This is a genomic window from Streptomyces sp. NPDC047971, assembly GCF_040653355.1.
Lineage (GTDB): Bacteria > Actinomycetota > Actinomycetes > Streptomycetales > Streptomycetaceae > Streptomyces.
The window spans coordinates 162,934-220,604 of the sequence record NZ_JBEZNW010000008.1 but is presented as its reverse complement, the minus strand read 5'-3'; the positions used below and the strand labels follow the sequence as shown (position 1 = coordinate 220,604).

The following is a 57,671-nucleotide window of genomic DNA, read 5'->3' as shown; positions in this document are numbered from 1 at the left end:
GCGCCTCGGCGAGCTGGAGCGTGGGCATCCGGAACAGCCAGTCGGAATGGACCAGTTCGAAGAGCGTCTCCGGACCCGCCGCCGGGTGGGCGTCGCGATACCGGCGCGCCCCGTCCGGCTCCGGCGCCAGGAAGCGGAGCGCGGACTCGGCCTGATCCTCGCTCACCTCGCCGAGCAGGCCGGTGATCGCGGTGAACAGGCGGTGTTCGTCGCGGGTGTGGCCGACGAGGAGGTCGACGTCGCGGCAGGCGCCGGCGGACAGGGCCTGCCACGGTGTGGCGGGCAGGATGTCGCCGTCGACGACCGGCGAGAAGGGGATCGCCCGGTGCGCGGGCCGCCCCCAGCGCCCAGCCCGCCGCTCCATCCCGGCGCCGACCGCGTCGGCCGCTGCGGACAACTCGTGCGGAGGGACGCCCGACAACTCGGCCACCGTGGGCCCGAGCCCCAGCTCGGCGGCGCAGGCCGCGCCGATGTCCGCGGCGAGGTCCGGCGAGAAGAACGTGCCCTGCACGCTCTGCGCGATGGCCCGGCGGAAGAGCCCGGCAGCCCGGTCCATGGCCAGCAGGGCGGCGATCGATCCTCCGCCCGCCGACTGGCCGAAGAGGGTGACGCGCCCCGGGTCGCCGCCGAAAGCCTCGATGTTGTCGCGCACCCATGCCAGCGCGGCGACCTGGTCGAGCAGTCCTCGGTTGGGCGGTGCCCCCTCGATCTGCCCGAAGCCCTCCATGCCGACGCGGTAGTTGAACGTCACCACGACGACGTCGCCGTCCCGGGCGAGCCGGGCCCCGTCGTACTCGGGGAGCCCCGACGTGCCGAACACGTAGGCGCCGCCCTGGATCCAGACCATCACCGGCAGCCCCGTACCGGGGATCTCTCCGGGCGACCAGACGTTGACCGTCAGCCACTCGTCGCCCGGTGTCTCGCGCGACAGCGCGTCCATGCCGAAGTGCCCGGCCTGCGGAGGCGGCGGGCCGAACGAGACGGCGTCCCGCACCCCACTCCAGCCCCGTACCGGCTGTGGCGCGGCGAAGCGGAGCGCGCCGACCGGGGGCTCGGCGAACGGGATGCCCCGAAAGACCGACACCCCCGCCTCGCGGCTGCCACGCACCACCCCGGCCACCGTACGGACCTCGGGCCGGGCCTCCGACGACTCGGACGTGGCAGCGGACATCTCGACTCTCCCGGACGGGGAAGGGGCTCGCGACGAGCCCGGACCCTTCGCATGATCCGCCGGGCCCGGATGTCACGCCAGTCGATTTCGGGCGCGACGGGCCACCGGGCCTGAGCGATCCCGCGAGGGCGTGGCGGGCCCGGTCCGCCCCGGCCCCGCCGCTGGTGCCACCTCGGGACTCCCGCGGCGACGGGCGACACCCCGACGCGTTTCCCCGGGGCGCGGGCGGGTTGCCGTAGCTTCGAACCGCGGCCCGGTCGGCGGCCGAATTGCGCGAGGAGCTCCACCGTGAACCAGTCGTCCCCTCCAAGCCGACGGAACCGGTGGCTCTCCGAACGCCGCCGATCGGCGATGAGCGCGCTCGTCGCGGCGGGAACGGCGGCGCTCGTCCTCGGTGTCGACGGCGGTCGGTCGCGGGCCTCGGGCGCGGACGTGTGCGTGCTGGTGCTGCTCGCCTACCTCTTTCCGTATCTCATGCTCACCGCCGTGGCCTTCTCGACCGCCTCCCCGGAGCGGGTGCGCGACTGGGCCCGCCGCTCGACGCGAGGCACGGTCCTCCAGCGGTACGTCTACGGGACGGCGCCCGGACCGGGCGTCTCCGTCTTCATCGCGGCCGCCGCGCTCGTGGTGGCGGTGGTGTGGCGCCCCGGCCACATCAGCTCCGCGTTCGAACCCGCCGCCCGCGCGGCGGTGGCGCTCACCCTGGTCGCCGTCGCGTGGATCTGCGTGGCCGTGTCCTTCGCGGTCGCCTTCCAGGCCGACAACCTGGTGGAGGACGAGACCGCGCTGGACTTCCCCGGGGAGGGCCGTCCGCTCTGGATCGACTACGTCTATTTCGCGTTGTCGGTCATGACGACCTTCGGCACGACGGACGTCGACGTGACCTCCCGGGAGATGCGGCGGACCGTGACGGCCAACTCGGCCATCGCGTTCGTCTTCAACACCGTCACGGTGGCCAGTCTCGTCTCCGCGCTGGACAGCATCTGACGACCCGACCGACCCGACCGACCCGACCGACCCGACCGACCCGACCGCCCCGACCGCCTCGACCGCCTCGACCGCCCCGGCCGCGCCCCGGGCCCCGGGCCCCGTGCCGGGGCCTCGTCAGGAGACGGGCCAGGGCACGTCGGTGGTCACCGCCGCGCTGTAGTCCACCCCCGGCACGGAGAATCCGTACAGGCGCCGGACTTCGGCCTGGAACCAGTCGAGATCCGCGAGACCGGCGATGGTGTCCGTCGTGGCGGCCGCCCAGCGTTCGGCGACGGCCGCCTGGACCTCGTCGGTGAGTTCCCAGGTGTCCAGGCGCACCCGGCCCTCGTCGTCGAGGGCGAGGGGGGCGGTGCCCGTGAGCTGGTCCCACAGGGCGGCGAGCTGACGTACCGGCGGGACCAGGTCCTCGCCCAGGACGCCGCGCAGCAGGCCGGTGTACAGGGCGATGCCGGGGATGGCGGTGGAGGACTGGGTGACGGCGGCGCCGTTGACGGAGGTGACCGCCCGTCCGCCCACCGTCTTGTCGAGGCGCTCGTTCAGACCGCGGGCGGTCGCCTCCAGATGGGCCTTGGCCGCGCCGATGGTGCCCTGCCGGTAGATCGCCGCCGTCAGCGGCGATCCGATGTACGACAGCGCGGCGGTGGTGAAGCCCTCACCGAGCAGGCCCCGTCCGTCCAGGCGGTCGATCCAGCGTTCCCAGTCCGCACCGCCCATCACGGCCACGGTCTGCTCGACGTCGTCGCCCTCGGCCGGCCCGGTCTCGACCTCGCGCACCTCCGGAACGCCCTCGCCGTCGAAGACGAGCGTCTTGGTGCGGTTCGCCCGGCCGATCGGCTTGAGGACCGAGGCGTACGTGGCGCCGGTCTCCGGGTCGGTGCGCCGGGGCGCGGCCACCGAGTAGATCAGGTGGTCCAGCTTGCCGAAGCGCCGTTCGACGAGATCGGCGACCTCGTCCTTCATCCCGTCGGAGAACGCGTCGCCGTTGAGGAAGACCAGATCCCTTCCGGCGCCACGGGCGAGGTCGGCGGTCGCGGCGGTGCGGTACCAGCCGGCCGTGGCGGTACGCCGCTCGGTGGCGGCCTTCTCGAAGGACACCATGACGCCGCGGATACCGGCGCGCTTGAGCCCGGCGACCGTGGCCGCCAGACCGTATCCGGAGGAGGAGCCGATGATCAGCGCCACCGGCCCCGCACCCTCCGGCCCGTCGGCGGTGTCGGGGCACGCCCGCCACATGTCGGTCACCAGCCGTTCACAGCCCGCCGGGTGGGAGTCGAGGAAGAGGAAACCCCGGTTGCGGGGGGTGAGAACGCGCTCGCTCACGATGGCAGTCCTTGGGTCGACCGGGCTGAGGGGCGCGACAGCGGGTCGAGCCGCCACGTCCCGCAAGTCTGTGCCGGGACGGACATCCGGCACCTGCCCCACCGGGGACAAGGATCGGAAGCCGATCTTGGAGTGTTCCCCCACAACCGACAGCGCGAGGAACTGCGCGGCGCCCTCGCCGAGGCGCGCGTCACCCCGTTCCGGCGAGTTCCTGCTCGGTCCAGATCGTCTTGCCCCGGGGGCCGTAGCGGCTGCCCCAGCGACTGGTGAGCTGGGCGACCAGGAACAGACCGCGGCCGCCCTCGTCGGTGCTGACCGCACGGCGCAGCCGGGGCTGGGAGTTACTCGGGTCGGACACCTCGCAGACGAGGACCCGGTCGAGGATGAGCCGCAGGTCGATCGGTCCGCCGGCGTACCGGATGGCGTTCGTGACGAGCTCGCTGACGATGAGTTCGGTGGTGAAGAGCTGCTCCTGCAGGCCCCATGCCTCCAGTTGGGCCGTCGCGTCGGCGCGGGCGTCGTGGACCGCCGCGGGGTCGGCGGGATACTCCCAGACCACCGTGTTCTCGACCGCGACCGCCCGGGTACGGGCCAGCAGCAGGGTGATGTCGTCCGCCGGCTGCTCGGCGGAGGGATGGCGGCCGACGACCTGCGCCGCGATCTCGTCCAACGGGCGTCCGGGCGCGCACGCCTCGGCCAGGTCGGCGTGGAGCTTCGACGTACCGGCCTCGAGATCGTGGCCCAGCAGGCCGTCGCTGTAGAGCGCGATCACGGTGCCGGGCGGCACGGTCACGCTGCACACCTCGAAGGGGTTGTCGCCGACGCCCAGTGTCGGCCCCGTCACCAGGTCGGGGACCTCGACCGCCCCGTCCGGCAGGACGAACGCCGGCGGGGGATGCCCGGCACCGGCCATCTGGCACACCCGGGTGACCGGATCGTAGACGGCGAACAGGCAGGACGCGCCCACGGTGTCGGGGACGTCCGCCTCCGCCTCCATGCGCTGGACCAGGTCGTCGAGCCGGGACAGCAGCTCGTCCGGGGGAAGGTCGAGGTCGGCCAGTGTCTGCACCGCCGTGCGCAGCCGCGCCATGGTCGCGGTGGCCTGGAGCCCGTGTCCGATGACATCGCCGACCACGAGCGCCACGCGCAGCGACGACAGCGGGAACGCGTCGAACCAGTCCCCGCCCACGCTCACGCTGCCGCCCGTCGGCAGATACGTCCCGGTGGTCTCCGCGGCCGTGCTCACCGTCGCGGCCGCGGGCAGGAGACTGTGCTGGAGGACGACGGCCGTCTGGTGCTCGCGGGTGTAGCGCAGGGCGTTGTCGAGGGCGAGGGCGCTGCGTGCGCACAGGTCCTTGAGCACCTGGCCGTCACCGTCGTCGAAGGCCACCGCCGACGGGCCGGTGCGCCACACCAGGACGTACCCCAGGATGCGCCCCCGGTGGTAGATCGGGCAGCCGAGGGAACTGCGCATCCCCTCCGGCATCATCTTCGCGAGGAGCACCGGGTCGTGCGCCAGGAAGGTGCGGGCCATGTCGGGTGTGGAGGCGATCGATTCCTGCCCCACGGCGGTGCGTTGGAACTCCGGGCGGTCGGGGATGCGCGGCAGTTGCTCGCCGACCTGGACGAGTGGCGCGGGCCAGGTCCCGTCGGCCGACTTGACCGCGACCCGCCTGAGTTGTTCCTGCGTCGGCCCCACGTAGCTCATCGGGGGATCGCGCCCTTCGAGCACGTCCTCCCGCAGATCCACGCTCGCCAGGTCGCCGAGGGCGGGCACCAGCACCTCCGTGAGGTCCTGGGCGCTGTTCACCACATCCAGGGAGCCGCCGATTCCGACGGCGCCGCGGTACGCGGCGGCGAGACGGTGCTGCGCGCGCAGCCGCTCGGTGATCTCCACGACCGCCACCGCCACGCCGACCGGTTCGCCCAGCGGATCTCCGAGCCGGAGACACGTGAGGGACAGCAGCCGGTCGTCGTCCTCCCTGCCGGTGTGACACTCGACCGCCACCACGGGGGTTCCCGACCGGGCGACCTCGGCCAGCACGCCGTCCGCGGTCAGTTCGTCGTCGCAGACGAGGGCATGCAGCCACTTCTCGCCCTCGCGCCGGCTCAGCCGCTGGAAGGCGGGGTTGGTGCGGACGAGCCGCAGATCGAGGTTGAGCAGCGCCACTCCCAGGCGGTCCTGCTTCACCAGGGCGGAGGCGAGTGCCGAGTCGTCTCCCCACCCCCGGGCCGGTCCCGGCGGCGCCGCCAGGATCAGCGCGCCGCTGGACCCCTGGGGGTGCAGCACCCGCAACTCCACATCCACGTACCGGCCCGAGCGGTGCCGGAGCCGGCCCAGGTGAGGTCGGTCGGGCGCATCGGTACGGGCCGGTGACGGAGCGTGCGGGCCGAGCAGATCGCGGGCGGCCCGGCCGACGACCTCGTCCGCCGACCAGCCGAGGAGTTCGTTCGCCGCCCGTGACCACCAGGTGACCCTGTCCCGCTCGTCGACCAACGCGGCCGCCACGCCGTCCAGGGCGGCCAGGGAGTCTCTGGGGCTGTCAGCGGTAGGTGTCACCGATGCTCCCTCGCGCCGGTCCGAGCTCGATCCGGTCCCGCATCCGATTCTCTCCCGGCCGCGCCGCTCGCGCCTGGCGGCAGAACCTCGGCCGGTCCCGCCGCTCGGCGACGTACGGGCCCGTGCGGGGGCGGCCGTGCGGCGGCCGACCCCGCCCAGGGCGACCCCACCATGACCCTTGTTGCACATATATTGCAAGTGCATCTCGGTGGCAAAAGGAGTGGACGCAGTGGCTGGACCAGTAGTGCTGGGCATCGAGTCGTCGTGCGACGAGACCGGGGCCGGCATCGTGCGGGACGGGAAGCTCCTGGCTCACGTCGTGGCGTCGAGCATGGACGAGCACGCGCTCTTCGGCGGGGTCGTGCCCGAGATCGCGGCCCGGGCGCACCTCCAGGCCTTCAACCCCGTCGTCGGGGAGGCGCTCGATCGGGCGGGGCTGCGGCTGGGGCAGATCGACGCGGTCGCCGTCACCACCGGCCCCGGCCTCTCGGGCGCGCTCCAGGTCGGCCTGTCCGGGGCGAAGTCCCTCGCGTACGCGGCGGGGGTGCCGCTGTACGGTGTGCACCACCTGGCCGGGCACGTCGCCGCCGACACCCTGGAGCACGGGCCGCTGCCCACCCCGTGCGTCGTCCTGATCGTCTCCGGCGGCCACACCTCGCTCCTACTGGTCCGGGACTTGGTGCGCGAGCCGATCCTGCACCTGGGCGACACCCTCGACGACGCGGCGGGGGAGTGCTTCGACAAGGTCGCCCGCATCATGGGCCTGTCCTACCCCGGCGGGCCGGCCGTCGACCGGGCGGCCCGCGACGGCGACCCGCGCGCCGTGCACTTCCCCCGGCCCCTCACGCGGCCCGGCGACGACCCGTACGCCTTCTCCTTCTCCGGCCTCAAGACGGCCGCCGCCCGCTGGGTCGAGAAGCACCGGGCCGAAGGCGTCGAGCTGCCTGTCGCCGACGGGGCCGCCGCCCTCCAGGAGGCCGTCGCCGACGTGTTGACCCGCAAGGCGCTCGCGGCCTGCGAGGCGTACGACGTGAGGACGCTGATCGTGGTCGGCGGTGTCGCGGCGAACTCCCGGGTCCGCGCTCTGGCCGAGCAGCGGTGCGCCGCCACCGGTGTCGAGCTACGGGTGCCGCCGATGACCTTGTGCACCGACAACGGCGCCATGATCGCCGCCGTCGGCGACCTCCTCGTACGGGCCGGAGCCGAACCCGCCCCGCTCGACGTGTCGATCGACCCGTCGGCTCCGCTGGAGTACGCCTCCCTGACCCCGCTGCCCGCCCCTTCGGCGAGCGCCGTCTGATGACCGCCCTCGTCCGGCAGGTCCACGGGAACGGTCTGCTCGCGTACGCGGACGGTGTCCGTGCCGTGTACGCGGACGCGTTCGGCTCCCCGCCCTGGGGCGAGGGGCCGGAGCGGGCCGCCGCCTATCGGCGACGGCTCGACGGCGACGTGGACCGGCCCGGATTCACCGCCGCCCTCGCGCTCGACGGGGACACGGTCGTCGGCTGGGCGACCGCCTGGACCACCCCGTCGCCGTTCCCCACCGGCCGTTGCCACCCGCCGATCTCGGCCGCGCTCGGCAGGCGCCGCGCGACCGACTGGCTCTGCGGTGCGCGCGAGGTCGACGAACTCGCCGTCGCCACCCACGCCAGAGGCGCCGGGCTCGGTGCCCGGCTCCTGGACGCGGTCACCGCCGACCGGGCCGACGGGCGCTGCTGGCTGTTGACCTCGGTCGCGGCCCGTGCCGCCGTCGCCTTCTACGAGCGGGAGGGCTGGACCCAGGCCACCCACCCCGCACCCGGGGGAGCCGGCCTCGCGGCCTTCCTCGGCCCGCGGCATCCGGCCCGAGCAGCCGCCCCTCGCCCACTCTGACCACTTCGCCGGGGCAGTGAGACCTGGCGTACCGCCGACCGTTCGCACCGAACCGCCCCGATCGACGGCCGCCGATCGGGGCGTGGGGAGGACACGGCCGAAGCCGCGTCCTCCCCACGATCGGTCGGCTGCCCGCATCCCGCCGTGATCCGCCGGCGGCTCCGGTCAGCTCATCGCGCCGACAGGCGCGGCGTGCGCGGCGGCGGCGTGCGCCGGCTGCCCGTCTTCTCGAAGGCCGCCGCGAGGGCCAGCAGGGCGTTGTCGTCGTAGGCGCGGCCCGCGAAGGTCAGCCCGACGGGCATGGCGGTGTCCGTCATGGTGCCCATGGGCACCGTCACGGTCGGGATGCCGAGGTGGCGGGGGACCAGGTTGCCGTTGGCGACCCAGACGCCGTTGCGCCAGCCGAGGTCGGCGGAGGCCGCGTCGACGTCCATGTCCGCGGGGCCCACGTCGGCCACCGCCGGGAAGACCACCGCGTCCAGGCCCAGCCCGTCCATCCACAGCTCCAGGTCGACGCGGCGCGTCTCCTCCAGCCCTCGCAGCCCCTCCTCCAGGAGCGGCATGTCGGCGAGGGACGCGTACGGGCGCTCGCGCACGAAGCGGGGGTAGTCGCCGATCGTGTCGTCGAAGCCGTCGTACCGGTCGGGCAGTTCGCCCTCCTGCTTGGGCCAGATGCGGTCGCCGTCGACATCGGCCAGGGTGGAGAGCTCCGGGTCGCCGTTGGCGCGCAGGAAGTCGTCCCAGGCCCAGGCGGACAGGTCCTCGATCTCGAAGGTGAGGTACGCGCGGCCGACCAGGCCGCGGGTGAACAGCGAGGGCGCTCCGGGGCGGTCGGACTCGTAGTTCGACACGACGGGGAAGTCGACCTCGACGACCTCGGCGCCGGCGGCCTCCAGGTCGCGGCGGGCGGCCTCCCACAGGGTGATCACCGAGGGGCGCGTGTCGACGCGCTGCCCGGTCTGGCCGCCGATGCCTCCCTCGGGGTTCGTTCCGGCGGCGGGGTCGGCGTTGATGTACATCCGGGGCACGCCGACGCGCTTGCCGGCGAGCGTGGCGGACGCGGCCTCGGTGTCGGAGGGCGCGAGGGCCGGGTAGGAGGCGGGGCGTACCTGCGAGGGCGACGGCAGCGACACCCACGGCTGCGCGCGCCACAGGTCCCCGCGCGTGTGCGGGTCGTCGGCGACGATCACGTCGAGCAGTTCGAGCAGGTCGGCCATGGTGCGGGTGTGCGGGACGACGACGTCCATGGTCGGTACGAGCGGCCAGTTGCCGCGGACCGAGATCACGCCGCGGCTGGGGGTGTAGGCGCACAGCGCGTTGTTGGAGGCGGGGGCGCGGCCCGAGGACCAGGTCTCCTCGCCGAGTCCGAACGCGCCGAAGGACGCGGCCGTCGCCGTGCCGGAGCCGTTGGAGGAGCCGGAGCCGTAGGCGCTGGTGAGCCAGTCGGCGCTGTACGGGCTCTCCGCGCGGCCGTACACGCCGCGCTGCATGCCGCCGTTCGCCATGGGCGGCATGTTGGTCAGGCCGATGAGGACCGCGCCGCCCGCACGCAGCCGCTCGATGGCGAAGGCGTCGCGCTGGGCGACGAGGTGCTCGAACGCCGGGGAGCCGGACGCCGCCGTGAGCCCCTCGGCCAGGTAGCTGTCCTTGGCGGTGTAGGGGATCCCGTCCAGCGGGCCCAGCGTCTCGCCGCGGCTGCGACGGGCATCGGATGCCTCCGCTTCCGCCCGGGCACGCGGGTTCATGACCACCATCGCGTTCAGAGCGGTGGCCGTGCCGGGCCGGTCGTAGGCGTCGATCCGCGCGAGATAGGCGTCGAGCAGGTCGACCGCGGTCGCCTCGCCCTTCTCCAGCGCCGCGCGCAGGTCGGCGATACAGGTCTCCACGACATCGAATCCGCGCGTCATGCGGGTGCCTCCTGGTGGTGAGTAGGGCAGGCGCGCTGGCCTCGGGGCGGCCGCCCGCGGGCGGCCGTCACACTCCCCATCGCTCTGACTAGATTTTCAGTCTAGACTAGGAATCTAGATGATCGGAACCTAGAATCGGGTCCTGGATTTCCGGAACCGAGAGTGAGCCCATGCCGACGTCAGAGACCGGGCCCGCGCGGCCCGACCGCCGTCCCCCGCCGAACGGGGCGGCGGGCGCCGGGACGGGCGCGAGCTCGCGGCCCGCGGCCCGGGTCCCCATCGACAGGAAGCGCCAGCCCAGCGGGGACGAGGCGCGGGAGCGAGCCATGCGGGCCGCCATCAGCGTCATCGCCGACAAGGGCACAGCGGCCCTGCGGATGTCGGACATCGCCGAGCGGGCCGGCATGAGCACCGGCCACATCCTCTACCACTTCGGCAAGAAGGACCGGCTCCTGCTCGAGGTCCTCGCATGGAGCCAGGCGGACCTCTGGGCCCGGTTCCAGCAGGCCGCCGACCAGGCCGCGTCACCCGCCGAGAAGCTGGACCTGTTCGTCCGCTTCTACCTGCCCCGCCACCAGGGCGACGAGCGCTACGCGCTGTGGACGCAGGTACTGGCCCAGCGCCACGACGAAGCGGGCCGGCACATCCTCACCGAACTGCTGGACGGCTGGGACGAGCGCCTGGAAACCATCGTTCGAGAGGGCCGGGGCCTGGGTCACTTCGCCGACGTGGACCTGCCCGAGTTCACCATCCGGGCCGTGGCCATGCTGAGCGGACTCTCCGAGGACGTGATGTTCGGCCGGTCCCGGTGGCAGCACGCCTCCGCGCACGCGTTCGCGCTGTCCGCCCTTCGACGCGAACTCGATCCGGTCGTTCCGGACTGACAGGGGCGGCGCCGCCGATCCCGGCGACTACCGCCTCGCACCCGCGTGAGCGGGGCGGAACACCTTTCGCCCCGGCCTCTCGGGGTGTCTCGCCGGCGCGGTGCCGGGGCGGTCGGTCGATCCTCATGCCACGGATCCGCCGCCACGGCCCGCTGCCCCGGGTCACGGGTGTTCGGCGCCCCGCGCTCCACGCGGGTCGTCGGCAGGCGGGTTCCCCGCCCGCAGGTGCCGCCGCAGTGCGCGCAGCGCGGTCCGTTCCTCCGCGCGACGCCGCAGCCAGGCGCGCCGTCGCTCGCGCGTGACCACGAGGAGAAGGCCCAGGGCGAGGAGGCCGCCGACGGCGAGGGCGGCGATGAGCCAGGGGAAGGAGGACAGCCGGACCGTGTTGCTGTCCACGGTCTTCGTCGCGCCGCCGGGCACCGTGGCGGTCACCGAGGCGGTGACCGCGCGGCGGCCGAGGACGGGGAGGTCGGTGAGGCGGCCGGTGACGATGGCGCTGCCGCCGGGGATCACGTAGATCCCCGCCGGGCTGAGCGGGACGGTACGGGTGGAACCGCCGCCGGTGACCTTCAGCTGTCCGGTGAAGGTGTAGAGGACGTTCCCCGTGTTGCGGACGGTCACGGTGAACTCCTCGCCGCCGCCCGCGGGCCGGTGTTCCAGCTCCGTGAGGGAGACCTGGAGGTCGGCGGTGCCGGGGACGGTGAGTTCGACGAGCCGGGCGATACGGGTCTCGGTGTTCACCCCGCCGCTGACCGCGGGGGTGCGCAGCGCGGTGACCAGGCTGCCGAGGTAGCTGCCGGGCGGCGTGCCGTCGGGGACCGCGAGGGAGAAGCGGACCGTGGCGCTGCTCTTCGGCCGCACGGTGACGGTGGCCTCGGAGCCCAGCTTCAGCCAGGCCCCGACCGCGCGCATCCTCTGCCCTTCCTGCGCGGGGGCCAGACCGCCGCCGGCCGCGTGGGTGACGTCGGCGCCGTAGACGTGGAAGGTCCGGGCCTCGTTGCTCTGGTTGTAGATGACCGCGGAGTCCTCGATCCGGGCGCCGGCCCTCAGCGCGTAACCGAAGTGCCCGCCGGTCAGCGTCGTCAGTCCGTAGAGCCCGGCCCGTACGCCGAACGGCGCGCCCGCGGCGGATTCCGGTGGCGTGGGCGAGGGTGCGGGGGCGGGTGCTGCCTGCGCGCCCGGCGCCAGAGCGAGCACGAGGGCCGTGAGGAGGAGGCTCCACCGGGCACGGATCCGTGCCCGGTGGGTGGCGGAGGCGCCGCCCCGGGCGCGCAGACAGCTGTTCATGGGATCAGCCGGTGATCGTGTACTGGAGGGTGCCGCTGTAGGAGCCGGGGAGCGTCTCCGCGGGGATGTTCCACTGCGCCGTCGACCCGTCGTGGGTGAAGACACCGCGGGTGGAGCCGTCGCCGGTCGCCATCGTCAGGGCCGGGGAGAGGCTGGTGCCCGGCTGCGCGTCGGCGCCCTCCGGGAACCGGCCGCCCGGGCCCGGCTCGGCGATGCCCGTCCACCGGCCGCCGGTCCCGTCGAGGTGCCCGCCGGCCGTGACCGTCAGGTTCTTCCACCCGATGGTGTCCGTGCCGCTGACCAGGTCGGTGGTGGCGACGGTCACCGACCAGGGGGCGGTGGTGGAGAGGGTGTCGGTGTACGTGAACCTGCCGAGTCCGGCCGGTGCGCTGACGGTGCCGGGTTCCAGGGTGCCGAAGTCGACGGCCGGCAGGTTCACCTCCATCGACAGGACACCGGGCGCCTTGGCGACCTGTACCGACATCGACTGGGCCGTGCCCTTCGACTTCGAGGTGTTCAGCAGCACCTGCGCCGCGACGCCCGCGGCGGTGGAGGAGGCCGCCAGGTCGGGCCGGCCGTCGGCGTTCAGGTCGCCGACGGCGTACGAGCCGTTCGCGCCGGCCTGCGTGTCGTACGGCCGGCCGGCGTTGCGGAAGGCGCCCGTGCCGTCGCCGAGGAGGACGGTGGGCTGGTTGTCGGGGCCGTTGTCGGTGACCAGGTCCGGCTTGCCGTCCGTGTCGACGTCGGCGATGGCCACGCCCTCGAGAGCGCTGCCGCCGACGGGGTGGGTGACCGGGGCACCGAAGGCTCCGGCACCGTCGCCGAGGAAGACGGTGATCGTCCGGTCGGTGTGCGCGACGACCACGTCCGGCTTGCCGTCGCCGCTCACGTCGCCGAGCGCGATGGCCCGGCCGAGGAGGGCGGCGTCGGCGAAGCGGGTGGCCGGGCCGAGACCGCCCTTGCCGTCACCGAGGAGGACGGAGATGTCGGAGGTGCCCGCGTTCACGGTGACCACGTCGAGCCTGCCGTCGCCGTTCACATCCCCGGCCTTCAGGCCGGAGGGGCGCAGCTGCCGGGCGGAGTGGCTGCTCGGCCGGCCGCCGCCGACGTAGTGGTTGCTCGCGGTGCCCAGCGCGCCCGTGCCGTCGTTGGTCCACACCGAGACGTTGTCGCCGTTGGTGTTGGACGTCAGCACATCGGGCTTGGCGTCGCCGTTCATGTCGGCGACCGTGATGTCCGCGGGGAACAGGGCGTCCGTCGACGGGTTGACCAGCGTCGGCGCGAAGGAGGAGGTCGCCGGGGCGAAACCGCCCTTGCCGTCACCGAGCAGTTCGACGACGCTTCCCATGCTTTCCGTGCCGTGCTGCGTGGGCCGCTTGGTCAGGGCCGCGGCGACGACCGCGTCCAGCCGGCCGTCACCGTTGAGGTCCGCGAGGGCGACCGCCGTCGGGAAGACGCCGCTGTCGAGCCCGAAGGAGACGCCGGGGCCGAAGCCGCCCTTGCCGTCGCCGAGGGCGGCCACCAGGGTGTTCGATCCCTTGACCGCGGTGACGAGGTCGGCCTTGCCGTCGCCGTTCAGGTCGCCCAGCGCCGGGGCGGTGCCCCTCCCGGAACCCGCGGGCAGCGGGACGGCGGTCGCCCCGCCGAAGGAGACGCGGGGATCCGGCGCCGCCTGGGCGGCCGGCGCCAGACACAGCCCGGCGACGAGCGCGGCTGCCGAGCCGAGCACGAGCCCGGCTCCGCGTGGTGTGGAAGTCTTCAACGTACCCGCCCCTTGAGGATGTCGCGGCACGCCGACAGGAGGCGTCGACCTGCGGCGGTGTGATGGAGAGTCAGATCCAGTCAATACCGCCGCGGCGGGGAAGTTCAGTGGATGCCCCACCAGTTACGGGGCCGCTCCACGGGCGGTGACCTGGTGATTCCTCCGATCGGTCGGGCCGACCGCGGACGGGGGCACCCGGGCCCACGCGGTCGCGCTCACCGCACAGGACGAGGCCGAGGGCGCGCGACATCACGCGAGGTCGAGCAGCCGTTCGTAGAAGCCGCCGAAGCCCCTCTCGCGGTCCACGAGGTGTAGTTCGGTCGGGGCGGCGACCAGCACTGAGGTCCGGGTGGCCGCTCTCAGCCGCCCGGGAGCAGGAGTGGCGCTGGGGCGCCCTCGGCCCAGCCCGGGCCGATCGCAGCCTGTGCGTCAGGCCGAGACAGGCGTACGGGACAGGGCGGTGCGCAGCGCGAAGACACCGAGCAAGCCGCCTGCCGCGAACCGCTGAGCGGTCATCACGCGGGGCCGGGCGGCGAGAAACCCCGACACCCGAGCTGCGCCCAGCATGATCACAGCGTTCACGGAGATCCCCACGATGATCTGCACACCACCGAGCTGGAGCAGTTGCGCCCAGGCCGGGCCCGCCTGGGGGTCCATGAACTGAGGCAGGAGAGCGGCGTACATGAGAGCGATCTTGGGGTTGAGCAGGTTGGTCAGGAGCCCCATCGAGAACAGGCGGACGTCGGAGACAGGCGGCAGGTCCTGAGCCGGAGCGAAGGGCGAGCGGCCACCGGGCTTGAGCATGTCCCAGGCCAGGTAGGCCAGATAGACGGCCCCGGCGATCTTGACCACCGTGAACGCCAGCGGCACGGCGGCGAACAACGCGGACAGGCCGGCGGCTGCAGCCAGTAGGTAGCACAGGAATCCCACGGCGGTCCCACTCAGGCTGACCAGGCCCGCCCTGCGGCCCTGGGTGATCGCGCGGGAGGCCAGGTGGATCATGTTCGGTCCCGGAGTCAGGGCCATGCCGAGTTCGACCAAGGCCACTCCGCCCGCTGCGGCCAGACTGATCACCGGTCAACTCCCGATCGTTGCTGAGTACCTGGTACCCGGAGTGGGCGACGCCCGGCTGCGACGGGCGGCTACGACGCATCGTCGGTGCCTGCATCGCCTGCCCCAGGATACGCGCCTGCCGTTCGGCGATTCCGTGCCCCCTGACTGCAGTGGCCCGCCGTGATCAGCGTCAGGGCGAGGTCTTCGGCCTCTCACCGCAGGACGTTCGCGCTCGCGCAATCGGTCAGGCGGTACCGGGGCTCCGCTACAGCCAGTCCTTCTTCTTGAACACCACGTACAGACTCGTGCACACCACCGCCATCAGCACCACCGCGAACGGATACCCGCCCGCCCAGTGCAGCTCCGGCATGGTGTCGAAGTTCATGCCGTAGATCGTTCCCACCAGCGTCGGTGCGAACAGAATGGCGGCCCACGAGGAGATCTTCTTGAAGTCCTCACCCTCAGGCCAATGACCTGCAGAAATCGACTAGAGAGGTGTGCGGACCTGCGGCGATCCGTCTTTCCGGCCCTTTCGCGATACTGCCCGTTGATGCGGCCGATCCTCCCCGTCCGCTCCCCAACGGGTCTGCGTTCTCCCCAGATTCTCCCCAGCGGAGGGTTTGACGAGGAAGGATCGTCGCTGGCTGGCAACGTGATCCGGGTGTCATGGCAGCATCCTGCGCGATGCCGTGAATGGTCCAGGTCTGCTCTGTGAGGGCCACTTCTGTCTCCGCAGGGACATGGAACACGGGCCGAGTACGGCGTGCCGAGTCGATCTGCCGCGTGAGCACCGAGCACGACGGGGCATCACACCTCCGCATGCCACGCCCACCATCACCGCCGAGGCCTCCGCCTGCCCGCCAGGTGATACGCCGAACTCAGGGCCGCAGAAGGCCCTCGAGGCCGACTACCGCGTCTGCGGAGAGGCCTCTCGTAGGAGCTGAACCGGGAAGGTGCTGGTGGGTTGTTCATCCGACCAGACGAGCTACCCACAGGGTGTGGCAGCGGTCGATGCGTTCCTAGGGCTATGAGACTGGTTGCCAGGGCAGTCGGGTCAAGGGGCCGTCGGTTGAATGCATCAGGTTGGTGAAGTGATCGACGAGATTGGCGACGGCGCGGAGGTCGCGGATGACAGCACCTACCTCCAAGTTGTCGCTATATGCGTTGTCAGTGAGGTTGGCGCTGCCGAGTAGGGCGATGCTCCGGTCGGCGGCGATGACCTTGGCGTGCATGCTGCCGTATCGGCCGCCAGGCCCGTGCCGCTCGTCGTTCGCCCACTGCCAAAGGCGTACGTCTGGGTGGAAGCGCAGTTCGTAGAACGCGGTGCGCCCGTCGCAGTCTCCGTGCAGTCGGCCGCCGGAAGCGCGGGCGGTCTCCAGGACCAGATCCACCCTTACGCCGCGGTCTGCGGCTGCTCTGATCTCGCTGACGATCTCCTGGATGCCGAACGCGGCGTAGCTGGTGACCAGGAGCGTGGCGTTGGCGGCCCGGATCACCCCGATTGCGACGGACGCGGTGAGCCTGACCGACACCGCCTCGCTCACTGGTCCTGAGACGGCGATCTCGACGTGATGGGTGGCGAGGTCCTGCTCGTATCGTCTGCCGGCGGCTTCGAGGGCCAGGGCCAGGGCACATCCCGCCAGTTGTGGATCGGTGGACCGCCACGCGGACAGCAGCAGGCCGGCGCGCGGTCCGAGACCTACGCCCGGGTGTGCGGCGACGAGGCGGGATTCCGTGCGTCCGTCAGGGGCGTGCACCGTCCTCAGGACGTTGATCCAGGCAGCGAGATGCGTTGAAGGGAGAGTGGCGACGAGGTCGGAGAGCACTTCGGGCAGGCTGGGCGCAGCTTCGGAGGCGCTCTTGCCGTTCATGTTGTGAAGAACCCGCCCGGACGGCCGCTGAACGTTTCTACGAGCAGTTCGCGATCGAGGAAGTGGTTGCCCCGTTCGCAGGACGTTTCCGCCGCGAACAGGCAGGCGTGACAGGCAGCACCGTGCAGGCGACCGTGGGCGACCGGGTCATGGTCGGCGCAGAGTGGATCCGAGCCGCACAGCCGTGCAGCCTCGAGCGCTTGGTCGATCAACGCACCAAGTCTGTGCTGTCCGCCGAGGTTGACCAGCCCGCCGAGGGTGCCCTCGCTGTCGGGGGCTGCGGTGTACAGCAAGATCCCGGCCATTGCATCGGCACCTGAGCGCGCGTAGATCCGCTCGCCGATTCCGGAGGCGCCGTACCCGCACTCAAGGGCGAACTCTCGGATCAGGACGTGGGAGAAGGTGTGCAGCAGCACATAGCGGATGCCTGGCCACTCCGCGGCGGTGCGGCGCTGGGTGCACCACTTCTCGTGTGCCTTCATCAGCGTTCTGGTCCGGCGGATGACGTTCGGGTCTTGTTCCCAGGCGCTGATCCGCTTCTCGTCGAAGCGGAGGAAGATCCCCTCGCCGCGGGTTTCCGCGCAGGGAAGCCAAATCGGCGCCGAGCTGGAGAGGGGCGCACGGTTCTCCTCCAGGGCCTCGCCTCCGCTGGTCGCGGAGCCCCATTCCGGCGCATCGATCCGACTGAATCCGTATAGCGCGGATACTTCGCGCAAGCGCTTGACCAGACGCACCTGGCCGAGCCAGTCACGGTGTGCGGCTGGGACGGGCTCGTTGCTGACGCTGAAGTCAGGGTGGTTCTGCGGGCTGCCGATGAAGGCAAGCCACTCCGGTCCGGCGATGTCCAGTGCGTCGGTGTCTTCGGCGGCGCCGGCTTGGTTCTCTCCCCGGTGTCGCGAGATCGCGTCCAACACCTCGTCCGGGCCGAAGCGTTCGAGCTGTGGCCACATCACCTGGGTGGGCAGGACCAGGCGCGCGGTCTCGCGGGGCAGCTGTGCCACCACCCGGAGCCCGGCCCAGTGTTCGGCCACGGCGCTGTCCACCGGATTGTCGGCGTGCGGGATGGAGAAGACCCGCAGCTGCATGGCGAACCAGCCGTTCGTCGCACCCAGTGCCATGGTCCGGGTCTGTTCGGTGCAGGGTTCGAAGGTTCCCAGGTGCGGGTGCCGGCCCCGACAGGCCGGGAGCACCTGCTCACTGCGCGTGCCGATCGCCTCGGCCATGGACCGGGCGTTCACCTCGCAGGAGCATTCGACGAAGATGTTCGCCGCCTCGCCGGTGGTACCGCGCTCGACGAGCTTCAGTGTGTGATCCGTCCCGTACGGTGCGCCACGGTGGACGAAGTACATCCACGGGAAGTCGTCCACGTGTCCGGCTGGGCAGGCAGAGACGAACCTGGCCGGCACCGCGGTCGGCCGTTTGCGGCCGGTCTCGCGGCAGGAGTGGACGAAGCGGGTCTGGTCGGGTGCCACGCTGTTGGGCAGCAGGTGGAAGAGCCCGGAATCGGCCGGGGCGAGCCGGTTGCACCGGGTGTCGGTGCAGCGCAGCCAGCCGGGGAACACCGCGACCGGCACACCGATCCGGGACCAGGCGCCGGTGAAGTCGTTCGGGTCCTCCGGCGTGTACGGCGGCATCCGCAGATGCTGCACCTGGGCGCCGAGCTTGCTGCGCACCGCCGCAAGGAGCCGCTCCTCCGGCACGATCGCGGCCTTCTCCAGCTCCCACTCATCGAGTCCGAGGATCATCACCGAGAGGTTCGGGAGGTCCGCGACCGCGCCAACACCGTAGGTGTGCAGAAGCTGGCTGGGCCTCAGCTCTCCGACCCGCAGGTTGCTCGCCGAGCGTGCACCGTCTGCAGTGATGGTCATGAGTGGTCCCCTTCGTTTCCGGCGCCGTCGGCGTCCGGGTTCGGGCGCGGGAGGAACGGGTGCTGCTCGTGGTCATCGGCGTTACCCGGAGCGGTCCGCAGCACCAGTCGGATACCCGGCTCGACTTCGCGCAGGGAGGTCGGACAGGTCGTGCGCTTCCACGGGCCGGAATCCGGACTGTGGAGCAGGCCGACGATGTCGTCGGCCTTGCCCTTGGCGTCGAAGGCGAGTCGGGCAGCGGGGCGGCGCTGTTCGCGCGCCCACAGGTCCAGAATGCTGTCCAGCTCCTCGCGTACCCGGGTCGCGACGGCCCGATCCGTGGCGACTTCGCCGGCGCGGCGTTCCAGGTACCGGACGATGTGGTCGGCCTTGCTGCTGTGCGTATCGAAGGTCTGCGCGCCGAGGTTGCCGTTGTCGCCGGCCTCCAGGTTGCGGGCCAGCGCCACGAGCACCCCGGTCAGGCCCCGGTCTATCGCGCGTTCCGCGAACGGGGTGACTGAGAGCGCTTCGACGTGCCGGTACACGGTGGCGTGGAAGTACTCGAAGGTCTCGTAGTGGGACAGGTCGCGTGGGCGGGCCCAGTTGAACACGGTGAAGACGAGGCCGGGTGCGGCGCGGCCGACGCGGCTGGTCGCCTGGATGTACTCGGCGGTGGATTTGGGCTGGTTGGCGACGACCATGACGCCGAGCCGGGAGACGTCGACTCCGACGGCGATCATGTTGGTGGCCAGGAGCACGTCGATCGGTGTCAGCTTGTTCGCCCGGGGGAAGGTGTACTCCAGCTGCTGGAGGATGTCGGGGATCTTCTCCGAGGTCAGGCGCGAGGTGAGCTCCTCCAGCCGCAGGTCGTAGCGCCTCGACAGGCCGCGCTCGTTGATCCGCTCCAGTCGGGTGGAGACATCGTCCTCGACCGACAGACGCATGCCGCCTAGATCGCGCAGGCTGTTGAAGTAGCCGACGAGTGTCATGTAGGGATCCGTCACCGGATTGTGCCCGTACTTCTTGTGCACGGTCTGCGCGGCGGCGAGCACCGCGACGTACACCCGGATCATCGTGGACTTCGTGCGCACGCCCTGCGCGCAGATCCCGATGTAGCGGCGACCGGGATGTGAGTCCGTGGGCCGCTGTCTGGCGAAAAAGCTGTCCCCGATTTCCAGTCCCTGTGGCGGGAAGACCTCGGTGCGCCGGTCGAAGAGGGCATGAATCTGCCGCTCGGCGCGCCGCACGGTGGCCGTCGAGGCGATCACCTTCGGCCGCGCCGTCCTGCCCGGCGCGTATTCCCAGGTGGCAAGGCGGTCCACTGCAGCCTCGTACAAGCCGGTCAGCGAGCCGAGTGGACCGGAGATCAGGTGGAGTTCGTCCTGCACGATCAGGTCCGGGGGACGCACCGACTTGGCCGCGGTGAGCGTCGCAGCAGGATGGCGTCCTTCCGCGAGGTGGCTGCTGGCTTCCCAGTCCTCCTCGGCGATCTGGGCGGTGACGTAGCCGTGTCGGGAGCAGTGCCGGGAGGCGCGCCCGAACAGGGCCTGGGTGCGCCCGTTCCAGGTGAGCTGTGCGAACTTGTCGACGGTCGCGATCACCAGGCTCGGCAGCAGACGGTAGATCTCCTCGTCGACGACGACCACCGGCAGGCCCTCACGGTTCGGGTCGCCGCCGCCGAAGGGGCAGCCGAACAGCTCGGGACAGCGCAGGAAGGTCCGGCGAAGAGTCTTGTCGACCTCGATGTCCCGGCCCTTCTCGATCTTCGTTCCACACCATGGGCAACTGGTGAGCTGGTAGGGGGTGCCGGAGTTCTGATGGGGCTTCCCGCTCGCCCGGCGGACGTCCTTGACCCAGTCGACGGCCTTGTCGGTCGTGTTCGGGGACACCTTCCCCCCAACCCACAGGCCGATCCGGAACGGTTCTGCACCCCACCGCGCCTCGTCGGCACGGCGCAGGACCTCGCACGCGCAGATCAGTGCGGTGGCACGTTGGAACTGTTGGATCGTCAGCAGCCTCAGGGTGTAGCGCATCAGTACGGCGACCCCATGGCCTGCGTCGAGGCCGCCGAGGTCCGGTCGCAGCCGGCGGATGGCGAGGGTGTAGGCGGTCAGGCCGAGGTACGCCTCGGTCTTGCCGCCACCGGTGGGGAACCAGAGCAGGTCCGCCACCGCATCGGCTCCCGTGGCACGCTCCGGATGCGCGGGATCGGTCAGTGCGGGAAGGTTCAGCAGCAGGAACGCGAGCTGGAAGGGGCGCCAGGAGCGGTTGGCCGGTTTGTCCTCGTCGCGGAACACCGCGTCGAGGTCACGGGATCCGTCGCGGCGTCGGGCGGCGGCGACCCGTGTGTGGACACGCTGTAGGTGCATCGCGCTGTTCGCGAAGCGGAAGGCGGCCAGGGCGTCCGGGTCACCAAGCACCAGCTCGATGCCCGCTTCGATCCGGTCGGCCGCCCGCTTGGCTTCGTTCAGTGCCTCCTCGGCCTGGTCTGCGTACTCGTCGAGATACTGACCGTCCTGCCCGATCCGCACCTCGGCCCGCTCGATCCACGCCCGGTAACCGGCCACAAGCGGAATCAGCCCCGCCCGCAGTCGTTGCGGCTCGCACGCGCCGAGTTCCTTCATGTCGACCAACAGGTCCACCAGCTCCGGGAGGTCCGGATCGCTGTCGAACGACGGCGCGTCGGTCTGCGCGATGTCGTACTCCGGCGCCGCCTTCGTACATACCGAGACCGCTCTCATCGGGTCGGCGTCACTGGCCGTCGCGCTCACCCCGGTCGCGTGCCCCACCGCGAACTCAGGGCTGAACCGGTACGCCATCGCCAACCGTCGCTGCTCGCCCTGGTCGACGGCATCGCCACCGGATCCGGGCTCGTGCCGGGGCAGGAACACCGCCGCGCCGTCCGCGCCGTCCGCCGACAGCTCGGCCTGGAAAACCCAGTGCAGCGCGGAGTTGGAGTCGGTCTCGGTGGTGTTGACCAGGAAGAGGGTGACCAGCCAGTCGTCGTGGAAGCGTCGCACGCGGCCGCGCAGCACCACCTTCTCGTCCTCGGAGTCGAGCACCAGAGCCTCGACCTGGCCCTCGACCAGCTTGACCGGAACGCAGCCGGTGTGGGGCGTGCGCCGCCAGATCAGCTTCTCGATGCTCGGATCCGTCGAGTGCGAGCGGACGTAACGCGCCCACCGCCCGGTCACCTCCAGCCGGTCGGCATCACCGCGCACCCGTGCGGTGAACCCGACCGACGACGGGGCCAGACTCGGCACGTTCGGCGCGTCCGCGTCCGGCGCCCCTTCATCCGCGCCCGGCAGCTCGCTGTCGCCGAGCGAGGCGTCCATCTCCTCCGGCACGATCGTCGTGCCGTTCGGCGCGAGCCGCCCGAGCACGTACCAGTCGGTCGGGGAGTCAGCGACCTCCTCCTGGTCGCCGCCCACCGGTCCGAGCAGGTCCAGCACCACGAGCTGGGCCAGCTCGTCACGTATTGAACCTGGGGACGGAACAGCCAGCACCGGGCTGTTCGATGCGGCGGGCGGCAACTTATCGCTCATGGGTCACAACGATAGGGCGAGCCACTGACAGCATGGGCGCAACGCAGCCAACGTTTGTGCCGCACGTGGGCTCCGGCGCTAGAAGGCCCCCTACCAGAGCCCATCGCCGGGATCTGGGGTCGCTGCGGGGGCAACGGTCTTCCTGGGCTTGGCGGGGCCCTTCTTGCTGTGGAGGCCACGCTGGACCTCGTCTTCGTACAGGGCGTGGTTGAGTTCGAGGAGACGGTCGTTCATCTCGATCTGGACATCCGGGTCGACAGTCCAGCGCAGGCCATGGACTGTCTCGTGGAAGCCGTGGTTCAGCACGAGCGGCGTCCAGCCGAATTGCGCCGAGAGGGGGTGGGCGAGGTAGGACTCGGCGACGGCTTCGTCGATCTCGGCATGGATCTCGCGCAGGCGCTGGATATCGGCGTCGAGGTTCGCCGGGTTGTGGACCTCGTTGTAGAGGTCGGTCATGCCGAGCTGCGGGGCCCGTGATAGTTGGACATGGCGACGGTAGGTATTCAGCTCCTCGCCGGCGGCGCGGATGCGCGGGGTGAGATCTGGCTGCGGAAACGTGTCGAAGCCGTCGGACGGAGTGTAACGAGGGTCTGATTTCATCGTCGACTCACCCTTGACGGTCCACCAGTTGAAGTGCCAGGCGCTCGTCAGAAGCGCAAGCATGGCTGCGTGGTCAGGTGTGTAGAAGACGGCCAGCGAGTCGGAGTAGACCTGGCCAGTCGCAACGATGCTCGGCAATCCGTACTTGCTGTGTCGTCCGATCACGAGAACGCGATCATATTCAGCGATCGCCTTGCGCATGGCAGAGCGCTTCTCCGCGTATTGCCACCACCTTTGCGGCAGCGGGTTACGCAACTTGAAGCTGCCGTCCGCTGTCTTACGCTGACGCTCGGGACGCACTCTTTCGTCGACGATCGCGAAGGCATCTGGGTACAGGCGTGCCTCTTCCTCGGACATCTCCTTGAAGTCGATTGCCCATCTTCTTGCTGAGGAGTCAGGTCGACCGTTGACCTCATCGTTGATGAGATAGGGGAGAATGACCTGTTCGTTCCTTTCATCCTTTGCGATCAGCGCCTGCGCCTCGGCCGGTTCAAGTAGAAAGCCCGATCCGGTAACTTGGCATCCTACTGAAACTTGCCCAGTCGAAGCGGAAAGCTTTTCTGGCCTCCCAGCTACACGGGAAGGCAATGTGAGACCCGGCGAGATCTTGTGCACGGCCCGTCCTTCAAGCACGGGTTGCTCGACTGTGTTATCGGGCCCGATCCACACCAGCGAGACGTATACGCCAGCCTCACCGGGCCAAGGTTGCGATTTTACTGCGCGGCCGATCTGCCAGCCTTGCGCCACAATCCGGTCCAGGCCGACTTCCCGTGAATCGGTCTGAGCGATGGTATTGGTCGCGATGATTCCGGTGCGTCGAGCCGCTGCGAGATGGAGATTCCGCAACAGGAAATAGGTGCACAGGTCGGCGCGCCCGCCTGCTGTATGGCCGCCAGCGATAACTTGGCCGATGTAACTCAGACTGTCCTTGCCGATTCGTGCGCTGGTCTGCACCCCGCCCGAGAACGGGGGGTTCCCCACCACGGCGTCGAAGCGGTGCTCGCCCCGAACGGGATCGGCCATGATCTCGGGAAATTCAAGTGGCCAGTGCAGTGGACGCAGCGGGACGGCACGTAGCCCACCACTGGGGCCGAGGAGCCAGCCATCGATGATGGCGCGGGCCTCCGCCGCCGCGGCCTTGTCCCCCAGCAACGCCTTTTCGATGAGGTCGGCGATGGAAGCGAGACGGTTGTCGTAGGCGTCGTCGGACTTGGTTGTCGCGGTGGATAGTTTCGCCGCGACCACGGCGTCCGCAGCGAGGCGGAGCTGTTCGGTCAGCGCTTCGGCCTCGACCAGCTTCGCGGCCTTTGCCCGAGCGTCTCGTATGTCCGTGACCTCGTGTTGCTCGATGTCACGACGCAACTCCGCGGCTTGGGTCAGCAGCGGGCCAGTGATCTTGTCAATTTCGCCGCTGAGACGGGCGTTGAGGCGATGACCCTTACTCGGGGTGAGGTGGAAGGCTTCGATCTGGTCCGCCGTCAAGCAGCCGATGAGAGAGTCGCCGCAGCGCAGGGCGTGATCGACGAAGTTGAACGGACGGCCCTTCGCCAGGGTGACCAACCACAGCGAGAGCTTGGCGAGCTCCACCGCCATCTCGTCGATATCGACGCCATAGAGGCAACGGTCGGCGACCATGCGACGTGCTTCGAGGAGCTGCGCATCTCGGTCTTCGCGATGCTCGCCGAGACGGGCAGCGACCGTGTCCGGCAACCCATCGCGGTCCCACGCCTCCACGACCCGCTCCGACAGGTATCGGCACGCGGAGACCAGGAACGCCCCGGAGCCCATCGCGGGGTCGAGGACCTTGAGCGCCAGGAGGTCCGATGCCGGACGCACCTGCCATTCGAGCGGCTGGCTCCCATCGGCGGGTCGCGGAACACCGTCCGAGGAGCCGGGTGAGAAGCACAGTGGGTCAAGGGTGTGCAGGACGATCTCTTCGGCGAGCGCTCGCGGTGTGTAGTGCGTGCCGGAGTCGCGCCGGTCGCCGACCTGGGTGACGATGACCGTCCCGGCAGGGTGGACAACCGGCTCGTTGCGCAGGTCGGAGCGCAGCAGGCCGTAGAACGGCCGCACTCGGTCGGCGAGCTCGGGATCGTTGTCGCAGGCTGCGTCGAGGGTACCGATCTGTGAGCCGGTCGGCTCGGTTGCGATTGCGGCGGTGAACTGCTTCGCCGTCAGGCCGGCGAGCTTGACGGTCTTGGCTTGGAGGTGACCTGCCGCGCTCCACTCTTCGAGGTCAGCCAGTTTGACGTCGGCACCAGACTTGCCCTTGAGCCCGAGGCGTGGCTCGTCGAGCCGAATGGCGGAGTGTTCGAGCAGACCCTCGTAGACATGGCCGATCTGCTCGACGTCGAGGCCCTTGTAGGACAGGCGTTCCGTCGAAGTGACCTTGCCTGCCGGCGTGGTGCGCTTGAGTTTGACCAGTGCGTCGAGCATGGCGAAGACGACACGGTCGGTGACCTTCAGGCGTTCTAGCCAGGCGAACCGCTTCGGGTCGAACAGGGACCCGCCGTATGCGGGGATCCACATGTCCGGGTGCCGGGCCCCGCCGTGGATGGCTCGGAAGGTGGCGAGCAGCGTGGGCCAGGCGGCCTTCCAGCGGTCGGCGATGTCGGCGTCGTCCTGATCGAGGCGGTCGTAGAGCTTCGTGACCGAGTACGAGTCTGCGTACAGCTCGTCGTCGGCCGGCAGCAGGCCCTGTTCCTCCGCGTAGAGGAGGAACACGATCCGCATCATGACTGTCAGCGCAGCGCGGTAGACGGTCCGCGGCGCGACGCCTTTCAGCACGACGCCGTCGGCCTCACGGTCGAGGCGGGAGAGCTCCGCGACGAGGAGTTCGACGGCCGCGCGGACCTGCCTGCCGAGGGTCTTGGTGACGGCGGTCGTGTCGTCGGCCGTGCGGGTGAAAAGAGCGGCGAGGGAGTTGGTGTCCTTGCCCTCGCTGTCCTTGGGCGCGATCGCGGCGCAGCGGACACCGAGCAGGGAGGTGAAGGCGCGCAGTAGCAGCGGTTCCTCGAACCAGGCGTCGGCATCGAAGACAGCCACCGAGGCCGGTGCTTGGGGCCGGGCGTGGACGAGGACCCACAGGGTGCCGTTGGTGAGCAGTGCGAGTGGGACGGCACGGCGTCGGCACAGCTCGGCGGCCTGCTCGGCCGCCGACGGCAAGCCCTTCATGGCGCGGGTGAGGGGTTCGCCCCAGGGGCGTCGGTAGATGAGTGCGCGTTCGGCGGCGCCGGGCAGGCCGCTGGTCGGGTCAGGAGGGCCCATGAGCAGTGCATCGGGGGCTGTGCAGGGGAGGTCGGTCAGTTCTCGGGGCAGCATCGAGCCTTGGCGCAGTGCCTGGCCCTGGTAGCCGAGCAGTTCTTCCAGGACCAGGTGCTGCCAGGCGCTGCACAGCGTCGCCGGTTCGGCCTGCAGTTCGGCCCATGCCTGCCGGAGGCGGCCGCGCAGTGGAGTGTCAACAACGTCAAGGCCCTGCGGGAATGCGTCGGCGAGGATCTTCGCGGTGAGGAACGGTCCGTCCGGGCGCAGCAGGTTGAGCCACTCGGCGTGCTGCTCGATCGGGGTCTGCTGCTCGGCTTTCGGGGAACGGGTGCGCGCTGGCATCAGTGGCCTGCCTGGTGGGAAGGAGCGGCTACGGTCAGGGAGGCGGGGACGAGGAAGGTGACCGCCACGGGGAATCGGCGGGCGACTGGGTCTGCGTACCGGTGGCGCAGGGCTGCGGCCTCGAACACGAGCTGTTCAGGGACGGCGGCGAGGCGTGCCTCCAGTTCCGTGCGGTCCTTCTTGAGCTGGTCGCGTTCCGGGTCGGGGGCCAGCAGCGAGTCCTGGCGCCAGAGCGGGTTGGAGTTCAGGGAGTCCCGGATGTTGCGCTCCAACTCGGTCAGTACCGACTGCATTGCTTTGACGTCTTCCTCGCAGCGCTTGTCCAGGACCTTGCGCTGTTTGCGCGCGATCTTGTTGGACTCGGTCTGCAGTGCCTTGCCGAGAGGGGGCTCCAGTACACCCCACAGCGCGGTGAGCCGGTCGAGGAACTCGGGCGGCGGCGCGTCCTGCGACGCGACAGCGAGCCAGTGTTCCAGGGCTTCCGGGTTCTTCTCCACCACCAGCTTGCCGTGTTCGATGGATCCACCGGCCAGGGCGATCTGCTCATGCAGACGCACTCCACGGTTCCCAGTGAGCACGACGCGGCCGTGTGCGATCACTGCAGGGTTGCGCAACAGGTCGCCAGGGACGATCCGGGCGGTGACACGGGTCAGATGCGCGCCGTGCTCGTCCTCGGACCACAGTTCAGCGCGCAGCAGACGCAGACACAGATCGACCAGGCGGTGGTTCAAGTGAAGCAGCACGACGTCAGTACGCCCAGCGTAGTCCTGGTCGAAGGTGACGGGGCGTTCCTTGCCACTGACCGGGTGCCGCAAGCCGTCGTTGCGTGCCTGTGCCCAGCCTTCCTTCAGTTCCGGGAGCTTGAAGCATCGTGCCTTGACTCCCTTGGGCGACGGAGTCTCGATCAGATCCTTCTTGTGGGCCAGACGGAGTGCGGTCCGCACTACCCGCTCGATCGTCTCCGGGTTCAGATTCAGCTCGGTGCGGGTCCGGGTGAGCTGCTCCTGGGCCTGCTGGAGGTCGTGCGCCAGATTCCGTTCGATCTTCAGTACGGCCTTGCCGGCCAGACGCTGGATCTCCCTGTCGGTGGTCTGCCAGCTGGAGCGCTTGCCGAGCATCTTCTGCTCGACCTGGCTGGCGATCACTTCTCCGGCACTACCGAGGTCGGTGCGGATCTGCTCGACCTTGCGGACCGCGACGCCGAGGAACGCCATCGCGTCCTCCAAGGTGCCCTCGGTGAATCCGGTGTCGTCTTCGCGCTGCCGGTCCCAGCCCTGAGGCACGAAATGGACGATCTCGACCTTCGCCGCGGTCTGTCCGTGCCGGTCCACTCGGCCGTTGCGCTGCTCCAGGCGGTTGGGGTTCCACGGGATTTCCCAGTGCAGGACCCGGTGGCAGTGGTTCTGCAGGTTGATGCCCTCGCTCGCGGAGTCGGTGGCGAGCAGGATCCGCACCGGGTCGACGTCGGGGTCGTCCTGGAAGACGTTCTTGACGCGCTCGCGTTCATCGCGGTCCTGGCCGCCGTAGAGCTGGGCGATCGCCTCGTTCGGCACACCGGCGCTGATGAGTCGTTCGTGCAGCCAGCGCTGGGTATCGCGGTATTCGGTGAACACGATGACCCGATCGCCGTCCCAGCTGCCGCTCATCCCATCGGTTCCGTTTCGCTGCACGATGGCGCGCAGCCAGCCGAGGAAGGCGGTGAACTTGCCGTCGGACTTCTCCGAGTTGCGGTCCCCCCAGTCGCGCAGATCCTCCAGCAGCTTCTGTTCGGCCGGGGTAAGCGGCGGGGCGAACCGACGAACTGTGGCAAGGGCTTCCTGGGCTGTCTCCGCGAAGGCGGCATCGTCCTCAGCCGACTCGTCCAGCTGCCCGATCATCTTTGCGAGGACCTTCTCCGCCACCGTATACGCGCCGCGGTCGTACTCCCGCTCGGCTTCGTTGCGACTCCCCCGGGCGAGCATCGTCTTCAGATGGGTGTCCACCGTATTGGCAAAGGCCTTCGGGCTGGACAGGAAGCGGCGTTTGAGCAGCGTGACGACGAAGTCCGCAGCCCGACTTGGCGCAGTGCCCTGCAAGGTCGGCTGTCCGGAGATCGTCTCGCGGCGGGACTGCGCGTACAAGTCCAGTTTTGCGTAGGCGTCGCGGGTCGCGGCATCGTAGACGACTTCAAGGGGATGGTCGAGGTCACGCTCCGGAAAGCGCGGGCTACCGTCCCAGTTCGGCGGTAGATCCCGCTTCAGCCGCCGCACCATCACCTGCGCCTTGGCCTCTTCCGATGGCTCCAGGGTGCGGGCGAAGCGGTGGCCGTCCAACAGCGCCAACAGGGCGGTGAACGATTCCAAGTAGCCGTTGTGCGGCGTCGCCGACAGGAACAGCCGGTGCTCGCTGTGCGGGGCCAAAGTCTTGATCGCGTCGGTGCGCTGTGAGTCGACCGCGTACTTCCCGGACCCCGAAGGCGCGCACGTGTGCACCTCATCGACGACGAGGAGGTCGAAGGCACGCGGATACTGGGGCGCCGGCGGCAGGATCGAGCGCAGCAGCGCCATGGGCCGCTCCCGCTTGAGCCAGTCGATCGAGACGATCAATCGCGGGTAGTGCGTCCACGGATTCGCGTACAGTCCGCGAGACCTGCGGAGCTCCTTCAGGAGCTCCGCATCCACGATCTTGAAGCCCAGCCCGAACTTGTCGCGCATCTCATCGCGCCACTGCAGAGTGAGCGAAGCCGGGCACACGATCAGCATCGTCCGCGCCCGGTGCCGCAGCATCAGCTCCTGCATCACCAGACCCGCCTCGATGGTCTTACCGAGACCAACATCATCCGCGATCAGCAGGTTCGTACGCGGCATCTGCAGCGCCCGCACCACAGGGTCGAGCTGGTAGTCCTCCGGCTTCACACCGGAGCGGAACGGCGCCTGCAGCAACGTCTTGTCCGCCGTTGCCACCGAGCCCCAGCGCACAGCGTCAAGGAAGGCATCCAACTTCGCCGGGTCATCGAACCCGCTCACCGGGGACGGCAAGGCGTGTTGCTCACGGGCGGTAGCACCAGGCTCCAGCTCCCACAGGACGCGCAACTCTTCGTCACCGGAGTCACCGTCCACCGAAACGAGGGAGACCAGGTGCTGCGCCTCGGCAAACAGTGGACTGCCCGGCTCCTCGACCGTGATCGAGGAGCGCTCCACGGCAGTGGCTACCCAGTTTCGATTACGTACCGTGACTAGTTGGCCGACGGTTGGCACCGCCTCGTCCGCCTCGTCGACCTCTTCGATACCCACCCGTGTCAACTTCCGCTCCTGGATCGCCTGTCGTCCTGTGCATCGTGGCGGGAGCCCGAGTCTTGCCCGAGTCCTATGTCACCAGTTGCATCCCAGCCCGGCAGACACCGCTGGTAGGACAGAGAGAGCCTACTGGCCCCGGTGGGCCTCGAGTGGCTGTACGGCGATTCGATGGACGGCATCGATGAGAGCGGGGTCGGCTCCACCCTGGGGGTGGCGCCCATGCCGTTCGGTGCTTGGTTCACCCCGTTCAATGAGGGCAGGTACGCGCACCCGCCAGCGGCAGACGAGCCGAGCGCCTCAGTGGGAGTTCCGCCGTCCTGACCGGGGTAACGCCGCCGACCGTGGGGGTGCTGTTCCGGCCTGGAGTCACGTGTCGACGTCCCGGGCGTCCAGCCGCAGGGCGAGGGGATGGCCCCGGGTGGCGAGGGCCGCCGTCACGCGCCGAACAGCACCGTCCACGCTTTCGTGCTCCCAGACGCGGAGTGGCAGCCAGCCCAGGAGCGCGAGGTGCGCGTCGGTCTCCTCGTCCCGGCGAACGTTGGTGTCGAACTTCCTGCGCCACCACGCGGAGTTGTGCTTCGGAGCGTGCTGATGTGTCGGGCAGGCGTGCCAGAAGCAGCCTTGGACGAACACCGCCGTCCGCCAGCGTGTGAAGGTGACGTCAGCGCGCCGGCGCGGCATTCCTGGGATCGGCAGGTCCACGCGGTAACGGAAGCCCAACGCGTGAAGGGCGCGGCGCAGCGCCAGCTCCGGCGCAGTGTCCCGGTTGCGTTGCGCGGTCATCACCCTCCGGACGTTGGCGTCCCGCGGCGCTGGCACGCCACTACGACTGCCTTTTGTTTCCACCTCCGGACAACTGCTCAGCGTTCATTCGGTAACCCCGCAGGGTCGCGCTCCCGTGTCTGCTTGGGGTGGCAGCCGCCGCACCGCTGCCGTGGAGTGCCAATTCGAGCCAACACGGCTGAATTTGGTCAAACGGTGGCCCGCTCACCCATGGTTCGACACCATGCGCTGGGAGTGATCGACCCGATCCTCACGGAAGCGGAGGGGGAACACGGTGATCGAAGTGCTGCCGGTGACCGGAGAACAGTTGGAGATGCTCGGTGCGGCCATCGCCCTGGGCAACCGCTACACGAAGCGGCTCGGTCTGCTCACGCCACCCGCGTACCGGAAGTACGCCGACGACGGTGGCTTGCTCGTTGCGTTGGACCACGGTGAGCTGGTTGGATACGCGCTCTGCGGACTGCCCAAGCGTAGCCAGCACGTTCGCCTCGTGCACCTGTGCGTGGCGGAGGAGCACCGGGGCAAGGGGGTCGCGAGGCTCCTGATCGCAGAACTGCGGCGCAGTCAAAGTCACAGGCTCGGGATCAGGGCCAGGTGCCGCCGTGACTACGGGCTCAGCGCCACCTGGAGCGGCCTGGGCTTCGTGCCGAAGGGCGAGGGCCTCGGGCGGGGTAGTGACAAGGAGACCCTCGACACCTGGTGGCTCGACCACGGTCACGACGACCTGTTCACGGGAGCGCAGAGCGACGCCCTGCTGGTCGTGACGGTCGACCACACGGTCTTCTCCGGGCTTCACGGCACGGGTGCCGAGAGTGCGGTCGAGGAAGCGAGGGCCCTTGAGGCCGGGTGGCTCGCAGACCTGGTCGAGCTCGCCTATACGCCGCAGCTCCTCCTGCACGTTCAAGCGGTGGAGGACCGGGAGGAGCGGAACCACCAACGTGCAGGCCTGTCCAGGCTCCGCTCCCTGGCGCCCGACACCGCCGCGGTGGTCAGCCGCCAGCAGGAGTTGACCGCAGCGGTGGGCAAGGAGATGCCCGGCGTTGTGATCGATGTCGGCCTGCGTGCGCGGCTGCGCTACGTGGCCGAGACGTCTTGTGCTGGCCTGCAGGTACTGGTGACCCGTGATTCCGACCTGGCGGCGCTGGCAGACATCGCCTGGGAGGTGGCGCGCGTCAGGGTGGTCTCTCCCGAGGCCGTGACGCTCCATGTGGACGAACTCCGCCAAGCCCAGATGTATCGCCCTGCCGATCTCATGGGAACGGCCTTCTCCGCCGCCGAGGTCGAGCCCGGAAGTGAAGAGGGGCTCGTCGCCTTCTTCGACGAGGCCGGTGGTGACGGTGGAGTCGGCTTGTCGGAGCGTCTGACCAGCCTTGCCCGTGATGGTGTCTTGTGGCGCAGGGAACTCATCCGGGACGGCGATGGGCGCCCTGTCGCGCTGTACGCCTGGGCGCTGGACGGTCGCACGCTGAACGTTCCTCTCCTGAGGACCGCATCGCACGCTCTGGAAGAGACGCTGGCCCGCCAGTTGCTCTTCATGCTGAAGAGGCTCGGGCGGGACCGGGGCGCCCAGGCCGTGCGCATCATCGACCCCGGCCCCTCAAGGGCGGCTGTGGTCGCAGCAGGCCCCGACGGCTTCGTCGAGGACGAGAAGGGCTTCACCGCGCTCCTGGTAGACGTGTGCGGGCCGACGGAGGTGGTCTCCGGGGCCGCCGGGCAGATCGCGGGGCGGACCGGCGCTGTGACGCCGGTCCTGGACGCCCGTGCGCCAGCGGAGATCGCGAGCATCGCCGAGAGGGTGTGGTGGCCGGCGAAGCTGGTCGATTCTGCCCTGCCGACCTTCATCGCACCCGTCAAGCCGCGCTGGTCCACGGAGCTCTTCGACGTTCCGGCAATGCTCGTACCGCGCGACGACGTACTCGGAATCAGTCGCGAGCACGTGTACTACCGGTCGGCCGGCCATCGGGGCGAGAGCGTCCCCGCTCGGATCCTTTGGTACGTCAGTGAGGGGTCCGCAGGGCAGCAGGGCAAGATGGTGATCGGCTGCTCGCGCCTCGACGAGGTGGTCATCGGCGACCCTGACGCCCTCTTCTCGCGATTCGAACACCTGGGCGTATATGGTCGTGCCGAAGTGCGTGCGGCAGCCGATGCTACGGGCCGGGTCATGGCGCTGAGGTTCTCGGACACGGAGCTGTTTCCCGTACAGGTGACGCATTCGCGATTGACCGCGCTGGCGAACGGGCTGGGGCTACGGTTGTCGCTGATGTCGCTGTCGAAGATCGACAACGCGCTGTTCCAGGCCGTGTACGAAGAGGGGCACCGAAAGACGTGAGCGATCCGGAGCGCGCGATGCTGTTGTCCGTCCACCCGAGGTTCGCGACGGCGATCCTGGCCGGCACCAAGACGGTGGAGGTACGCCGCCAACGCGTCGCCGCTCCTCCTGGGACGCCCGTACTCCTCTACGCGACCGCGCCGACGATGGCCATCGTCGGCATGGCGAGGATCGCCTCGGTGCAGGTGGCCAGCCCTCGTGAGGTGTGGACCGCCAGTCGCACGAGCACTGGCATCAGCCGTCGGGAGTACGACGACTACATGAGCGGCGCGACCCGGGCCAGCGGCCTCTCCTTGGAGGAGCCGGTCGCCTTCGAGGAGCCGGTTCCTCTGGCGGCTCTCAGGGCCTCCGGCTCGTTCCATCCACCGCAGAGCTACCGGTATTTGACTGGCGAGGATCTGCGGAAACTGGCTGCGGCGACCCCTCTCAAGAGCGAAGCCCTACAAGGGGCCCTCAGTGAGTTGACGCCTGCGTAGGCTCCTGTACGAGCAGTGGGGACGTCACGCTGGTAGTGATCGGCCACCTGGTGCCGTAGCAGGACTTCCGGGTGGCCTCCGAGCCGCCGTCTCCCCGATGGCTGACTGCCGCGTCGGTCACCCAGGACGAGAGCGCCGGTGGGATACGGCAGCGGGCTCGTGGCAGTTCGCGTTCCAATGGCTCTACAGGTAAGACGCTTGGAGCGTGCGGGCCTTGTGCCCGGACTATCTGATAGGCAGTCTCGGACACGGCCGAAGAGAGGTCCTTCGCCAAGCCGATCAAAGCCTCCGCGTGGACGGGGTTGCCGTCAGGCCTAGAGCCTCGGAACAACCACCGTGAATGCGCCGAGACGGAAAGCGTTGCGGATTTCCGTCAAGGGCTCCCGATCGCGGTTGAAGCGGAGTTTGTTCGTGAGGAGGACGGCCCACCGGTCTTGGGCCGGGCTGATCCACATGCCCGTGCCGGTGAAGCCGTAGTGGACCCAGACGTCCGCGGCGGGGTCGGTGCCGGGGGCGGGGTGCCAGAAGAGCCCACGGGCGGGGGTGAGGGCACCGGTCTGGAGGTGGAGGGAGGCCTTGACCCAGGTCGGGCCGAACGCGGCCCGGGTGGGGGCGAGCATGTGGCGGAGGAAGAGGGCGAGGTCGTCGAGGACGGAGAAGGTGCCGGCGATGCCGCAGGCGCCGCCGAGGAGGCGGGCGGAGAAGTCGTGGGCGGTGCCCTTGAGGTGGGTGCCGGTGGTGTCGTCGTACTCGGTGGGGGCGCAGCAGGTCGTTTCGGTGGTGGGGAGGGGGCCGAAGTGGGTGCGCGTCATTCCCAGGGGGTGCCAGACGCGGTCGATGGCTAGCTGGTCCAGGGGCTGGCCCGAGAGGTGTTCGGCGACGTAGCCGAGGATCAGGGCGGCCCGGTCGGTGTACTCGACGGCCTCGCCCGGTGGGCGGTGGAGGGCTTCGTGGAGGACGCCGTCGCGGATGTCCTGGGGGTCGGTGCCGTACAGGTTCTTCAGGTTGGCGCGCAGGGGCAGGCCTGCGGTGTGGGTCAGGAGGTGGTGGGCCGTGGCCCGGGCCAGGGGGTGGCCGAAGACCTCGTCCCAGAAGGTGCCCAGAGGGGCGTGGAGGTCGAGTTTGCCCTCTTCGACGAGCGTGCCGATCGTCGACCAGACGGCGAGGATCTTGGTGAGGCTGGCCACGTCGAAGACGGTGTCCAGCCGCATGGGCTCGTCGGGCCGGTCGGGGTCGAGGAGGCCGACGGATCCGCTCGCGCGGATGCCGTCGGCGTCCCCGACCGCCCACACCGCGCCGGGGTAGACCTCCTCGCGCACGCCGGTCTGGAGGAGGTCTTCGATACGGGCGGTGGAGGGCGTGGTCATGGTCTCCCGATCGTCGTACGGCCGCGGGTGGTCCGCCGGCCAGCCTAGTGACGTGTCCGGGGTCGGCTCGACTGCGCCACGGGTGGTGTCAGGTGAGCCGTCGGCCGAGTTCGGTGATGGCCGAGGCGGTGGCGCTGAGGGGGAAGCGGGCGGCGTTGGTGCGGCCGGCCGCACGGAGCAATTCGAGCAGGCCCGGTGTGGTGCGGAGGCGGTTGAGGTCGTGGGCCGCGGTGGCGGGGGTGGTGAAGTCTGTGGCCATGCCGGTGCCGGCGAGGGCCTCGGTGAGGCCGGGGACGGGTTGGTAGAGGACGGGGAGGCCGCAGGCCTGGGCTTCGAGGGCGACGAGGCCCATGGCCTCCAGGGTGGTGGAGGGCACGGCCAGGACGTCGTGGTCGGCGAAGACCTTCCACAGCTGCTGTCGGCGGAACCAGCCGAGGTAGCGGACGTGGACGCCGTGCTGGCGGATGACCGGTACGAGATCCTGGAACTGGGACCGGGGCGCGGCGACGCTCAGCTCGATGGAGGGCGTGGCCGCGACGGCTTGGAGGAGGGGTTCGAGGCCCTTCTCTGAGCTCACGCGGCCTGCGAAGAGGACGCGCAGGTGGCTGGTGCGGCGTCGTGCGGGTCGGGGCGGGGGAGCGGTCAGGAGCTGGTCGGGGACGCCCCAAGGGATCTTCTCGATCCTGCGCCTGTCGGTCTTGGGGGCGAGCTTGAGCAGGCGGTCGGTCATCGCGTGGGTGGGGACGACGATCGCGTCGGCCGCGTTCGCTGCTTCGCGCAGGACGCGGAGCTGGGTGCTGTGGTTCTCGGCGTAGAGGAGGTCGGTGCCGTGGACGAACGCGATGCGGGGGTGGCGGGGGAAGGCGCGCAGGAGGGCCGGGGTGGCGCCGAAGGCCAGGTGGTGGAGGTGCAGCACGCTGATCTGCCGCGGGTCGACGGCGGCTGTGAGGGCGTGGCGGAGGTCGGTGACGTACCGGTTGAAGCGGTCGCCGCCGATGCACTTCCCGTTGGCGTGGAGGAGGTCGAGGCCGGCGGGCGTCTGGGGGCGGGGGCCGTCGGGGGCGAGCATGAAGGCGCGGGCGGGGACGGCGGGCCGCGCGCCGGTGTAGAGGTCGAGGAAGAGCTCGACGCTCCCGCCGGGGCTGGGGTAGGGCAGGTCGAGCGCGGTGGCGACGAGGCGGTTCACCGGCGTCCTCCAGGGTTCTCCTCGTAGAGGCGGGAGGTTTCGATGCCTTCGCTTGTGCGGTACTTGAGGCCGTGCTCCTGGTAGCTGGCCAGCGTGCCGTGGGTTCGGAGGAAGACGAGCTTGCCGAACGTCATGCCGGGCCGGACGCGCACGGGGAGGGTCGCCCTGATCTCCAGGGTCCAGCGGATGGCGTGGCCCTGGTGGCCGAGGGGCGCGGAGACGTGGACCCAGATGCCGAGGCAGCCGGTGGTCCGGTCGCCGTTGAGCAGTTGGGCGTAGGTCTCGGATCCGGTCCGCTCCAGGGTGTGGCCGAGGTAGAGGTGGCCGGGTTCGAGGACGTAGCCGTCGTCGGGGAGGGTGAGTTCGCGGAAGGCGGTGGGGGCGGCGGCGTCCAGGTCGCCCTGGCAGACGCGGAGGGTGCTGCCGAGGCGCCAGTCGTAGGCGTTGGGGGAGAGGCGGTCGGGATCGTACGGGTCGATGGTGATGTGGCCCGCGTTGCGGGCGGCAGCGATGGCCGGTCCGGTCAGGATCACGACGTCACCGCCGAGGGGTCGAGGTCGCGCCAGTAGGCGGAGGGCTGCGGCCCGGCGGACGCCTGGTACTTGCCGGAGTACAGGTCGATGGCGCCCTCGGAGACGAAGAACATGATCTGCCCAATCTTCATCCCGGCGTAGACGCGGACGGGGCGGGTCGGGGTGAGCATCAGGGTCCACTGACCGTGGAAGCCGATGTCGCCGATGGGCGCGGTGATCTCGACGAAGAGTCCGAGCCGGCCGACGGAGGAGCGGCCGAAGAGCAGCGGGACGAAGCGGTCCGAGCCCACTTCCTCCATGGTGTGTCCGAGGTACAGCTCGCCCGGCTGCAGGGTGTGGCCGTCCTCGCCGACCTGGACGCGGTGGGTGGGGTTGGGGCGGTGGGAGTCGAGGACGTCGTCCGTGTAGGTCAGCAGGGTGGGCCCGAGGCGGACGTTGTAGCTGTTCGGGTTGACCTGGGAGGAGGAGAAGGGGGCGATGCGCAGCCGCCCGTCGCGCGAGGCGGAGATGATCTCCGGACCGGTCAGGATCACTGGTCGTCTCCGTTCGTCAGGGTGCTCCGGATCGCCGAGCCCAGGCTCAGGCCGGCGGGACGAGGCAGGCCGCCCAGGCAGCTGTCGGCCAGGTAGTCAGTGGTCAGCACGCTCGTCAGCCCGGCCGGAAGCGGGTCGGGAGAAGTGACGAGTGGCCCGACCCTCTCGGCGAGGTGGGCGAGGAGGGCTTCGGTGTCGTGGCGGTGGGCCGGTGTGATGCGGGCCTCGACCAAGGAGTTCGCGAACGGCTCGACGGTCAGCAGATCGCCGGTGGTCAGGACTTCGCCCAGGACCGTGGTGCGGAGGGCGGTCTCGTTCAGGACGACGGCGTCCCTGCCCAGGCCGCTCCGGAGCCGGTCGGCCAGGTCTTGGACCAGGGCCCGGCGATCGAGCTGTCCGTTCCGGTACGGTTCCGCGATCCGGCCCAACGGCTCGGCCAGCTGTGCGTCGAACGCCGCGATCTGGTCCCGTACGGAGGCCAGCTCGGGCGGCAGGACGGACGGGGTGGTGTCCGCGGTATCGGAGAAGAGGGCGGTCCGGCCAGCCCAGCGGTCGGGCGTGTACGTGGCGACGGCGTAGCCGACGCTGAGCTCGCGGCCCTTCAGGACGAGGGTGCTGCCGATGCGTGCGGGGCCCGTGTGATCGCTGTGGCAGTGGCCCGCGAAGATCACGTCCAGGAAGGGGCAGGCTTCGGCGAGCCCGAGGTCCTCCTCGAAGCCGGAGTGGCTGAGGAGCACCCAGGAGTCGACCTCGTGGTAGTGCGCCAGCATCAGCTCGCGCAGGGCCTTCACAGGCTCGACGGCCCGTTGCCCCGGCCGTTGGCTGGCGGGGATCGAACCGAACGCCTGGAGCCCGATCACCCCGGTGACGGCCGTACGCCAGCCTCCGATCTCCACGACGTGCAGCCGCCGGAAGAGCGAGTTGCCGGTCGAGTCGTCGACTGCGTTCGCGCAGACAGTCCGCTGGTGCAGCGCGGGTTCGAAGTTGTGCGTCCAACCGTGGTTTCCGGGGGCGATGACGTCGTACAGGCCGAGCAGGACATCTCGCTCCAGTGCTCCCTGGCCGAGCCGGTAGTAGCCGGTGCCCTCGAAGAAGTCGCCGCAGTCCACCAGCAGGCTGTCAGACCGTGCCTCGTGGAGGTGGCCGAGGAAGGAGGCGCCGGCGCCGAGGGCGGAGTGGACGTCCGTGGTGGCGAGGATCTGCCGAACCGAACGGCCCGCGGTCACGGGGCGACCTCGCAGATGTCGGCGCCGAGCTGGAGCAGCTTGCCGGGCAGGTCGGCGTGGCCGCGGCGCAGCTGTGAGACTCCGCCGAGGGTGGTGATTCCGCAGGCGGTCAGGGCGGCCACCATGAGGGCGGAGCCGGTGCGGATGTCCGTGGCTTCGACACCGGCTCCGGTGAGGCGCTGCGGACCGGTCAGGCGGCACTCGGTGGGCGAGATCTCCTCGATGTCGGCCCCGAGCCTCGCCAGCTGTGGCAGCAGGTTGCCGTGACGGCCGGGGTTGATCGAGTCGGCGAACAGATGGGTTCCGGGTCGGCCAAGGGCCAGGGCCATCAGCGGCGGCTCGAAGTCCGCGTCCAGGCCCCCAGGAGAGAGGGTGGCGATGGCCCGCAGCGGCCGGCCCGTCGGGCCGGCGTTGCTGCCGTCGACGAGGAGCGCCTCGCCCCGCACCGATGTGGGGATGCCCAGCCGCTGGAGCGCCGCCTGGAACGGCACGAGGTCCCGGCCGTGGATGCCTTCGATCCGTGCTTTGCCGCCGGTGGCGGCGACGGCACAGGCGAGGGTTCCCGCCTCGACCTTGTCGCCCGGCACGCGCCAGGTCGGAATCTCGTCGGCGAGCGTGGGTGCCGGATCGAGGGCGAGGAGCCGGTCGCTCACCTTGGCCTGCCAACCCGCCGAGCGGAGTGCATCGAGCACGGTCAGGACTTCCGGCGAGAGGTTCGGGCGCCCCAGGCGCAACGCCTGGTCGGCGACGACCGCCCGCAGCGCTGCGGCGATCGTCGCGCCGCGCGACCGGAAGGGCAGCGCGTGTGAGACCGTGCCGCCGCTGCCCTGGCCGCTGGCCTCGACGGAGTACCCGGCGTCCTGGATGGTGACGTGGTCGCCGAAGGCCTCGTACACCTTGAAGTGCAGCTCCATCCCGCGCTGACCGATCCGGCAGCCGCCGGGCCACGGCAGCCGGGCAGTGCCCCGTAACGCGAGGAGGGCGGGCACCAGGTAGTACGAGGCCCGAATGGCCGAGGCGCGGGTCAGGTCGAGAACGGCGGGCGCGTGTTCGGGCGCCATGACCAGCAGGGTGTCAGGCCGTCCGACCGCTCGGGCCACGTGCCAGCCGGTCCCCTGGAGGAGGGCAACCATCGCCTGGACGTCGGCGCTGGCCGGAACGTTCTCCAGCTGGACGTTCCGACGTACGGCTGCCGCGGTCGCCAGCATGGGAAGGGCGGCGTTCTTGGAGCCGTCGACGGTGACGGAGCCGGCGAGTGGACTGCCGGGGCGTACGGCGATCACTTCGGCGTTCGAGGCCGAAGCTCGGGTGAGTGCCACGATCAACTCCTTCGGTCGAGAGGTTGGGGGAAGACGGAGGTTGTGGGGCGGGCGGCGAGGTCGAACTCGGCCCAGCAGGACTTGCCCGAGCCGTCTTGTTCGACGCCGTGCTCGTCGGCGAGAGCAGCAACGATCAACAGACCTCGCCCGTGCTCGGCGTCCGGGTGGCCGGCGAGCTTCCGGGGGACGGCCGCACTCTGGTCGCGGACCTCGAAACGCAGCCGGTCACCCCATAGGCGAGCAGTGATGGATGCGTATCCAGCGCCTCCGTGCCGGACGGCGTTGGCCAGGAGCTCGCCCGCCACGGTCTCCGCTCCGTGCAGTTCGCCGGTGACCGCGCCTCGGCGCCAGCCACTGACCTGGTCCATCACCGTGCGTCGGGCGCGGGCGGCGCCTTCGGGTGTACCCGTCACCGGCAGGGTGACCTCGTGCACTTCCATGGGGGCCTCCTGGAGGGGTGCGGTTCCACCACGCAAGCGGTTCAGGGGCGCTGCCCGCGACGCCGTGGGCAGGGCGTGCATCGTCCATGCAGGTTCTGCATGGCGGGCAATTTCCCTACCGATAGGCTTGGTTGAGCAGGCAGGATCGGTCTCGGCAGAAGGGGCCGTGGCGCAGATGGCCGACACACAGGGCGAGGCGCACCGCATCGGTGCACTGATCCGCCGGGCAAGGGTCTTACAGAGCCGCTCACAAGCGGACGTGGCCGCCGAACTGGGTTACCACCAGTCGAAGATCAGCCGCCTGGAGGGCGGCCGCGGAACCGACGACATCCGGGTCCTCCGCGACGTCGCCCGGGTACTGCGGATCCCGCCGGTCCAGCTCGGGCTCGCTGACGCCGGGCCGGAAGCAGAGCCCCCCGATCCGGAGACAGACGACATGCGCCGCCGTACCTTCCTCGCCGCCGGCGTCACCGCACTGGCCGCCCCCGTGCCCGCCGCGCACCCGGCGCTGGTCCAGGCCCTCCTGCCCGGCGTGCTCGCAGCGCCGGCGGCGGAGCCGGCCTCCACGGACCGGCTCCGTCTACGTGCCACCGCCATCCGCAGGCTCCTGACCACGTGCGACTACGCGGAGCTGGAGCGTACGCTTCCCGGCCTGATCACGGATCTGCGCCATGCTCTCGGCAGCTCGTCGCGGCCCGAGGAGGTGTCCCGCTTCCTCGCCACGGCCTACCAGACCTCGGCCAGCCTCTTCCTCAAGCAGGGTGACGCCGGAACGGCCTGGCTGGCCGTCGGCCGCGGCATGGCGGAGGCCGAACGCTTCGGCGACCCCCTCGTTCTCGCCGCCAGCGTCCGGCTCCACGCGCACGTCCTCGTCCGAGAGAAGCACCCCGGACAAGCCGTCACGCTGATCCGGCACACCGCTTCCCAGCTCACCGGCTCGTACGACCGTCGCTCTCCGCACCACCTCGCCGTCCTGGGGCTGCTCCTGCTGCGCGGAGCCACGGCCGCGAGCCGTGTGGACGACCGTGCCGCCACCGGGGAGTTCCTCGCCGAAGCAGAGGAGGTGGCCCGGTACGTCGCCCTCGACCGCCCGGACGCCTGGGCCAACTTCAGCCCGACGAACGTCACCCTGCACCGGATCAGTGCGGCGGTCTCCTTCGGCGACGCGGGCATCGCCCTCGACGCGGCCCGCCCGCTCATGCACGCCACATCCCGGTCCCCGAGCGCCGTGCCGCGCTCTGGATCGAGGCAGCCCGCGCCTATGCCCAGCAGGGTCGCTTGGCTGACGGCTACCAGGCCCTGCGGATCGCCGAGACCTGCGCCGCCCAGGACGTACGCCGTCCCGCCGTCCGCGAGCTGGTCGCCGACATGGCCACGCGGGACCGCCGTCGTACGCTGCCGGAGCTCCACCACTTCAGCCGCCGACTGGGAGTCCCCGCGTGACCGAGCCGCAGTCCAAGCCCTTCCTGTACGTCGTCGTCTGCGCCGCCGGGATTGCCGGCGACGTCGGCAGACTGATCACTACAGCGCAGGAACGGGGCTGGGAGGTCGGGGTGATCGCCACGCCGCAGGGTTTCGAGTTCCTCGACACCCGGGCGGTCGAGGAGCAGACCGGGTATCCGGTCAGGTCCGCCTGGCGTTCGCCCGGCGAGGCGCGGACCTACCCGCGGGCCGATGCCATCGCGGTCGCGCCGGCCACGTTCAACACGGTCAACAAGTGGGCCGCGGGCTTCGCCGACAACCTGGCGCTCGGCATCCTCTGCGAAGCCCCCGGTATGGGCGTCCCCACGGTCCTCCTGCCCTACGTGAACACCGCGCTCGCCGCCCACCGGGCCTACCGGCGCAGCATCGACGAGCTCCGGGAGATGGGCGTGCTGATCGGCAGCTACGAGCCCCACCGCCCGAAGTCCGGCGGCGGGGCCGACCGCTTCCCGTGGGAGGAAGCGGTCGATCTGCTTGCGCCGCTCCTCCATGCCGGGGCCGAGCCGCAGTGAACGTGTCGGCACCGCCTTTCGGGGCAGCCGGCCCACCCGATCTGGAGGAGCAACGTGGAGCAGCAGAACGCTGAGGGCCGACCGGCCATCGCAGCGGCCGTCGTGGTGTTCGAAGGCCGCGTGCTCATGGTGCGGCGACGGGTCAGTGAGGGGCGGCTCTCCTGGCAGTTCCCGGCCGGTGAGATCGAGCCGGGCGAAGCCCGGGAGGAGGCCGCCGTACGCGAGACCCTGGAGGAGACCGGCCTCGCCGTGAAGGCGCTGAAACCGCTGGGGGAACGGGTCCACCCTGACACCGGCCGCTTGATGTCGTACACGGCCTGCGAGGTGGCCGGCGGCCACGCGCACGTCGCGGACACCGACGAGCTGGCCGAACTCGCGTGGGTGGCCCACGCTGACATCTCCGAGTACGTCCCGTACCGCCTGTTCGAGCCGGTGCAAGAACACCTCGACGTCGTCCTGGAGCGTTAACGCGGACCGACCGCGCGCATGGGGACAACACGCGGGGACGGTGGATCTCGGGGAGCTCGGTGGGGCAGGTACTAGCCGTCTTCGAGGAGCTGGTCGGTGGCGTCCTGGACGCGCGCGGAGGCCCGGCCGACTGAGTCCAGTACGGCCTCGAGTTGGATGTCGGTCGGTCGGCCGCCGGAGTTGACGGCGCGGGTCAGCTGGTTCAGGTTGTTGCCGATCTGACCGAGGTGCCTGCGGGCAGCGAACAGCTCGGTGACGGTCTCGCGACGCCCGGCGATGACCGCGGCGCTGGTGTGGGGGTCGTGGGCCGCGTTGAGGGCGGCTTTGGCGAAGAAACCGGCGACGGTTACGCCGACAGTCCTGGCGGCGGACGCGACAAGCGCGTACTCGGCGTCGTTCATACGGACGCTGCACACTTTGGAGCGTCGGCTGTTTTTGTGGGTACGGCGTCGCGTACGGGGCTCTGGAGGGGGAGCGGGGGTGTACGTGGCTTCGCACGGAGGCTGTTGCTCTTCTCCCGGCTGTGTCCGTCCGGCGGTCGCAGCCTCCTCGTCAGGCGTCCCCCGGCGCCGGACGAGGCTCCGTCCCCCTGGGGCGGAGAGCCCTTTGGACACTCCGCCGATGGTGGAGTGTCCAAAGGGATAACTTGCTCCGTCTCGGGCTTGGGTAGGAGCCGCCTGTCGCTGGTCGTGGGCATCTGTGGCAGTGGGGTCGTCGTGCAAGAGCGTGCCTCCTGTTGGTCGGGCTGGAACGGCTTGGGTGCTGCGGGGGTGGGGCGTACGACCACCTCGCTCCGCGATGGATGCGCGGGGGCAGCGCGACTTTCGGGCGGGGTCTACGCGGCGTTCGCTTGGCCGCTGTCGAGTTCGGCCTGGACCTGTCGGGTGATCTTGTTCCGGCGGTCCTTGCCGATGGGGAGGCCGCGCGCGCGGACAGCCGTCTCAATGTGGCGGCTTGACGCGCGTCCTTTGAGTCCGAGCGGGGCGGTGAGGGCGATGGCGAAGAGCTCGTCGTCGGTGGCGGCGGGCTTGCGACCGGTGCGCTTTTTTGGCGGGACGTGGGCTTCCGCCACTTGATCGGTCTCTTCCGCCACATCGCCTGACGCGTCCTGTCCGGCGTCAGCCGGAGTGGGGCTGTCACCCTCGTGGCCCGAGTGCCGTTCCGGGTCCGGGAGCTCCGGTGTGGCGGAGTGCCCGCGGCGACGGCCCAGGTCCGCGGGATGCGCTGAGGGTTTCCCCACCGGACGGCGACTGTGGCGGGGCTCCTCGGCCGCGACGTGGCGGTGGATCTGCCGCATGAGGACGCCGAAGGCGAAGAGCGCGGCTGCTGGAGGGACAGCGGCGACGACGTAGTCGAGGGCCGGAGCCGGGGCGTCATCCGTCCTGCTGACGCCGGCGACGTTCAGGGCTATGGAGCCCAGCGCCCCGGCAGCGGTGAGCGCGATTGCCCACCCGTCGGTTTCCCGGCGGAGGCTGGCGCGGAGCATGAGCACTTCGCCGGCGACGATGAAGGCATCGAGCGTGGCGGGCCATGCCCACTGGCGGGTGGGGGAAGTCCCGAGGCCGTGCCGCCCCGCGACTTCGGCGAGGTGAGCGTAGGAGAGCCAGAAGCCCGCGGCGGTGAGGGCGACGATGACGCAGCCTGCGACGGCGAGGGCGTACCGCTCGGCCGTCTGCGTGCGGTGGGAGCTGGTGGTCAAGCGGGTGGTGCTCCAAAGTCTGGGCGCGTTCAAGCGGCGGGGGAGGTGCGGCGGCGGTCGGGCCCGTCGAGGATGACCCGGTGGGTCATCTCGGAGAGGCGGGAAGCGACGCGGTCGCCGAGGGCGGTGCGGAGCATGGGGATCGGGAGGTTGGTCGTGAGCAGGGTGGGGCGCAGGTACTCGTACCGGTGGTTGATCAGCCGGTAGGTCAGCTCCTCCGTCCACTCGCTGCCCTTGGCGGCGCCGAGGTCGTCCAGGACCAGCAGCGGGCAGCTGGCCAGTGTGTGCAGTTCACGTTCCGCGTCGAGTCCTGGGCGCGGCCTCAGGCGGGCGTACAGGTCGGCGGCGGTGACGGCTTCCCAGCGCAGGCGGACGCCGGCCGCGAGCAGGCTGCGGACGGCCCCGTAGGCCTGGTAGGTCTTGCCGGTGCCGGTGGGGCCGACGATCAGCAGCGATGGGCCCTCTGCGATGCCCCGTGTGCCGGACGGGCCGGGGCGCCCGGCACACGCGATCTCGTCCACCCAGGCGGCGACCTCGGGGTGATCGGCGAGGGCCTGCCGGTAGCGCGGAGGGATGCGGGCGTCGGCCAGTGCCAGGGACGTGACCGGTTGGGGCGCGGGCTCCGGTTCCTGCGAGTCCATGACGGACGGGTCCATGCCCCGGCGGCGCAGGATCCCCGCCATGGCCCGGACGACGTGGTCGGCGGGCTGCGGGAGGGCGGTGGTGATCAGAGGGCACCCCCGTAGGCGGCGGCGACGTCGGTGGGGTTGGTCCAGGGGCGGTGCGCGGCGGTGGGTGTGGAGGCACCCGCGTTCATGACCTCGTGTACGAGGCTGGGCAGGGTCTTCGGGTGGAGGCCCTTGGCGCGGTGGCGGTCGAGACCTGCTCGTACGTGGGCGGGGGCGATGCCCTCGTCGAGGAGCTTCTTGGCCTCCTGCCCGAGTTGGCCGAGCACGCTGGAGGGAGGGCGGTGCTCGCAGGCCGCGGCGTACTCGGTGATGAGGCCCTTTGCCGAGACGGTCTGGGGCGCGGGGGCGCTCGCGCCCCCCAACGGGGTAGTTCCTAGATCCCTGTTCCTAGGTCCTAGATCCGGACGCTGAGGGCTCACGTCAGGCTCAGTGAGCCCTCCCTCAACCGGCTGTGAGGGCTCACTGAACTGCCCTTGACCTGTGGATTCCCTGCTCATGGCGGGTTCCCTGGCTGATGCCTGACCCGTCACGGAGGACTCTGTGACGGCTCCGTGCACCGGCAGTGAGGACTCACGCGGTACGCCGAGGTCGTGGTGCGGGCAGGACGGGATCCTGCTGATGCTGGGGCGGTTGATCTTCTGGTGGAGGGCGAAGGCGACGACGTGCAGGTACTGCCTTCCGTCCTCGCCCTCGTAGCGGCAGATCAGGCCGGCCGCGTCGAGCTGCGTCAGGTCGTCCTCGACTTCGACCGGGCCGTGTTCGCGGCGCAGCGACCACAACTGTCCGGCGATGACGGCGGCCTGGTCGCGGATGCGGCCCTTGTCGTCGGCTTGGGTGAGCAGGCCGAAGAAGGTCCGCTCGGCGCTCAGTGACACGGCCGCCAGGGACTCGGAGGCGAAGGCCTCGGGCTTGATGGTGCGGATACGGGCGATGGAGATCGACCGCCTTTCGAAAAAAAGGGGCAGGGAAACCGGCGGAGCCGGGGTGCGTGGACAACACAGCCACACCCCGGGCCCAGAAGTCCAGACCTGACTCAAGCGGCCGTGAAAGGTTTTCCGGTCGCACGACCGTAAACCCGAAACCCCGGTCGGCGAAATCGCCCGCGATATTGGATGTAGGGGATCGCTCACAGCAGACGGGGAATGTCTTCCCTAGCCTCCGGCGGGCAAGCTACAACACACCAATGCCGCCACGCCCTCTCGAAATCGGACCCGCCGGACGCGCCGCCGCCCAGGCCATCGAACGCACCCGCGCTGCCCGTGGTTACTCCCAGCGCCAGCTCGCCGCCCGGGTCACCGCACTCGGTCGCCCCATGACCTTCACCGCACTCTCCCGCATCGAACGCAAGGTACGGCGCTGCGACATTGACGACCTCGTCGCCATCGCCGCAGCCCTCGGAGCGCCGCCGCACGCGCTCCTCGCTGCGCCATCGAGCCGCCCCGAGTCGCTGCGGGTGGGCGGAATATAGCCGACGATCCCCGGTTTCCGAAACCGGGGATTCTCCGCACCATTGGTGGTCCCTGGAGGCCGCTGCCCCTGTGTATGGCCAGTGGTCTATTTTCCCGTCCCCTGCGTAAGGAATCTCGCTTGTCCGTCGTCGATCCGATTTCCTCTGTCGGTGCCCCCGGATTTCGTCACCGTTCCACCGTCGGCCGTGCGTTTCTCGGGGTTCAGGACACGGCCGCGTATCTCGGTATTTCACCCAAGACGCTTTACGTCTGGCGTCACCGGCGGCAGGGTCCGCCCAGTTTCCGGATGGGCGCCCGCGGGCGGGTGACGTACAGGGTCGATGCGCTCGACGCCTGGATACGTGCGCAGGAGCAGGCGGACTCCCGCTCCAACCTCGACCTCAACCCCGTGAGCGCCACACCGAAGCGGCGCGCTGCCTACTCGGCAACCGTCTGACGGCTTCCGGCCGACCGTCCCGAACCCCTAGCTGCAAGGAAACACTTGGCCGGCTACATCGAAGACCGCTGGATCAACAAGAAGAAGGACCCCGTCACCGGCAAGCGCGAGCGCACCGCCCGGTACGGCAAGGGGAGTCGGTATCGGGTCGCGGGCATCCCGGGCGTCCGGGGCATGTCGTTCGACACCCTGGAGGACGCCAAGGCGTGGCTCCGCCGGGCCGGCACCGACAGCGAGCGGGGCGAATTCGTCGACCCGCGCGACGGCTCCATCACCATCGCGGACTACGTCTCGTGCCACTGGCAGGCGGGCGTGCGGGGAGCGCCGGGCACGGTCAAGCGGGTGGACGAGCGCGTGCGCCTCCACGTACTCCCGCACATCGGTGACGTCGCGCTGCGGGATGTCACCGCGTCCGTCCTGCGCGGCTACATTGCCACGCTCGAAGGCGAGTGCGCACCGCGCTACGCCCGGCAGATCCTGACCACCCTCTCGAACGTTTTCGAGACGGCGATCGACGACAAGCGCCTGGTCCGCAACCCGATGCGCGCCAAGTCGGTGCGCTGGCCCAAGGCCCCGGAGGACCAGCGGGAGGCTTGGCCGCTGGAGACCGCGCAACGGGTGCGGGACGTCGTCAACCAGCGGTACCGGATCGCCGTCGTCGTCGCTCTCGGGTGCGGGCTGCGCCAGGGGGAGGTCTTCGGGCTGTCGCCGGCGGACGTCGACTTCGAGCGCGGCCTCATCCGCGTCCGCCGACAGGTCCAGCTCCTGTACGGCCGCCTGTACTTCACCCTCCCCAAGGGCGGGAAGACCCGGGTCGTCGACATGCCGCCCTCGGTGGGCGCCGAGCTGCGCGCGCACTTCCTGCAGCATCCGGCCGTCGAGGTCGAGCTGCCTTGGGGCGGCCCCGAACCCGATCGGGAGAAGCGCTCCTTCCCGCTCGTCCTGACCACGACCTACGGCAACGCGATCCGCGCCAACATCTTCAACGACGAGGTGTGGAAACCCGCCCTCGCGAAGGCCGACGTGATCCCCCTGAGGGAGAAGGGCCAGCGCTGGAAGGCCTCACGCAAGGACGGCTTCCACGTACTCCGGCACACCTACGCCTCCGTGATCCTCGAGGCGGGTGAATCCGTCGTCACCCTCGCCCGATGGCTCGGCCACTCCAGCCCGACCATCACCCTCGACCACTACGCCCACTTCATGCCCGAGGCCGGCGGCAAGGGCCGCGCGGCAGTCGATGCGTTGCTCGGTGTGGCCCCTCAGTACGTCCCAGACGACTTTGCCCTTGCCTGAGAACGGGTGGCACAGCACATGCTGTGCCACCCGTTCTCGTTGGTGGGTCAGGCTCTGTGTCTCATGCCGCTCGACGCCACGGCAGGCGGGGGTGCCGCGCGGGCAGTCCGAGCAGTTCATGCAGGGCCTTGCCCTCGTGGGCCCATTGGGCGAGTCGGTCGCGGTCGACCCAGTGGACTCCGTGGCGGTCGCCCCAGGCCATGGCGTCGCGGGTGAAGGAGCCGTTGGTGACGACGACCGCGTGGTCCGCCCTGTGCGCGGGACCTGCTGTGCCGTTCACCTCGTACATCACCGACGAGCCGACCTTGCCGCCGACGCGGGTGTGCTTCGCCTGCACCACGATCCGTCCGAGGGGTACCAGGACGCCGATCACGTCCGCGGCCTGGTCCCCGCCCCGGCCCACCTTCGTGGCCGCCCAGCCGTCGCGGACGAGGAGGTCGCGCAGCGCATACTCGAACTGCTGGTCATCCATTGCGTCCAACTCAGGCAAGGTGATGCGCAGGCGAGCCAGCCTCTCGCTGTCCGCGCGGTTCCGGCGCGAGCGCCGCATCCGGAGGCAGGCCAAGCCGGTGGCGAGGGCTAGACCGATCAGGGCCAGCAGCGGCCAGCTCTCGGCGGCCTTCGCAAGGAGGCGCGATGCGGCCTGAGCCAGGGCGACCGCGACCGCGAGGGCAACGGCTGCCGCACCCAGGACGTCTGCGGTACTGCGCGGTCGCCACCGGGTGCTTCTCCGCCGCCGGGCCGTCACTGCCCGCCCGCTGGCGCGGAGACGCCGGGCTTCGGCGCGGGCTGCTGCTCGGCGGAGCTGTCGCCGAACCCGAAGATCTGGCCCCAGAGCCACACCGCCGCACACAGGCCGGCGATGGCCCAGACGCTCAGGCCCTTGGCGGATTTCGGGCCCGGCTTGCGGCGCAGGTGGCTTCGTACGCGCACGTATCCGTCCGGAACCTTCGGCATGCTGAATCCCTCCCCATCGGTCCGCGCCGTGCGGACCTCCAGATCGGTTGTAGCGGCGGCCACTGACAGAAACTGATGCACCGTCATGATCGTGTGGGCGGCAAGGGTGCAAGTCGGCCATGTCTTCGGGAATGTCCGGGCGCCTGCACGGTCCGCTGGCCTGCGCCTAGACCTTTCGGCCGTGTGCCACGCTGCGGAATCGCAGGGTGCACCGAATGGCCATTTCCCGCGGAGTGCGGTCAGCAGCGACTGCGCCGGGCGCCGCCCCCGTTGAGGCGACGACGCCGAGTCCGGGCGACCCCTTGCCGCGCATACTCCCCAGATTCTCCCCAAGGGGCCCCTTGGAGTGCGGTCCGCGGTTCGCTTACGCTAAGTCGATCAAGACTCTGTGCTGGTTCGCTACAGCCAGTCGCGCTTCTTGAAGATCACGTACAGGCTCGTGCACACCACTGCCATCAGCAGGATCGCGAAGGGGTAGCCCGCGGCCCAGTGCAGTTCGGGCATGGTTTCGAAGTTCATGCCGTAGATCGTTCCCACCAACGTGGGTGCAAACAAAATCGCGGCCCACGAGGAGATCTTCTTGATCTCCTCGTTCTGTTCGAAGCCCGCCTCCGCGAGCGCTCGCATCTCCGCGTTCTGCTGCTGCGTCACCAGCGTCGCGTTCACCGTCAGGATCTCCGTCAGGGCCTGGCGGAAGCCGTCCACGCGCTCGCTGGTGTGGGTGACGTGGTCGGCCACGTCGCGGAGGTAGCGCTGGAGTTCCTCGTCCGTGCCGTACTTGGCGAAGCCCGCCATCAGGCCGTGCAGCATGCCCACCAGGGGGCGGGTGGCGCGCTGGAACTCGACCATCTCCCGGGAGAGTTCGTAGATGCGCCGGGAGACCGCCGGGTCGCCGCTGAAGACCTCGGTCTCGATCTCGTCGATGTCGTTCTGGACGCCCTCGACCACCGGGGCGTAGCCGTCGACCACCGCGTCGAGGATCGCGTACAGGACCGCCTCCGGGCCCAGGGCCAGGAGGTCGGGGTCCTCCTCCATGCGGTGACGGACCGCCGAGAGGTCCGGGGCCGCGCCGTGGCGGACGGTGATCACGAAGTCCTGGCCCACGAAGACGTGCAGCTCGCCGAAGTCCACCTCCTCCTGGGCGTCCAGATAGCGGGCCGCGCGCAGGACGACGAACAGGGTGTCGCCGTACCGTTCCAGCTTCGGGCGCTGGTGCGCCTCCAGGGCGTCCTCCACCGCGAGCTCGTGCAGATCGAACTCGCCCGCCAGCGAGTGGAGTTCGGACTCGGTCGGGCGGTGCAGGCCGATCCAGGCCATGCCGTCCGGGTACTCGCGCAGCCGGCGGAACGTCTCGGCCAGCGTGGCGGGGGAGGCGACCCGGCGGCCGTCCCGGTAGAGAGTCGCCTGCACCACGCTCGGCGGGTCGGCCGGTTCGGACCCGGTCTCGCGCGACTCCGGCGGCGTGGCCGGCGGTTCCGGCCGGCGGCGCCAGGCTGCGCGAGGGTGGCGCTCCGACATCGTGGGATCCCTCTTCGTCCATGATCGGGTCCAGGGTCTCCGGGCAGGATATACGCGCCGGGTTGCCGCAGCGCGTCGACGCAGGCCGCGCGCATCCGGCCTTGCGGACCGTAGCTGTCCGCAAGTCTGGGTAGCGTGCTGTCCATGGCCTCCACGACGACGAACCCCGTCCTCTCCACCCGCGCGCTGGGCCGTGCCACGCTGGCCCGCCAGCTGCTCCTGGCCCCCGCGGCCATGTCCGCCGAGGACGCCGTCTCGCACCTCCTCGGTCTCCAGGCCCAGAACACCAAGCCGCCGTACTACGCGCTCGCCGCCCGCCTCGAAGGCTTCCGGCCCGAGGAGCTCTCCGACCTCATGGAGTCCCGCCGCGTCGCCCGCATCGTCACCATGCGCTCCACCATCCACACCCACACCGCCGAGGACGTCTTCACCCTGCGGCCCCTGGTCCAGCCCGCCCGCGACCGCGAGATCGGCATCTTCCGCGAGGGTCTCGTCGGCGTCGACCTCGACCGGCTCTCCGCCCTCGCCCGCGAGCTGGTCGAGGAACGGCCCCGCACCCCGAAGGAGATCCGCGAAGCCCTTCTCGTCGAGTGGCCGGACGCCGACCCCCAGTCCCTCGGCATCGCCGCGCGCTGTCTGCTGCCCCTCGTCCAGGTCACCCCGCGCGGACTGTGGCGCAGGAGCGGGCAGGTCTGTCTGACCACCGCCGAGACCTGGCTCGGCGACGCGTACGAAGCCGCCGAAGCCGCCCGCGAGGACGCCGCCGAGGCCGAGGCCGGTCTCGACGCCACCGTCCTGCGCTACCTCGCCGCCTTCGGCCCCGCCTCCGTCAAGGACATGCAGACCTGGTGCGGCCTCACCCGCCTCCGTGCCGCCTTCGAGCGCCTGCGGCCCGAACTCGTGACCTTCCAGGACGAGAACGGCGTCGAACTCTTCGACCTGCCCGACGCCCCGCGCCCCGACGAGGACACCCCGGCCCCGCCGCGCTTCCTCCCCGAGTTCGACAACCTGCTCCTCTCGCACGCGGACCGCGGCCGCGTCGTCGCCGCCGAGGCACGCAGCCGCACCTGGAAGGGCAATCAGGCGTACTGCGTCTTCCTCCTCGACGGGCTGCTCGCCGGTCTCTGGCGCCTGGAGGAGGCCAAGGAGCGCACCACGATGACCATCCAGCCCTTCGGCCGCACGAGCAGGGCCGAGCGCGCCGAGCTGGCGGCGGAGGCCGAGCGGACGCTCGGGGTGACGGCCCGGCCGGACCTGCCGTACGAGGTGGCCTTCGGGACGGTCGAAGGGTGAGCGGCCGGCCGCCCCTACGGCAGCGCCCCCGCCCTGCGCGCCGCCACCACCGCCTCCACGCGCGTGTGCGCTCCCAGCTTCCGCATCGCCGAGCGCAGGTACCCCTTCACCGTCTCCGGCCGTAGTCCCAGCCGTGACGCCGCGCCGGCGTTCGTCGCGCCCCTGGCCACGGCCGCCAGCACGTCCAGCTCGCGCGGCGTCAGCGTCACACCGGGGGTCCCGGCAGGCGCCGTCGACGCCGATTCCAGGCGGCCGCAGACGGCCAGCAGCCGTTCCCTGAGCTCGGGGTCCTCGATCCGCGGCGCCAGCTCCCGCAGCTCCCCGTGCGCCTGCCGGACCTCCTCCCAGGACGGCCCCGAGGCCGGTCCCGAGGGCGCCGCCGACAGGAGCTCCCGCACCTCGTCCCGCACCGCGAGCGCCTGCTCCAGGTCCCTGGCCGCGGCCACCGCCGCGTCGGCGACGCGCTCGCCCAGGGGCAGCGAGTCCCGCAGCGCCCCGTACAGCACGCCCCGCACCTTGCGCCGTACGACGACCGGCACCGCGATGACCGAGCGCAGGCCCTCCGCGGACACGGGGGCGTCGTACTCGTGCGTGATGTGCCGCGCCGACGCGTAGTCGACGACCGCGCACGGCCGCGCCAGCGCCAGGCACTTCCCGCCCAGGCCGCTGCCCGCGGAGATCGCGAGCCCGTGCAGCGCCGGCGTGACGGCTCCGTTCAGCTCCGAGATCCGCAGCGGTCCGCTCTCGTGCAGCAGCCCGCCGAAGACCACCTGGAGCCCGGTGGCGCGGCGCAGCCGCAGCAGAGCTCCGCGCATCTCGACCGCTTCCGTCCGCTCGGGCACGGGACCCTCCTTCACCCCCGAACGGGGGTAGTGAGACCTGGGTCACTGATTACACGATGTCCGTGACCGGTCCCGCAACGAGGAGGACACATGACGGCTACCACCGCGACGGAGAGGTTCCGGGCCGCCCGCGACTTCCTGCTGCAGCATCGCGAGGACTACGCGACGGCCTACGAGGGCTTCGCCTGGCCCCGTCCGGACCGGTTCAACTGGGCCCTGGAATGGTTCGACGTCATCGCGGCGGGCAACGACAGGACGGCCCTGCACATCGTCGAGGAGGACGGCGCCGAGACGAGGGTGAGCTTCGCCGAGATGTCCGCCCGCTCCGACCGGGCCGCCAACTGGCTGCGCGCCCGCGGCGTCCGGGGCGGCGACCGCATCATCGTCATGCTCGGCAACCAGGCCGAGCTGTGGGAGACCGCGCTCGCGGCCATGAAGCTGCGCGCCGTCGTCATCCCGGCCACCCCGCTGCTCGGCCCCGCCGACCTGAGGGACCGCGTCGAGCGCGGCCGGGCCCGGCACGTGATCGTGCGCGCCGAGGACACCGCCAAGTTCGAGGACGTACCGGGGGAGTACACCAGGATCGTCGTCGGGGGCGAGCGCGCGGGCTGGCTCTCCTACGAGGGGGCGTACGAGGCGTCCGACGTCTTCGAGCCGGACTGCGCGACCCGTGCCGACGACCCGTTGATGCTGTACTTCACCTCCGGTACGACCGCCCGGCCGAAGCTGGTCGAGCACACCCACACCTCGTACCCCGTCGGCCATCTGGCCACCATGTACTGGATCGGCCTCCAGCCCGGCGACGTGCATCTGAACATCTCCTCGCCGGGCTGGGCCAAGCACGCCTGGTCCAACCTCTTCGCCCCGTGGAACGCCGAGGCGACGGTCTTCATCCACAACTACACGCGCTTCGACCCGGCCCGTCTCATGCGGGAGATGGAGCGGGGCGGGGTCACCTCCTTCTGCGCGCCGCCGACCGTCTGGCGGATGCTGATCCAGGCGGACCTGACCCAGCTCGCGAGCCCGCCGCGGGAGGTCGTCGCGGCCGGTGAGCCGCTCAACCCCGAGGTCATCGAGTCCGTACGGCGGGCGTGGGGCGTCACCATCCGGGACGGCTTCGGCCAGACCGAGACCGCCGTCCAGGTCTCCAACAGCCCCGGCCAGCGCCTCAAGGAGGGCTCCATGGGGCGCCCCAGCCCAGGCTTCCGGGTGACGCTCGTCGACCCCGTCAGCGGGCGGGCGGACGTCGAGGAGGGCGAGATCTGCCTCGACCTGTCCACCGATCCGGTGGGCCTGATGACCGGCTACCACGGCGACCCGGAGCGCACGGCCGAGGCGATGGCCGGCGGCTACTACCGCACCGGCGACATCGGTTCCCGTGACGCCGAGGGGTACATCACCTACATCGGGCGCGCCGACGACGTCTTCAAGGCGTCCGACTACAAGATCTCGCCGTTCGAGCTGGAGAGCGCGCTGCTGGAGCACGAGGCGGTGGCCGAGGCGGCGGTCGTCCCGGCCCCCGACCCGCTGCGGCTCGCCGTCCCCAAGGCGTACGTCGTGCTCGCGGACGGCTGGGAGCCGGGCGAGGAGACGGCGAGGACGCTCTTCGCCCACTCGCGGGCGGTGCTCGCGCCGTACAAGCGGGTCCGGCGCATCGAGTTCGCGGAGCTGCCGAAGACGGTGTCGGGCAAGATCCGCCGGATCGAGCTGCGCGAGCGCACGGCCAAGGGCGAGGGCGTCGAGTACACCGAGGGGGAGTCGGCATGAGTCTGTCGTACGCGCACGGCGCGAGCCCGACCGAGCTGCTCGGCGACACCATCGGGGCCAACCTGGAGCGGGCCGTGGCGACCTGGCCGGAGCGCGAGGCGCTGGTCGACGTCGCGACCGGGCGCCGCTGGACCTACGCCCGGTTCGGCGCGGACGTGGAGAGGCTGGCGGACGCGCTGCTCGGCAGCGGGGTCGCCAAGGGCGACCGGGTGGGGATCTGGGCGGTGAACTGCGCCGAGTGGGTGCTCGTCCAGTACGCGACGGCCCGCATCGGCGCGGTGATGGTGAACATCAACCCGGCCTACCGGGCCCACGAGCTGGAGTACGTGCTCAACCAGGCCGGCGTCTCCCTGCTCTTCGCCACCCCGGAGCACAGGACGAGCGACTACCGGGCGATGGTCGAGCAAGTCCGGGACAACTGCCCCGACTTGCGGGAGGCCGTCTTCTTCGGCGAACCGAGCTGGGACGAGTTGACCTCCCGTACGGCCGGAGGGCTCCGTCCGGAGGCGCTCTCCTGCGACGAGCCGGTCAACATCCAGTACACCTCGGGCACCACGGGCTTCCCCAAGGGCGCGACCCTCTCACACCACAACATCCTCAACAACGGGTACTTCGTGGGCGAGATGATCGCCTACACCGAGCAGGACCGGATCTGTGTCCCGGTGCCCTTCTACCACTGCTTCGGCATGGTGATGGGAAACCTGGCGGCCACGTCGCACGGCGCCTGCATCGTCATCCCGGCGCCCTCCTTCGACCCCGGGGCCACCCTCCTGGCGGTCGAGCGGGAGCGCTGCACCTCGCTGTACGGCGTGCCGACGATGTTCATCGCGGAGCTGGGCCTGCCCGACTTCGCCTCGTACGACCTGTCCACGCTGCGCACCGGGATCATGGCCGGCTCGCCGTGCCCGGTGGAGGTGATGAAGCGGGTCGTCGCCGAGATGAACATGGCCGAGGTGTCGATCTGTTACGGCATGACCGAGACCTCGCCGGTCTCCACCCAGACCCGGCGTGACGACGACCTGGAGCGCCGTACGGGCACGGTGGGGCGGGTGATGCCGCACGTCGAGGTGAAGATCGTCGACCCGGGCACCGGTCTCACGGTGGAGCGCGGGACCGCGGGAGAGCTCTGCACGCGCGGCTACAGCGTGATGCTCGGCTACTGGGACGAGCCGGAGAAGACCGCCGAGGCCGTCGACGCGGGCCGCTGGATGCACACCGGGGACCTGGCGGTGATGCGCGAGGACGGCTACGTCCAGATCGTCGGCCGCATCAAGGACATGATCATCCGCGGCGGGGAGAACGTGTACCCCCGCGAGATCGAGGAGTTCCTCTACGGGCACGAGAAGATCGCCGACGTCCAGGTCGTCGGTGTCCCCGACGCCCGCTACGGCGAGGAGATCCTCGCCTGTGTGATCCCCCGCGATCCCGCCGACCCGCCGAGCCTGGCCGACATCACGGAGTTCTGCCGCGACCGTCTGGCGCACTACAAGATCCCCCGCCGGGTGGAGGTCCTCGGGGAGTTCCCGATGACCGTGAGCGGCAAGGTGCGGAAGGTGGAGCTGCGACAGCGGTACGGGTGAGCCTCCCGGGCTCCTGGGCTCCGGGCTCTAGGGGGAGGGCGCCACGGACCGGGGGGCAGGCTGCTCCGCCAGTTCGCGCCGCATGCAGACCCGGGGCCAGGTCGCCAGGCCGTGGGCGGCCTCGGCCGCCCGGATGGCCCGGAGCCCGGCGGTGAGCTCCGGGTCGGTCTCGGCGAGGGGACGGAAGCCGAGGCGGGTGTAGTACGGCGCGTTCCACGGCACCTCGGAGAAGGTCGTCAGGGTCAGGGCGGTCAGCCCCCGCCCGGCCGCGTCCGCCGCGAGATGATCGATGAGGAGGCGGCCGATGCCCCGGCGGGCGGCGGCCGGGTGCACCGACACCTGCTCGATGTGGGCGGCCCCGTCGACGGTGTCCGTCAGCAGGTACGCCAGGGGGCGGTCGGCCTCGTCGACGGCCACCCAGGCCCGGCCGGCCCGTCGGTAGCCGTCCAGGACGTCCAGCGGCAGGGGCTCGTCGTCGGCGATGACCGCCATGCCGAGGGTGCGGAAGGGTTCGCCCGCGGCCCGCTCGATGTCCTGGAGCAGCGGGAGTTCGGCCGGTGCGGCCGCTCGGATGCGCATGGTCCAGTATGGCGCGCGCTCAGTCCGAACCGCCGCCCCCTCCGCCACCTCCGCCGTCGCGCGCGCTCCAGCCGTCTCCGCCGCCGTACCGGCTCCGTCCGGTGGCGTAGCCGTCCGTCCCGCCGCCCCGGCCCAGCAGCCCGCCGTCACGCGAGAAGCGGGGCAGGAAGAGGGCGAGCGCCGGGTCGCCGTAGAGGGCGACGTACAGCAGGACCAGGTTGCCGTCCGTGACCTCGCGGCGGTGTGCCGGCAGCGGATGCCGCTCCCGCAGCCCGGCCAGCAGCCGACGCGCGGCGCGGGTCGTGGGCGGAAGGAACAGCAGGACGGACGCGGTGCCGGCCGGCACGGCCCCCAGTCCCAGCGCGAGGGCGAGTCCGGCGCCGGACGGGCGGGTGATCAGCAGGCCGGCCGCCACCGTCGCCACCGCGCAGACCAGCAGTGCGCGGGCGAGGCGCAGCCTGCCGTACGGGCGGAGGAGCCCCGCCCGGCCCAGCTCGGCGCTCAGCGCGTCGACGGCCCGGCGTGCCCGGGGCTGGGACGCCAGCACCCGTATCCCCAGCGCCCGGCGCAGTGAACTGTGCACGCCGAGCTGGACCGGGTCCCGCGTCCGGCCGGGCCCGCCGTTGGCCCGAATCGTGCCCTTCCGGCCGGCGGCCACCGCACCGCGCTGGTGCAGCGCGACCAGTGCCACGACGACCGCGGCCCGCGGTCCGCCCCGGAGCAACGCCAGTGCCTGCGGGGCCAGTTCGGCCCGCTCCGGGCTGCGGGTTCGCAACAGTGCGAGCGCGAGCAGGAGTTGTCCGCAGGACGCGCCGATGAACCACCACGTGTCCGCCCCCATGACGCCCCACCCCCCGAGGGTGTTGTGCCCGCGAGAGCGTGATCATCACGCGTGAATGGCCGAAATCTGAGGTTCTTTTGAGGTCTTCCCGGCCGTCGCCCGACGGTGGGGGCTCAGGCGCCCGTGGTGATCAGTTCGTCCGCCGGGGTGTTCACCGGCTGGGGCGTTCCGGTGAGGTCGAGGACGAAGAGCGGGATGCCGAGTTCGTCGGCGCGGGAGCGGGCGTCCGGGGTGTAGCCGGCGAGCGAGAAGAAGACGCTCACGGACGAGCTGCTGAGTCCGTTCAGCCAGAGGCACTCGACCGCCCGCAGCGCGGCGGGGCGGGTGCTCGGATCGACCTGGGCGACGAGCCCGGGGGCCCGGAGGTCGACCCCGGACGCGGACCGCTCCTCGGGCTGGACGACGTTCCGGAATCCGAGCCAGCGCAGGTATCCGGCGGACGTGGCGACCGCGTCACGGGCGGTGCGGATGGTCACGGGACGGAACGAGGGCCTGGGCGCCGCG

At 70.6% G+C, this 57,671-nt stretch carries 44 protein-coding genes and 3 pseudogenes (2 of these 47 only partly in view); 15 read left to right on the top strand and 32 right to left on the bottom strand.

Annotated features, from left to right (window positions below):
• Positions 1-1,171, bottom strand: partial view of a carboxylesterase family protein gene (locus tag AB0D99_RS11410; RefSeq protein ID WP_362359059.1) — the 5' portion only. Its footprint begins 368 nt before the window's first position; 1,171 of the gene's 1,539 nt are visible here — the first part of the coding sequence; the start codon lies at positions 1,169-1,171; its stop codon lies beyond the left edge, outside the window.
• Positions 1,172-1,522: 351 nt separating this feature from the next.
• Here AB0D99_RS11410 and AB0D99_RS11405 point away from each other — a divergent pair, with 351 nt between their 5' ends.
• The gene (locus tag AB0D99_RS11405) at positions 1,523-2,158 is read left to right on the top strand and encodes a DUF1345 domain-containing protein (protein WP_362359113.1); all 636 of its coding nucleotides are present in this window, start codon (positions 1,523-1,525) and stop codon (positions 2,156-2,158) included.
• A gap of 117 nt (positions 2,159-2,275) precedes the next feature.
• On the opposite strand, the gene fabV is transcribed toward AB0D99_RS11405, so the two are convergent.
• Together fabV and AB0D99_RS11395 are read right to left on the bottom strand one after the other, a co-directional pair.
• The gene (gene fabV, locus AB0D99_RS11400) at positions 2,276-3,481 is read right to left on the bottom strand and encodes an enoyl-[acyl-carrier-protein] reductase FabV (RefSeq protein ID WP_362359056.1); all 1,206 of its coding nucleotides are present in this window, start codon (positions 3,479-3,481) and stop codon (positions 2,276-2,278) included.
• A gap of 190 nt (positions 3,482-3,671) precedes the next feature.
• Complete coding sequence (locus AB0D99_RS11395) at positions 3,672-6,041, bottom strand: SpoIIE family protein phosphatase (RefSeq protein WP_362359054.1); 2,370 nt, start codon at positions 6,039-6,041, stop codon at positions 3,672-3,674.
• A 229-nt stretch (positions 6,042-6,270) separates the two neighbouring features.
• Between AB0D99_RS11395 and tsaD the strand changes: the two genes are divergently transcribed.
• Positions 6,271-7,341: a tRNA (adenosine(37)-N6)-threonylcarbamoyltransferase complex transferase subunit TsaD gene (tsaD, locus tag AB0D99_RS11390; protein WP_362359052.1), complete on the top strand. Its 1,071-nt coding sequence runs from the start codon at positions 6,271-6,273 to the stop codon at positions 7,339-7,341.
• Positions 7,341-7,913: a GNAT family N-acetyltransferase gene (locus tag AB0D99_RS11385; RefSeq protein ID WP_362359050.1), complete on the top strand. Its 573-nt coding sequence runs from the start codon at positions 7,341-7,343 to the stop codon at positions 7,911-7,913. Before tsaD ends, AB0D99_RS11385 begins: the two co-directional genes overlap by 1 nt.
• A 170-nt stretch (positions 7,914-8,083) precedes the next feature.
• Here AB0D99_RS11385 and AB0D99_RS11380 read toward each other — a convergent pair whose 3' ends face one another.
• Positions 8,084-9,820, bottom strand: a complete 1,737-nt coding sequence (locus AB0D99_RS11380) for an amidase (protein ID WP_362359048.1) — start codon at positions 9,818-9,820, stop codon at positions 8,084-8,086.
• 170 nt (positions 9,821-9,990) lie between these two features.
• Here AB0D99_RS11380 and AB0D99_RS11375 point away from each other — a divergent pair, with 170 nt between their 5' ends.
• A complete protein-coding gene (locus AB0D99_RS11375) occupies positions 9,991-10,704 on the top strand; it encodes a TetR/AcrR family transcriptional regulator (RefSeq protein ID WP_362359046.1) in 714 nt (237 codons plus the stop codon).
• Positions 10,705-10,866: 162 nt separating this feature from the next.
• Here the strand turns inward: AB0D99_RS11375 and AB0D99_RS11370 are convergent, their stop codons facing one another.
• The 10 genes and pseudogenes from AB0D99_RS11370 to AB0D99_RS11325 all read right to left on the bottom strand — a co-directional run bounded on the left by AB0D99_RS11370 (position 10,867) and on the right by AB0D99_RS11325 (position 30,369).
• The gene (locus tag AB0D99_RS11370; protein WP_362359044.1) at positions 10,867-11,991 is read right to left on the bottom strand and encodes a hypothetical protein; all 1,125 of its coding nucleotides are present in this window, start codon (positions 11,989-11,991) and stop codon (positions 10,867-10,869) included.
• 4 nt (positions 11,992-11,995) lie between these two features.
• On the bottom strand, positions 11,996-13,753 hold the full coding sequence (locus AB0D99_RS11365; RefSeq protein WP_362359042.1) for a VCBS repeat-containing protein: 1,758 nt from the start codon (positions 13,751-13,753) through the stop codon (positions 11,996-11,998).
• 429 nt (positions 13,754-14,182) lie between these two features.
• Positions 14,183-14,827, bottom strand: coding sequence for a LysE family translocator (locus AB0D99_RS11360; protein ID WP_362359040.1), 645 nt, complete (start codon positions 14,825-14,827; stop codon positions 14,183-14,185).
• Between the two features lie 244 nt (positions 14,828-15,071).
• Positions 15,072-15,263, bottom strand: a pseudogene (locus AB0D99_RS11355) (CorA family divalent cation transporter); the annotation flags it as partial.
• Between the two features lie 568 nt (positions 15,264-15,831).
• On the bottom strand, positions 15,832-16,677 hold the full coding sequence (gene drmC / locus AB0D99_RS11350; RefSeq protein WP_362359038.1) for a DISARM system phospholipase D-like protein DrmC: 846 nt from the start codon (positions 16,675-16,677) through the stop codon (positions 15,832-15,834).
• Positions 16,674-18,545, bottom strand: a complete 1,872-nt coding sequence (locus AB0D99_RS11345) for a DUF1998 domain-containing protein (RefSeq protein WP_362359036.1) — start codon at positions 18,543-18,545, stop codon at positions 16,674-16,676. Before AB0D99_RS11345 ends, drmC begins: the two co-directional genes overlap by 4 nt.
• Positions 18,542-22,069, bottom strand: a complete 3,528-nt coding sequence (drmA, locus tag AB0D99_RS11340) for a DISARM system helicase DrmA (RefSeq protein ID WP_362359034.1) — start codon at positions 22,067-22,069, stop codon at positions 18,542-18,544. The genes AB0D99_RS11345 and drmA overlap by 4 nt, the downstream gene beginning before the upstream one ends.
• A 90-nt stretch (positions 22,070-22,159) precedes the next feature.
• On the bottom strand, positions 22,160-26,275 hold the full coding sequence (locus AB0D99_RS11335; protein WP_362359031.1) for a DNA methyltransferase: 4,116 nt from the start codon (positions 26,273-26,275) through the stop codon (positions 22,160-22,162).
• Positions 26,275-29,547 carry a DISARM system SNF2-like helicase DrmD gene (drmD, locus tag AB0D99_RS11330; RefSeq protein ID WP_362359029.1) on the bottom strand — a complete coding sequence of 1,091 codons (3,273 nt, stop codon included), beginning with the start codon at positions 29,545-29,547 and terminating at the stop codon, positions 26,275-26,277. Before drmD ends, AB0D99_RS11335 begins: the two co-directional genes overlap by 1 nt.
• A gap of 369 nt (positions 29,548-29,916) precedes the next feature.
• A complete protein-coding gene (locus AB0D99_RS11325) occupies positions 29,917-30,369 on the bottom strand; it encodes a very short patch repair endonuclease (RefSeq protein WP_362359027.1) in 453 nt (150 codons plus the stop codon).
• Between the two features lie 238 nt (positions 30,370-30,607).
• Between AB0D99_RS11325 and AB0D99_RS11320 the strand changes: the two genes are divergently transcribed.
• Both AB0D99_RS11320 and AB0D99_RS11315 read left to right on the top strand, forming a co-directional pair.
• The gene (locus tag AB0D99_RS11320; protein ID WP_362359025.1) at positions 30,608-32,662 is read left to right on the top strand and encodes a GNAT family N-acetyltransferase; all 2,055 of its coding nucleotides are present in this window, start codon (positions 30,608-30,610) and stop codon (positions 32,660-32,662) included.
• Positions 32,659-33,138, top strand: coding sequence for an ASCH domain-containing protein (locus tag AB0D99_RS11315; RefSeq protein ID WP_030822260.1), 480 nt, complete (start codon positions 32,659-32,661; stop codon positions 33,136-33,138). Before AB0D99_RS11320 ends, AB0D99_RS11315 begins: the two co-directional genes overlap by 4 nt.
• Before the next feature lie 314 nt (positions 33,139-33,452).
• Here the strand turns inward: AB0D99_RS11315 and AB0D99_RS11310 are convergent, their stop codons facing one another.
• The 7 genes from AB0D99_RS11310 to AB0D99_RS11280 all read right to left on the bottom strand — a co-directional run bounded on the left by AB0D99_RS11310 (position 33,453) and on the right by AB0D99_RS11280 (position 39,742).
• Positions 33,453-34,505, bottom strand: a complete 1,053-nt coding sequence (locus AB0D99_RS11310; RefSeq protein WP_362359022.1) for a serine hydrolase domain-containing protein — start codon at positions 34,503-34,505, stop codon at positions 33,453-33,455.
• 88 nt (positions 34,506-34,593) lie between these two features.
• Positions 34,594-35,691, bottom strand: a complete 1,098-nt coding sequence (locus AB0D99_RS11305) for a glycosyltransferase family 4 protein (protein ID WP_362359020.1) — start codon at positions 35,689-35,691, stop codon at positions 34,594-34,596.
• A complete protein-coding gene (locus tag AB0D99_RS11300; RefSeq protein ID WP_362359018.1) occupies positions 35,688-36,224 on the bottom strand; it encodes a deoxycytidine triphosphate deaminase in 537 nt (178 codons plus the stop codon). Before AB0D99_RS11300 ends, AB0D99_RS11305 begins: the two co-directional genes overlap by 4 nt.
• Positions 36,221-36,757 carry a dCTP deaminase gene (gene dcd, locus AB0D99_RS11295; protein ID WP_362359016.1) on the bottom strand — a complete coding sequence of 179 codons (537 nt, stop codon included), beginning with the start codon at positions 36,755-36,757 and terminating at the stop codon, positions 36,221-36,223. The genes AB0D99_RS11300 and dcd overlap by 4 nt, the downstream gene beginning before the upstream one ends.
• On the bottom strand, positions 36,754-37,983 hold the full coding sequence (locus AB0D99_RS11290) for a metallophosphoesterase (protein ID WP_362359014.1): 1,230 nt from the start codon (positions 37,981-37,983) through the stop codon (positions 36,754-36,756). Before AB0D99_RS11290 ends, dcd begins: the two co-directional genes overlap by 4 nt.
• On the bottom strand, positions 37,980-39,266 hold the full coding sequence (locus AB0D99_RS11285; protein WP_362359111.1) for a UDP-N-acetylglucosamine 1-carboxyvinyltransferase: 1,287 nt from the start codon (positions 39,264-39,266) through the stop codon (positions 37,980-37,982). The genes AB0D99_RS11290 and AB0D99_RS11285 overlap by 4 nt, the downstream gene beginning before the upstream one ends.
• Before the next feature lie 38 nt (positions 39,267-39,304).
• Positions 39,305-39,742 carry an ATP-binding protein gene (locus AB0D99_RS11280; protein ID WP_362359012.1) on the bottom strand — a complete coding sequence of 146 codons (438 nt, stop codon included), beginning with the start codon at positions 39,740-39,742 and terminating at the stop codon, positions 39,305-39,307.
• A gap of 175 nt (positions 39,743-39,917) precedes the next feature.
• On the opposite strand from AB0D99_RS11280, the pseudogene AB0D99_RS11275 reads away from it, so the two are divergent.
• The 3 genes and pseudogenes from AB0D99_RS11275 (at position 39,918) to AB0D99_RS11265 (ending at position 42,204) form a co-directional block, all read left to right on the top strand.
• Positions 39,918-41,185, top strand: a pseudogene (locus AB0D99_RS11275) (helix-turn-helix transcriptional regulator).
• On the top strand, positions 41,182-41,736 hold the full coding sequence (locus AB0D99_RS11270) for a flavoprotein (protein ID WP_362359010.1): 555 nt from the start codon (positions 41,182-41,184) through the stop codon (positions 41,734-41,736). Before AB0D99_RS11275 ends, AB0D99_RS11270 begins: the two are co-directional and overlap by 4 nt.
• A gap of 54 nt (positions 41,737-41,790) precedes the next feature.
• The gene (locus AB0D99_RS11265; RefSeq protein ID WP_362359008.1) at positions 41,791-42,204 is read left to right on the top strand and encodes an NUDIX hydrolase; all 414 of its coding nucleotides are present in this window, start codon (positions 41,791-41,793) and stop codon (positions 42,202-42,204) included.
• 71 nt (positions 42,205-42,275) lie between these two features.
• On the opposite strand, the gene mobC is transcribed toward AB0D99_RS11265, so the two are convergent.
• The 4 genes from mobC to AB0D99_RS11245 form a co-directional block, all read right to left on the bottom strand.
• The gene (gene mobC, locus AB0D99_RS11260) at positions 42,276-42,605 is read right to left on the bottom strand and encodes a plasmid mobilization relaxosome protein MobC (protein WP_362359006.1); all 330 of its coding nucleotides are present in this window, start codon (positions 42,603-42,605) and stop codon (positions 42,276-42,278) included.
• A 434-nt stretch (positions 42,606-43,039) separates the two neighbouring features.
• Positions 43,040-43,903, bottom strand: a complete 864-nt coding sequence (locus AB0D99_RS11255) for a DUF2637 domain-containing protein (RefSeq protein WP_362359005.1) — start codon at positions 43,901-43,903, stop codon at positions 43,040-43,042.
• Positions 43,904-43,932: 29 nt separating this feature from the next.
• Entirely contained in the window at positions 43,933-44,586 is a 654-nt protein-coding gene (locus AB0D99_RS11250; RefSeq protein WP_362359003.1) for an ATP-binding protein, read from the bottom strand.
• Between the two features lie 44 nt (positions 44,587-44,630).
• Positions 44,631-45,524: a hypothetical protein gene (locus tag AB0D99_RS11245; RefSeq protein ID WP_362359109.1), complete on the bottom strand. Its 894-nt coding sequence runs from the start codon at positions 45,522-45,524 to the stop codon at positions 44,631-44,633.
• 251 nt (positions 45,525-45,775) lie between these two features.
• Between AB0D99_RS11245 and AB0D99_RS11240 the strand changes: the two genes are divergently transcribed.
• The 3 genes from AB0D99_RS11240 to AB0D99_RS11230 all read left to right on the top strand — a co-directional run bounded on the left by AB0D99_RS11240 (position 45,776) and on the right by AB0D99_RS11230 (position 47,790).
• Positions 45,776-46,060: a helix-turn-helix transcriptional regulator gene (locus tag AB0D99_RS11240; RefSeq protein ID WP_362359001.1), complete on the top strand. Its 285-nt coding sequence runs from the start codon at positions 45,776-45,778 to the stop codon at positions 46,058-46,060.
• A gap of 119 nt (positions 46,061-46,179) precedes the next feature.
• Entirely contained in the window at positions 46,180-46,497 is a 318-nt protein-coding gene (locus AB0D99_RS11235; protein WP_362358999.1) for a helix-turn-helix domain-containing protein, read from the top strand.
• A gap of 45 nt (positions 46,498-46,542) precedes the next feature.
• Positions 46,543-47,790, top strand: a complete 1,248-nt coding sequence (locus AB0D99_RS11230) for a site-specific integrase (RefSeq protein WP_362358997.1) — start codon at positions 46,543-46,545, stop codon at positions 47,788-47,790.
• A 61-nt stretch (positions 47,791-47,851) separates the two neighbouring features.
• Here the strand turns inward: AB0D99_RS11230 and AB0D99_RS11225 are convergent, their stop codons facing one another.
• From AB0D99_RS11225 to AB0D99_RS11215, 3 genes are all read right to left on the bottom strand, one after another.
• Positions 47,852-48,481 (bottom strand): restriction endonuclease, encoded by a 630-nt coding sequence (locus AB0D99_RS11225; RefSeq protein WP_362359107.1) that lies wholly within the window; start codon positions 48,479-48,481, stop codon positions 47,852-47,854.
• Positions 48,482-48,534: 53 nt separating this feature from the next.
• The gene (locus tag AB0D99_RS11220) at positions 48,535-48,747 is read right to left on the bottom strand and encodes a hypothetical protein (RefSeq protein ID WP_362358995.1); all 213 of its coding nucleotides are present in this window, start codon (positions 48,745-48,747) and stop codon (positions 48,535-48,537) included.
• Positions 48,748-49,146: 399 nt separating this feature from the next.
• Entirely contained in the window at positions 49,147-50,265 is a 1,119-nt protein-coding gene (locus tag AB0D99_RS11215; protein WP_362358993.1) for a magnesium and cobalt transport protein CorA, read from the bottom strand.
• Positions 50,266-50,409: 144 nt separating this feature from the next.
• Between AB0D99_RS11215 and AB0D99_RS11210 the strand changes: the two genes are divergently transcribed.
• Positions 50,410-51,558, top strand: a complete 1,149-nt coding sequence (locus AB0D99_RS11210; protein WP_362358991.1) for a winged helix DNA-binding domain-containing protein — start codon at positions 50,410-50,412, stop codon at positions 51,556-51,558.
• 14 nt (positions 51,559-51,572) lie between these two features.
• On the opposite strand, the gene AB0D99_RS11205 is transcribed toward AB0D99_RS11210, so the two are convergent.
• The gene (locus AB0D99_RS11205; RefSeq protein WP_362358989.1) at positions 51,573-52,400 is read right to left on the bottom strand and encodes a LuxR C-terminal-related transcriptional regulator; all 828 of its coding nucleotides are present in this window, start codon (positions 52,398-52,400) and stop codon (positions 51,573-51,575) included.
• A 90-nt stretch (positions 52,401-52,490) separates the two neighbouring features.
• Between AB0D99_RS11205 and AB0D99_RS11200 the strand changes: the two genes are divergently transcribed.
• Both AB0D99_RS11200 and AB0D99_RS11195 read left to right on the top strand, forming a co-directional pair.
• Positions 52,491-54,167, top strand: a complete 1,677-nt coding sequence (locus AB0D99_RS11200; RefSeq protein ID WP_362358987.1) for an AMP-binding protein — start codon at positions 52,491-52,493, stop codon at positions 54,165-54,167.
• Complete coding sequence (locus AB0D99_RS11195) at positions 54,164-55,747, top strand: AMP-binding protein (RefSeq protein WP_362358985.1); 1,584 nt, start codon at positions 54,164-54,166, stop codon at positions 55,745-55,747. The genes AB0D99_RS11200 and AB0D99_RS11195 overlap by 4 nt, the downstream gene beginning before the upstream one ends.
• A 27-nt stretch (positions 55,748-55,774) precedes the next feature.
• Here the strand turns inward: AB0D99_RS11195 and AB0D99_RS11190 are convergent, their stop codons facing one another.
• From AB0D99_RS11190 to AB0D99_RS11180, 3 genes and pseudogenes are all read right to left on the bottom strand, one after another.
• Positions 55,775-56,326 carry a GNAT family N-acetyltransferase gene (locus tag AB0D99_RS11190; protein WP_362358983.1) on the bottom strand — a complete coding sequence of 184 codons (552 nt, stop codon included), beginning with the start codon at positions 56,324-56,326 and terminating at the stop codon, positions 55,775-55,777.
• Positions 56,327-56,345: 19 nt separating this feature from the next.
• On the bottom strand, positions 56,346-57,167 hold the full coding sequence (locus AB0D99_RS11185) for a TIGR04222 domain-containing membrane protein (protein WP_362358981.1): 822 nt from the start codon (positions 57,165-57,167) through the stop codon (positions 56,346-56,348).
• Positions 57,168-57,280: 113 nt separating this feature from the next.
• Positions 57,281-57,671 (bottom strand): annotated as a pseudogene (locus AB0D99_RS11180) (hypothetical protein) (its annotated part continues 11 nt past the right edge of the window); the annotation flags it as partial.

Coding starts and splice junctions, on each gene's coding strand:
- AB0D99_RS11405 (WP_362359113.1), top strand. CDS start 1,523: ATGAGCGCGCTCGTCGCGGCGGGAACGGCGGCGCTCGTCCTCGGTGTC.
- drmC (WP_362359038.1), bottom strand. CDS start 16,677: ATGAACGGCAAGAGCGCCTCCGAAGCTGCGCCCAGCCTGCCCGAAGTG.
- AB0D99_RS11200 (WP_362358987.1), top strand. CDS start 52,491: ATGACGGCTACCACCGCGACGGAGAGGTTCCGGGCCGCCCGCGACTTC.
- AB0D99_RS11380 (WP_362359048.1), bottom strand. CDS start 9,820: ATGACGCGCGGATTCGATGTCGTGGAGACCTGTATCGCCGACCTGCGC.
- drmA (WP_362359034.1), bottom strand. CDS start 22,069: ATGAGCGATAAGTTGCCGCCCGCCGCATCGAACAGCCCGGTGCTGGCT.
- AB0D99_RS11280 (WP_362359012.1), bottom strand. CDS start 39,742: ATGGAAGTGCACGAGGTCACCCTGCCGGTGACGGGTACACCCGAAGGC.
- AB0D99_RS11210 (WP_362358991.1), top strand. CDS start 50,410: ATGGCCTCCACGACGACGAACCCCGTCCTCTCCACCCGCGCGCTGGGC.
- AB0D99_RS11310 (WP_362359022.1), bottom strand. CDS start 34,505: ATGACCACGCCCTCCACCGCCCGTATCGAAGACCTCCTCCAGACCGGC.
- AB0D99_RS11215 (WP_362358993.1), bottom strand. CDS start 50,265: ATGTCGGAGCGCCACCCTCGCGCAGCCTGGCGCCGCCGGCCGGAACCG.
- AB0D99_RS11370 (WP_362359044.1), bottom strand. CDS start 11,991: ATGAACAGCTGTCTGCGCGCCCGGGGCGGCGCCTCCGCCACCCACCGG.
- AB0D99_RS11335 (WP_362359031.1), bottom strand. CDS start 26,275: ATGCCAGCGCGCACCCGTTCCCCGAAAGCCGAGCAGCAGACCCCGATC.
- AB0D99_RS11385 (WP_362359050.1), top strand. CDS start 7,341: ATGACCGCCCTCGTCCGGCAGGTCCACGGGAACGGTCTGCTCGCGTAC.
- AB0D99_RS11185 (WP_362358981.1), bottom strand. CDS start 57,167: ATGGGGGCGGACACGTGGTGGTTCATCGGCGCGTCCTGCGGACAACTC.
- AB0D99_RS11250 (WP_362359003.1), bottom strand. CDS start 44,586: ATGGCGGGGATCCTGCGCCGCCGGGGCATGGACCCGTCCGTCATGGAC.
- AB0D99_RS11190 (WP_362358983.1), bottom strand. CDS start 56,326: ATGCGCATCCGAGCGGCCGCACCGGCCGAACTCCCGCTGCTCCAGGAC.
- AB0D99_RS11220 (WP_362358995.1), bottom strand. CDS start 48,747: ATGCCGAAGGTTCCGGACGGATACGTGCGCGTACGAAGCCACCTGCGC.
- AB0D99_RS11345 (WP_362359036.1), bottom strand. CDS start 18,545: ATGACCATCACTGCAGACGGTGCACGCTCGGCGAGCAACCTGCGGGTC.
- mobC (WP_362359006.1), bottom strand. CDS start 42,605: ATGAACGACGCCGAGTACGCGCTTGTCGCGTCCGCCGCCAGGACTGTC.
- AB0D99_RS11195 (WP_362358985.1), top strand. CDS start 54,164: ATGAGTCTGTCGTACGCGCACGGCGCGAGCCCGACCGAGCTGCTCGGC.
- AB0D99_RS11240 (WP_362359001.1), top strand. CDS start 45,776: ATGCCGCCACGCCCTCTCGAAATCGGACCCGCCGGACGCGCCGCCGCC.
- AB0D99_RS11375 (WP_362359046.1), top strand. CDS start 9,991: ATGCCGACGTCAGAGACCGGGCCCGCGCGGCCCGACCGCCGTCCCCCG.